Source organism: Streptomyces canus 299MFChir4.1 (genome assembly GCF_000383615.1).
In the GTDB taxonomy this organism is placed as follows: Bacteria; Actinomycetota; Actinomycetes; order Streptomycetales; family Streptomycetaceae; genus Streptomyces; species Streptomyces canus_C.
This window is the reverse complement of the sequence record NZ_KB911629.1, coordinates 1-46,702: the sequence shown is the minus strand read 5'-3', so window position 1 is coordinate 46,702 and position 46,702 is coordinate 1. Positions and strand designations below refer to the sequence as shown.

General features: G+C 68.2%; 44 protein-coding genes and 10 pseudogenes. 28 read left to right on the top strand and 26 right to left on the bottom strand.

Features of this window, described 5'->3' with window-relative positions; translation table 11 throughout:
- Positions 1-229 precede the first annotated feature (229 nt).
- The 3 genes from H293_RS0144105 to H293_RS0144090 all read left to right on the top strand — a co-directional run bounded on the left by H293_RS0144105 (position 230) and on the right by H293_RS0144090 (position 2,855).
- Positions 230-667: a MarR family winged helix-turn-helix transcriptional regulator gene (locus H293_RS0144105; protein ID WP_020124168.1), complete on the top strand. Its 438-nt coding sequence runs from the start codon at positions 230-232 to the stop codon at positions 665-667.
- 364 nt (positions 668-1,031) lie between these two features.
- Positions 1,032-2,101 (top strand): IS630 family transposase gene (locus tag H293_RS62050; protein ID WP_472727708.1). Its coding sequence is split into 2 segments (ribosomal slippage): positions 1,032-1,518 and positions 1,518-2,101, totalling 1,071 coding nucleotides; the frame shifts between segments, so codons are not numbered across the junction.
- A gap of 112 nt (positions 2,102-2,213) precedes the next feature.
- Complete coding sequence (locus H293_RS0144090; RefSeq protein WP_033416507.1) at positions 2,214-2,855, top strand: hypothetical protein; 642 nt, start codon at positions 2,214-2,216, stop codon at positions 2,853-2,855.
- Here the strand turns inward: H293_RS0144090 and H293_RS60945 are convergent.
- A pseudogene (locus tag H293_RS60945) lies at positions 2,833-3,035 on the bottom strand (hypothetical protein); the annotation flags it as partial. The gene H293_RS0144090 and the pseudogene H293_RS60945 overlap by 23 nt on opposite strands.
- A gap of 428 nt (positions 3,036-3,463) precedes the next feature.
- Positions 3,464-4,393 carry a GlxA family transcriptional regulator gene (locus H293_RS0144085; protein WP_020124164.1) on the bottom strand — a complete coding sequence of 310 codons (930 nt, stop codon included), beginning with the start codon at positions 4,391-4,393 and terminating at the stop codon, positions 3,464-3,466.
- 124 nt (positions 4,394-4,517) lie between these two features.
- Here H293_RS0144085 and H293_RS0144080 point away from each other — a divergent pair, with 124 nt between their 5' ends.
- Both H293_RS0144080 and H293_RS62045 read left to right on the top strand, forming a co-directional pair.
- Positions 4,518-5,885 (top strand): MFS transporter, encoded by a 1,368-nt coding sequence (locus tag H293_RS0144080; RefSeq protein ID WP_028808733.1) that lies wholly within the window; start codon positions 4,518-4,520, stop codon positions 5,883-5,885.
- A gap of 165 nt (positions 5,886-6,050) precedes the next feature.
- The gene (locus tag H293_RS62045) at positions 6,051-6,464 is read left to right on the top strand and encodes a transposase (RefSeq protein WP_472727706.1); all 414 of its coding nucleotides are present in this window, start codon (positions 6,051-6,053) and stop codon (positions 6,462-6,464) included.
- 44 nt (positions 6,465-6,508) lie between these two features.
- Here the strand turns inward: H293_RS62045 and H293_RS60940 are convergent, their stop codons facing one another.
- On the bottom strand, positions 6,509-6,754 hold the full coding sequence (locus H293_RS60940; protein WP_020124162.1) for a hypothetical protein: 246 nt from the start codon (positions 6,752-6,754) through the stop codon (positions 6,509-6,511).
- 469 nt (positions 6,755-7,223) lie between these two features.
- Positions 7,224-7,838: a cysteine hydrolase family protein gene (locus H293_RS0144070; protein ID WP_020124161.1), complete on the bottom strand. Its 615-nt coding sequence runs from the start codon at positions 7,836-7,838 to the stop codon at positions 7,224-7,226.
- 107 nt (positions 7,839-7,945) lie between these two features.
- On the opposite strand from H293_RS0144070, the gene H293_RS0144065 reads away from it, so the two are divergent.
- Positions 7,946-8,512, top strand: a complete 567-nt coding sequence (locus H293_RS0144065) for a TetR/AcrR family transcriptional regulator (protein WP_020124160.1) — start codon at positions 7,946-7,948, stop codon at positions 8,510-8,512.
- A 394-nt stretch (positions 8,513-8,906) separates the two neighbouring features.
- Here H293_RS0144065 and H293_RS58800 read toward each other — a convergent pair whose 3' ends face one another.
- Entirely contained in the window at positions 8,907-9,173 is a 267-nt protein-coding gene (locus H293_RS58800; protein ID WP_158694542.1) for a hypothetical protein, read from the bottom strand.
- A 911-nt stretch (positions 9,174-10,084) separates the two neighbouring features.
- Between H293_RS58800 and H293_RS56185 the strand changes: the two genes are divergently transcribed.
- The 5 genes from H293_RS56185 to H293_RS60930 all read left to right on the top strand — a co-directional run bounded on the left by H293_RS56185 (position 10,085) and on the right by H293_RS60930 (position 13,765).
- Positions 10,085-10,285: an SDR family NAD(P)-dependent oxidoreductase gene (locus H293_RS56185; RefSeq protein ID WP_106968578.1), complete on the top strand. Its 201-nt coding sequence runs from the start codon at positions 10,085-10,087 to the stop codon at positions 10,283-10,285.
- An 85-nt stretch (positions 10,286-10,370) separates the two neighbouring features.
- Positions 10,371-11,771 (top strand): IS701 family transposase, encoded by a 1,401-nt coding sequence (locus H293_RS0144055; RefSeq protein ID WP_020124158.1) that lies wholly within the window; start codon positions 10,371-10,373, stop codon positions 11,769-11,771.
- Positions 11,755-12,327 carry an SDR family NAD(P)-dependent oxidoreductase gene (locus H293_RS51550; RefSeq protein ID WP_078612874.1) on the top strand — a complete coding sequence of 191 codons (573 nt, stop codon included), beginning with the start codon at positions 11,755-11,757 and terminating at the stop codon, positions 12,325-12,327. The genes H293_RS0144055 and H293_RS51550 overlap by 17 nt, the downstream gene beginning before the upstream one ends.
- 954 nt (positions 12,328-13,281) lie before the next feature.
- Entirely contained in the window at positions 13,282-13,593 is a 312-nt protein-coding gene (locus H293_RS60935) for an Imm7 family immunity protein (RefSeq protein ID WP_020124156.1), read from the top strand.
- A gap of 19 nt (positions 13,594-13,612) precedes the next feature.
- Positions 13,613-13,765: a hypothetical protein gene (locus tag H293_RS60930; protein ID WP_020124155.1), complete on the top strand. Its 153-nt coding sequence runs from the start codon at positions 13,613-13,615 to the stop codon at positions 13,763-13,765.
- 107 nt (positions 13,766-13,872) lie between these two features.
- Here H293_RS60930 and H293_RS60925 read toward each other — a convergent pair whose 3' ends face one another.
- From H293_RS60925 to H293_RS0144010, 5 genes and pseudogenes are all read right to left on the bottom strand, one after another.
- Positions 13,873-14,136, bottom strand: a complete 264-nt coding sequence (locus H293_RS60925; RefSeq protein ID WP_259294687.1) for a hypothetical protein — start codon at positions 14,134-14,136, stop codon at positions 13,873-13,875.
- Between the two features lie 139 nt (positions 14,137-14,275).
- Positions 14,276-14,566, bottom strand: a pseudogene (locus tag H293_RS61840) (ATP-dependent DNA ligase); the annotation flags it as partial.
- A gap of 329 nt (positions 14,567-14,895) precedes the next feature.
- Positions 14,896-17,097, bottom strand: coding sequence for a bifunctional serine/threonine-protein kinase/ABC transporter substrate-binding protein (locus tag H293_RS0144020; RefSeq protein WP_020124151.1), 2,202 nt, complete (start codon positions 17,095-17,097; stop codon positions 14,896-14,898).
- On the bottom strand, positions 17,097-19,238 hold the full coding sequence (locus tag H293_RS0144015; protein ID WP_020124150.1) for a bifunctional serine/threonine-protein kinase/ABC transporter substrate-binding protein: 2,142 nt from the start codon (positions 19,236-19,238) through the stop codon (positions 17,097-17,099). The genes H293_RS0144020 and H293_RS0144015 overlap by 1 nt, the downstream gene beginning before the upstream one ends.
- Positions 19,235-19,708 (bottom strand): hypothetical protein, encoded by a 474-nt coding sequence (locus tag H293_RS0144010; protein WP_020124149.1) that lies wholly within the window; start codon positions 19,706-19,708, stop codon positions 19,235-19,237. The genes H293_RS0144015 and H293_RS0144010 overlap by 4 nt, the downstream gene beginning before the upstream one ends.
- Before the next feature lie 549 nt (positions 19,709-20,257).
- On the opposite strand from H293_RS0144010, the gene H293_RS58790 reads away from it, so the two are divergent.
- The 3 genes from H293_RS58790 to H293_RS58785 all read left to right on the top strand — a co-directional run bounded on the left by H293_RS58790 (position 20,258) and on the right by H293_RS58785 (position 22,133).
- Positions 20,258-20,416, top strand: a complete 159-nt coding sequence (locus tag H293_RS58790; protein WP_020124148.1) for a hypothetical protein — start codon at positions 20,258-20,260, stop codon at positions 20,414-20,416.
- 749 nt (positions 20,417-21,165) lie between these two features.
- Positions 21,166-21,294, top strand: coding sequence for a hypothetical protein (locus H293_RS60915; protein WP_259294685.1), 129 nt, complete (start codon positions 21,166-21,168; stop codon positions 21,292-21,294).
- Positions 21,295-21,632: 338 nt separating this feature from the next.
- Positions 21,633-22,133, top strand: a complete 501-nt coding sequence (locus H293_RS58785; RefSeq protein ID WP_020124146.1) for a hypothetical protein — start codon at positions 21,633-21,635, stop codon at positions 22,131-22,133.
- A gap of 269 nt (positions 22,134-22,402) precedes the next feature.
- Here the strand turns inward: H293_RS58785 and H293_RS0143990 are convergent, their stop codons facing one another.
- The 8 genes and pseudogenes from H293_RS0143990 to H293_RS0143955 all read right to left on the bottom strand — a co-directional run bounded on the left by H293_RS0143990 (position 22,403) and on the right by H293_RS0143955 (position 29,153).
- Entirely contained in the window at positions 22,403-23,275 is an 873-nt protein-coding gene (locus H293_RS0143990) for a hypothetical protein (RefSeq protein WP_020124145.1), read from the bottom strand.
- A 172-nt stretch (positions 23,276-23,447) separates the two neighbouring features.
- Positions 23,448-23,714, bottom strand: a pseudogene (locus tag H293_RS60910) (IS1380 family transposase); the annotation flags it as partial.
- A gap of 123 nt (positions 23,715-23,837) precedes the next feature.
- Positions 23,838-24,713, bottom strand: a complete 876-nt coding sequence (locus H293_RS0143980) for an alpha/beta fold hydrolase (RefSeq protein ID WP_020124143.1) — start codon at positions 24,711-24,713, stop codon at positions 23,838-23,840.
- Position 24,714: 1 nt separating this feature from the next.
- Positions 24,715-25,233, bottom strand: coding sequence for a nuclear transport factor 2 family protein (locus H293_RS0143975; RefSeq protein ID WP_020124142.1), 519 nt, complete (start codon positions 25,231-25,233; stop codon positions 24,715-24,717).
- 167 nt (positions 25,234-25,400) lie between these two features.
- The gene (locus H293_RS0143970; protein WP_078612877.1) at positions 25,401-27,029 is read right to left on the bottom strand and encodes an aldehyde dehydrogenase; all 1,629 of its coding nucleotides are present in this window, start codon (positions 27,027-27,029) and stop codon (positions 25,401-25,403) included.
- Positions 27,030-27,087: 58 nt separating this feature from the next.
- The gene (locus H293_RS0143965; protein ID WP_020124140.1) at positions 27,088-27,297 is read right to left on the bottom strand and encodes a tautomerase family protein; all 210 of its coding nucleotides are present in this window, start codon (positions 27,295-27,297) and stop codon (positions 27,088-27,090) included.
- 1 nt (position 27,298) lies between these two features.
- Positions 27,299-28,081, bottom strand: a complete 783-nt coding sequence (locus tag H293_RS0143960; protein ID WP_020124139.1) for a 2-keto-4-pentenoate hydratase — start codon at positions 28,079-28,081, stop codon at positions 27,299-27,301.
- Between the two features lie 268 nt (positions 28,082-28,349).
- Positions 28,350-29,153, bottom strand: coding sequence for a 2-keto-4-pentenoate hydratase (locus H293_RS0143955; RefSeq protein WP_020124138.1), 804 nt, complete (start codon positions 29,151-29,153; stop codon positions 28,350-28,352).
- Positions 29,154-29,642: 489 nt separating this feature from the next.
- Between H293_RS0143955 and H293_RS0143950 the strand changes: the two genes are divergently transcribed.
- The 4 genes from H293_RS0143950 to H293_RS0143935 all read left to right on the top strand — a co-directional run bounded on the left by H293_RS0143950 (position 29,643) and on the right by H293_RS0143935 (position 33,339).
- The gene (locus H293_RS0143950) at positions 29,643-30,848 is read left to right on the top strand and encodes an oxidoreductase (protein WP_020124137.1); all 1,206 of its coding nucleotides are present in this window, start codon (positions 29,643-29,645) and stop codon (positions 30,846-30,848) included.
- Positions 30,845-31,726 (top strand): VOC family protein, encoded by an 882-nt coding sequence (locus tag H293_RS0143945; RefSeq protein ID WP_020124136.1) that lies wholly within the window; start codon positions 30,845-30,847, stop codon positions 31,724-31,726. Before H293_RS0143950 ends, H293_RS0143945 begins: the two co-directional genes overlap by 4 nt.
- Positions 31,723-32,418, top strand: coding sequence for a class II aldolase/adducin family protein (locus H293_RS0143940; RefSeq protein WP_063746973.1), 696 nt, complete (start codon positions 31,723-31,725; stop codon positions 32,416-32,418). The genes H293_RS0143945 and H293_RS0143940 overlap by 4 nt, the downstream gene beginning before the upstream one ends.
- A 117-nt stretch (positions 32,419-32,535) precedes the next feature.
- Positions 32,536-33,339: a GntR family transcriptional regulator gene (locus tag H293_RS0143935; RefSeq protein ID WP_259294684.1), complete on the top strand. Its 804-nt coding sequence runs from the start codon at positions 32,536-32,538 to the stop codon at positions 33,337-33,339.
- 249 nt (positions 33,340-33,588) lie between these two features.
- On the opposite strand, the gene H293_RS0143930 is transcribed toward H293_RS0143935, so the two are convergent.
- Positions 33,589-34,491, bottom strand: a complete 903-nt coding sequence (locus H293_RS0143930) for a fumarylacetoacetate hydrolase family protein (RefSeq protein ID WP_020124133.1) — start codon at positions 34,489-34,491, stop codon at positions 33,589-33,591.
- 249 nt (positions 34,492-34,740) lie between these two features.
- On the opposite strand from H293_RS0143930, the gene H293_RS0143925 reads away from it, so the two are divergent.
- The 5 genes and pseudogenes from H293_RS0143925 to H293_RS0143910 all read left to right on the top strand — a co-directional run bounded on the left by H293_RS0143925 (position 34,741) and on the right by H293_RS0143910 (position 38,619).
- Positions 34,741-35,655, top strand: a complete 915-nt coding sequence (locus H293_RS0143925; protein ID WP_020124132.1) for a VOC family protein — start codon at positions 34,741-34,743, stop codon at positions 35,653-35,655.
- A gap of 435 nt (positions 35,656-36,090) precedes the next feature.
- Entirely contained in the window at positions 36,091-36,837 is a 747-nt protein-coding gene (locus H293_RS54065; protein ID WP_078612873.1) for an antibiotic biosynthesis monooxygenase, read from the top strand.
- Positions 36,838-37,216 (top strand): annotated as a pseudogene (locus H293_RS56175) (transposase); the annotation flags it as partial.
- A 99-nt stretch (positions 37,217-37,315) separates the two neighbouring features.
- Positions 37,316-37,630, top strand: a complete 315-nt coding sequence (locus H293_RS54060) for a putative quinol monooxygenase (protein ID WP_020124130.1) — start codon at positions 37,316-37,318, stop codon at positions 37,628-37,630.
- A 179-nt stretch (positions 37,631-37,809) separates the two neighbouring features.
- Complete coding sequence (locus tag H293_RS0143910; RefSeq protein ID WP_020124129.1) at positions 37,810-38,619, top strand: IclR family transcriptional regulator; 810 nt, start codon at positions 37,810-37,812, stop codon at positions 38,617-38,619.
- Between the two features lie 660 nt (positions 38,620-39,279).
- Here H293_RS0143910 and H293_RS0143900 read toward each other — a convergent pair.
- Entirely contained in the window at positions 39,280-39,801 is a 522-nt protein-coding gene (locus H293_RS0143900) for a cupin domain-containing protein (protein ID WP_020124127.1), read from the bottom strand.
- Between the two features lie 325 nt (positions 39,802-40,126).
- Positions 40,127-41,137, bottom strand: a pseudogene (locus tag H293_RS56170) (alcohol dehydrogenase catalytic domain-containing protein); the annotation flags it as partial.
- Positions 41,138-41,579: 442 nt separating this feature from the next.
- Between H293_RS56170 and H293_RS0143895 the strand changes: the two are divergent.
- A pseudogene (locus H293_RS0143895) lies at positions 41,580-41,759 on the top strand (IS30 family transposase); the annotation flags it as partial.
- A gap of 7 nt (positions 41,760-41,766) precedes the next feature.
- Here H293_RS0143895 and H293_RS60905 read toward each other — a convergent pair.
- Positions 41,767-42,488, bottom strand: a pseudogene (locus tag H293_RS60905) (IS3 family transposase); the annotation flags it as partial.
- Complete coding sequence (locus H293_RS60900) at positions 42,463-42,687, bottom strand: hypothetical protein (protein WP_259294683.1); 225 nt, start codon at positions 42,685-42,687, stop codon at positions 42,463-42,465. The pseudogene H293_RS60905 and the gene H293_RS60900, both read right to left, overlap by 26 nt.
- 207 nt (positions 42,688-42,894) lie before the next feature.
- Here H293_RS60900 and H293_RS56155 point away from each other — a divergent pair.
- A pseudogene (locus H293_RS56155) lies at positions 42,895-43,053 on the top strand (transcriptional regulator); the annotation flags it as partial.
- Positions 43,054-43,110: 57 nt separating this feature from the next.
- Here H293_RS56155 and H293_RS53340 read toward each other — a convergent pair.
- Positions 43,111-43,898 (bottom strand): annotated as a pseudogene (locus H293_RS53340) (LysR substrate-binding domain-containing protein); the annotation flags it as partial.
- Between the two features lie 2 nt (positions 43,899-43,900).
- Between H293_RS53340 and H293_RS51505 the strand changes: the two are divergent.
- The 3 genes and pseudogenes from H293_RS51505 to H293_RS0143855 form a co-directional block, all read left to right on the top strand.
- A pseudogene (locus tag H293_RS51505) lies at positions 43,901-44,182 on the top strand (inositol monophosphatase family protein); the annotation flags it as partial.
- 639 nt (positions 44,183-44,821) lie between these two features.
- Positions 44,822-45,475, top strand: a complete 654-nt coding sequence (locus H293_RS0143860) for a YeeE/YedE family protein (protein WP_020124120.1) — start codon at positions 44,822-44,824, stop codon at positions 45,473-45,475.
- Entirely contained in the window at positions 45,475-45,891 is a 417-nt protein-coding gene (locus H293_RS0143855; RefSeq protein WP_020124119.1) for a YeeE/YedE thiosulfate transporter family protein, read from the top strand. The genes H293_RS0143860 and H293_RS0143855 overlap by 1 nt, the downstream gene beginning before the upstream one ends.
- Here H293_RS0143855 and H293_RS53335 read toward each other — a convergent pair.
- Entirely contained in the window at positions 45,861-46,382 is a 522-nt protein-coding gene (locus H293_RS53335) for a transposase (RefSeq protein ID WP_106968576.1), read from the bottom strand. The two genes, H293_RS0143855 and H293_RS53335, sit on opposite strands and share 31 nt — an antisense overlap.
- 3 nt (positions 46,383-46,385) lie before the next feature.
- The coding region (locus H293_RS51495) for an integrase core domain-containing protein (protein WP_020124117.1) at positions 46,386-46,702 on the bottom strand (317 nt) is incomplete at its 5' end.

Below are 46,702 nucleotides of genomic sequence, written 5' to 3'. Positions count from 1 at the left end.
CTTCGGCCGATACACCAGCGCTCGCATCGCCCACCATCGACAACGGATCGCTGGTCGGCATGCGGGGCTCCTGCAATCCAGGCACCTGGCCCCCTGCGGGCAACGGAGTGCATCTGGCTTCCTCAGCTCGGACGCTCCACCCCACTGCCACCGGTGGTGACCGCAGCTCACGGAGGTGCCAAGTCACCGCTCCTCATAGGATGAGGACGTGTAGCTAAGGATACTGAGATTGAAAGGCATCACCATGACTGCCGTGACATTGCAGGATGTCGGACTGGCGGTAAAACGACTGCAGTGGCACCACCATCGCGCGGCGAACACCGGCTTGGGCGAGCTCGGCCTGTCCCTGCCGCAGCGGGATGTGCTGAGGCATCTGCACGCCCAACCGGACGCGTCCCTGCATGCGCTGGCGGTGCTGACGTTCCAGACGGACCAGTCGATAGGCACCCTGGCGGGCCGGATGATCGGCCGAGGGCTCATCGAGCGGGTCTCCGGGCCGGGTCGCGCCGTCCGACACCGCCTCACCGCGGAAGGAGAACGGCTACGACTCGAAGGGGCCAAGGTCGTCGAAGGCGTCATGCGGCACTCTCTCGGGACATTGACGCCAGACGAGCTGGCAACCTTGCACAGGCTGCTGCTCAAGGCGGACCCCGGGGACCCGGCATAGGCGGTTCGGCTGGATCAGAAGGTAGGTGCTGGCGGCGTTCCTGGTGACAGTCCGGAGCGGTCGCTGACGATGTGCAGGACGCATACGACTGCATGCTTGCCCTCTCCTCCAGCAGCTCGGTTCCGGCGCCAGCCGGACCGAGACCGGTAGTTTTCTGCGTCACGAGCTGGAAGATCACTTCAGCGTCGGTCCTGTGCGCTTGCGGCCAGAAGCAATGGCAAGGCGAGTGATGGCCTGGGGGACGTCAGCCGAACCTGCATCTACCGGACCGGGGAGCGGGTATTCACCGCTCTGTTAGAGATCTTTAAGTGTGCGGGTTACGTGGGGTCGTGACGGTTGTCGTGGTTCGCGCTATGCCGGAGGGGTGAGGTATCCCGATGGCGGTGGGCTGACGGCTGAGGAGCGCGATCGGCGTGAGCAAGTCCGGCTCACGGCAGCTGACTTGATCGAGGCGGGGGCCAGTGACCGGGAGGTGGCCCGGCGGTTCCGGGTGACCCGGATGTCGGCGAACCGCTGGCGTCGGGCCCTGGCCGCGGGCGGCCGCCAGGCGCTGGTGTCCAAAGGTCCCGGCGGTGCCCGCTGCAAACTCAGTGGCGCACAACTACGTGTGCTGGAGGCGGTGTTGGAGGCCGGGCCTGCCGCCTCCGGCTGGAGCGACCAGTGCTGGACGCTGGCCCGCATCGGTGAGATCGTGCGCCGCCGTTTCGGGGTCGAGTACACCCTGGCCGGGCTCGACCTGCTCCTGCACCGCATCGGCTGGAGCGTGCAGGTCCCGAGCCGCAAGGCCACCGAGCGGGACGAGCCGAGGATCGCCGCCTGGAAGGACGAGCAGTGGCCCGTCATAAAAAGAGGGCGGCGGACCTGGGCGCCTGGCTCTGCTTCGAGGACGAGGCAGGTCAGAGCCTGAGGCCGCCCAAGGGCCGAACCTGGGGCCGCCGGGGCCACACCCCGGTGGTGAAGGTCACTTCCGCGGGCACCAAGCGGGTCTCGATGGCGGCGCCGATCTGCACGAAAGCCGGCCGCAGCCCACGGCTGATCTACCGCATCCACCTGGACCGCGGCCCCGCCAAAGGCCGGCGCAAGGGCTTCACCGAGACCGACTACGCCCGCCTGCTCGATGCCGTACACCAGCAGCTCGGCGGTCCCATCGTCCTGGTCTGGGACAATTTGAACACCCACGTCAGCCGCACAATGCGACGGCTGATCGCGGCGCGATTATGGCTGACCGTCTACCAGCTGCCGCCATACGCTCCGGAGTTCAACCCGGTCGAGGGCGTATGGTCGCACCTGAAGAGATCCCTGGCCAACCTCACCAAACACAGCCTCGACCAGCTCACCGCACTGGTGAAGACCCGGCTCAAACAGATGCAGTACCGGCCCCACCTCATCGAAGGCCTCATCGCCAAGACCGGGCTCGACTTCCAACCGCCGTAACCTCAGCCGTTGAAGATCTCTAGTGCTCTGACCGCAGACCTTCGCCGGGTTGGGCGGGTGTGGGGCCATTAATGCCAGCTACCTGGCCCAGGCATCCGCCTATGCTCGGCTCGTGCAGCCGCTTTCCGACCGCAGCAATCCGTTGATCACGGCGTTCCCAGCCGAGCTTGCAAGCGATGCCCAGGCAGTCCTGGCAGTGATGCCTGATTCGCGGCTCCAGCCGCATGCCTCGTTCGCGGTCGCGGTCGAGGGCCAGCAAGTTTTGATCCCCGGGCGCCTCTACAACGACGAGCCGCCAACTGACAGGGTGGCGTTGCTTTCGTCGCGCCAACAACAGCTTCTGCACTGCTTGTACTCAAGGCACTGCGACGGCGTGGTCAGGCAGCGCCACCTGGAGAAGGTCGTTGGCTCCACGGACCCATGGGTCGTCCCCTTCGTCGTGCAGCTGGTTGGCGAGTACGTCTTGGAGATCCTGGTCGTCATCTGCGATGAGCTCCGTGATCTCGCCACGCCCGGCACCTGCGGCCACCTCGCTTACGGGCAGTTCCTCGTGGACAACCCTGCTTTCTTCGCGCGCACTCAACGGCGGGTAGTGAGCTACTGGAGCTGCTACTACCGCGGCACCTACGCAAGTTTTCGGGGCTACCCGGGGTGCACGATTCTTGACCTCCTACGGTCCGCTGCCTCCGACAGAGCAGGACATCCCTGGCCCAACCTCGCTCCAGCCGGCGTCAGGGTGGACGGCTACTGCTAGGACCCGGCCGGGCAAGGTCGCCGGAGTGGTCAAGCGGCATCGGCGAGGTCCGTCCGCCCCAACGGATGCCCTTCTTACTGCGGATGCGAGCGCGCTCGCGGCGCTGGGCTGCCAGACGTCGGGGTGACGGGCATTCGCGTTGCGCCAGCGCAGGTAGGCGTGCAGGGCCCGCTCCTGCAGACAGTCGATCAATACGTGAGTGTCACGGACGGCTTTGGGATCGCTGCCATCACGTACTGCCGGGCGGGCCATCACATCCCCCAAACGCCTGCCACTGTGGCAAGCCTTTCAAGATCCATGGCCGCTGCACGCCAGGCAATGTGGCGGGACTCGCGCACAACCATTTCCGGACATGAAGACGGTCCGGTGTACCTCTCTCCAGGTCCTGCCGGGCTGTGGACGGAGCAGCGGCCGCAGCACGGCGCATCACGAGACGGCACAGGCCGCGCTCAGACAGGGAGACACCCTGGCCACAGCCGTCTGTGGCAGGTTGTAGCGCAAGCGGATGTCGTGGACCGACCAGCCGCGGGCCGTCATCGCCTCGACGTACGGTTCGGCTCGTGTGCGGTGCGCGGCGAAGGCGAGCAGGTGGGAGTATCAGGAGCGGTTCACCGTGTGGCTGGTCCGTTCGTGGTGCCCAAGTGGCTGAATTGTGCTCGGTAGGCGCTTGGTGTCAGACCGGTGCGGCGGACCATATGGGCTCGTAGAGAGTCAGCAGAGCCCAGGCCGCAGGCATCGGCCACGCGGTCCATGGAAAGGGTTGTGGTCTCCAGGAGTTCCTTGGCGCGCTCCATGCGTTGGTGGAGCAGCCACTGCAGCGGGCTGACGCCGCTCTCGGCGTGGAAACGGCGGGTGAGCGTGCGTACGGAGATGCCCGCGTGACGAGCCAGGTCGGTGAGGGTGAGGGGCTTGTCAAGATTGCGCATGGCCCAACCGCGGGTGTCGGTGCAGGCGGTGCCGTGCACCGGCGGCAGAGGGGTCTGAGTGAACTGGGTCTGGCCGCCGGGGCGGACGGGTGCGACGAGGGCAAGACGGGCGACCTCGTTGGCGACTGCAGCACCGTAGTCGGTGCGAATGATGTGCAGGCAGAGGTCGATGCCGGCGGCGTAACCGGAGGACGTGAGCACCTGTCCGTCCTGGATGTAAAGCACGTCGCCCTTAAGGGTGAGGCTCGGGTATCGGTCGAGCAGTTCGTCGGCGAGGCTCCAGTACGTGGTGGCGCTGCGGCTGTCGAGGAGGCCTGCTTCGGCGAGCACGAAGGCACCGCTGCATATGGAAGCGATGCGTTTGCCCGCAGCGGCCGCCTCCTTCACAGCCTGGACGGTGGCGGGGTCAGGCGTTTCATGCCGACCGGAGCCGGCGAGGAGGACCGTATCGGCGTCCATCACGGCGTCAAGTCCTGTATGCACGTTGAGGTCCAGACCGCTGGTGGTGGCCACCGGGCCTGGTGCACTGGTGCAGATGGTCACCTCGTAGCCCGGGGTGCCGTCGATGTCGACCTTCGTGAGCAGCATGTCCGGGATGGCGAGGTTGAACATCGAGACCGGGGAAGGGGTGATGACGGCAACACGGTGGGGCGTCCTTGCAGGGATGGCCAGAACCTCCGGATCCTTGGCATTCAGGCCACTGCTGTGTGGCATCATTTTTGCACAACATTGATCCATGCTAAAGAATCGGCCGCCCCGGGGTGAGGAATCTGCCCACACTCACGGGGAATTGACCTCCAGCAAAACGTCTTCCGGATTCACGCTCGTGGCGGCGCTTTTTGGTTTCTCCCTGATCACGCTCGACACCTCCGTGGTCAATGTGGCCCTGCCGTTCATAAGCTCCAGTCTTGGCGGCGGAGTGTCCGGCCTGCAATGGGTGGTGGACGCGTACACACTAGCCTTCGCAGCGCTGCTTTTGTCCAGCGGCGCTCTCACGGACCGGGTCGGTGCCAGTCGAGCCTTCGCCATGGGCATCGTGATGTTTACCATTTCCTCCGTCGTCTGCGGATTGTCACCAAACCTTCTGGCGCTCATTGTCGCCCGCACGGTACAGGGGAGTGCAGCGGCTCTCGTCCTCCCGGCTTCGCTGGCACTGGTGCGACAGGCGTACACAGACCCTGTCAAGCGGGCCCGCGCGGTCACTGCGTGGGCAGCCGGCGGGTCGGTGTCGATGGCCCTTGGCCCGATTGCGGGTGGCGCGCTGACCACGCTGTGGGACTGGCGAGCCGTCTTCTTCATCAACCTGCCGGCGGGGGCAGTCGCTCTGTTACTGCTCGTGCGAGCTCCGCGCTCCAAACGCAACCCGGCGCCTTTGGACCTGCCCGGGCAGGGCTTGGCCATAGTGGCTCTTACCTCCCTGGCTGTCGCAGCGATCGAGGAGGGAAAGATACGGCTGATAGCGATCCCTATTGCTATGGCGGCAATAGCCGCATTCTTCCTCACTGAAGCGCGCCAGGCACACCCTATCGTCCCGTTCGACCTGTTCCGCAATCCGGCTGTACGCATTGCCATTGCAGCCGGGGCGGCGTGCAGCGTGGCCTTCTACGGCGTGGTGTTCCTGTTCTCCCTATCCCTGGCAATGCACGAGGACCGTTCAGCGCTGGACGTCGGACTGGTGTTCCTGCCGATGACCGGCCTGATCGCGGTCACCAATGTGCTCTCGGGCAGGCTGGCCGAACGCTACGGCCCGTGGCTGCCGATGGCGGTCGGCCAGAGCCTGGCAGCGATCGGAGCGTTGATTCTCCTCCTCGTCGGCGCGGGCACGCCTGCGGGCCTGGTGTCCGTGCTCCTGGTGCCGATGGGTCTCGGCTGCGCGCTGGCGTTGCCGCCTCTGACCGCCCTGATGATGGACGCGGTCCCGGCGGAGCGGGCGGGTCTCGCGGCCGGCGTGCTCAACGCGGCCCGCCAGATGGCCGGCGGCCTCGCGATTGCTGGATTCGGGTCACTGGTTGCCCATGACTTCGCCGAGGGTATGCGGTTGAGCCTGATGATCAGTGCCGGGCTCCTTGGGGTGACGGCCGTAGCGACGTCCAAACTGCGGTAAGTGCTGCAATGAATCGGTAGACTGCCACCGCTTCTTGTTCGTCCTGCACACGGCAATCGTCTCAGCTTGACTCTGTCGGGGATCTTGGAGTTTCCCGGTGCGGCAGCAAGATCGACGGGCATGCTCGGGTAGTTCCGCCGACCGATCCAGCTGTCGAGGTGCTCGTTGTCCCTTCGTCCCCGTTCCGGTGAGCAGGTCCCGTCTCTGACTGCGCAGGTTGCGCGGGCGAGCAATCCGGACGGCACGACGGCGATATGGGTACGTGACCGCCTCGATGGGCTGTGGTGCGACGAGGACTTCGCTGACTGGTACCCGCGAGATGGCCGTCCGGGTCTCTCACCCGCTCAACTGGCCAACGTCTGTGTGATGCAGTTCCTGCTCGGCCTGTCCGACCGGCAGGCGCCGAGTCGGTCCGCTGCCGCATTGACGTCAAGTACGCCATGGTGCGCCACGAAACGCCATCGAGGCCGTACGGCGGAGGGCCCGCTGTCGGTGCACAGCGGGCCCTCTGAGGATCGCAGGAGTCCGCGGGGGAACGGTCATCAGCTGCGTGCCCTGTACAACGCCAGCAGGCCGTAGGGAGTTACGCCCACCAGCACATGACGCTCCCTCGCCTGGCCGGGCTAGATGCTCCATGGCACCCTCCTGCCGGGGGCGTGGACGGGGCTCCATACGGATGCGGACGGGCCGTGTTGGAGCAGGTCGGTCAGTGGGGCTGTGAGGACGGGGACGTCCCGCAGGAAGGCCGTGAGCGGCCTGGCGGCCGCGCGCAGGGCGGTGACCCGGTTCTCGATGTCGGCGGGTCCGGTGCCGTCCAGGACGAACAGCAGCGGCGGGAGGAGCGGGTGGCGCCGCCGCCGCTCTTCCACCCCTGGTTGTTGGATGGTCGGCCGGCGCCCCCGGGACCGTGGGCACGTAGGAGTGGAGGCGGGCGTAGGCGGACAGTTTGGTACCGAGGCGCTCGGGCCCCATGGTGGCGCGGTCGACCTCGACGAAGGCCCGCAGCATCGACCCGCCCTCGCCGCCGACCGGGTCGCGCCGGTAGTACAGGAGGGCGTCGGAGCGGGTGGCTGCTCTGCATCTGACGACGCCGCTTGCCGGGCCCCTGCCCGAGGACGCGGCCACGGCCGACGAGCTGAGCAGCGCATGAACGCCAAACGCGCCGCATTTTCACGGCATCCGGTGCGCCTTTGCCGGCATTCCACAGCCAAGGGTCGCATGGGCCGACCCTGGTCGGCGACCATCAGCGCCCCGGCATGGGAAGTCACCGGTCAAGCGCCGGAACCCGCCGCCCGTGACCCAAGGGACCGCGTCTCGGTGTACCGCGACGCCCTAGTGTCACTTCAGCTCTTCGAGGGCGGCGACGACCTCATCTGTGGTTGAGATCCGGTGGGCGTAGCGGGGCCAGTTCAGGTCGATGCTCGCGCGGTGCATGTCCATGGTGAATGTGGCTACTGCGTCGGAGACGAAGGTGACGTGGTAGCCCTTCTCGACGGCGTCGCGGCCGGTCGAATCAACGCAGGTGTTGGTGGTGAGGCCGCAGAGGATCAGGTGGTCGATGTCGCGCTGGCGAAGCTGCGTGTCCATGTCCGTGCCATGAAAGGCGTCGAACGTCTTGTGCGCGGTGACGACCACCTCGCCGTCGGCGGGTGTGAAATCGGGGTGTATCTCGGCGCCCCAAGTACCGGCCTGGAACAGTTGGGCGTGGAACATGTCGCCGTGGCTGGGTGTGCGGTGCTTCCAGGGGCCGTAGTCCCACGGCTGGGTCTCCATCGGCGCGTGCAGCACCTGTATGCCGACCGTGCGCGCCGCCTCGAGAACGCGCTTCATGTTCGGCACGGTGCCGACTTCCTCGCAGACCTCCCGCAGCCCCGGCCAGGCTTTACCGCCGTCGGCGATGAAGTCGTTGGTGGCGTCGATGAGAACAAGGGCAGTTCGCTCCACCGGGTACATGGGTGCCTCCGTCGATGACCAGAAATTAGCTCGTACGAGCATACTAGCATCGGAGCTTTGTACGTACGTACGTCCTGGTACGGTCGTGGCAAGTCAGGGAGGGCACGATGGGACAGCGCACAGACACCCGGGACCGCATCATCCAGGCGTCGCTGCGACGCATGCGAGAGCGCGGGTACGGCGCCACCGCGATCAGCGACATCGTGAACGACTCCGGGGCTCCGCGGGGATCCGTGACCTTCCACTTCAAAGGCGGGAAGGACGAGATCGCTCGCGAGGTGGTCACCCTGCGGACCGCCCAGCTGCTTGAACGGCTTGACGCGACCGCGGCCGAGGGCGACACGGCTGCCGACTTCATGACGGCGTGCGTGGACGCGATCGCGGCGGAGTTCGCCGACTCCCAGTTCACGGCCGGATGCCCGGTCGCGCCCATCTGCCTCGAACGGTCCACACAATCCGATCAACTCCGGCTCGCGGGCATGGAGTTCTTCAAGGCGTGGCGGGGTTCGGTCGCTCGACATCTCACCACGTTCGGCGTCGAGGGCCCTCGGGCGGATCGGATCGCAACGCTCGCCGTCAGCGCCATCGAGGGTGCTCTCGTCATCAGCCGCACCGAGCGGACCGTCGACGCCCTTCTCACCGTACGCGACGAGTTGCGACTGCTCCTCGCCTAGCACTCGCGGGCCGCATGGCGTGCGCTGAGGCCGGCACCTGCTGTCGTCGCCAGTTTTTCTGAGCTGTAGTTGTGGCTACGAGCTGGGGGTTCTCAGTTTTTCTGGGTGGTTCGTGGTGGTTGGGGTGTTCAGAGCGTGGGGCTGAGCACAGGGTAGTGGCTATCTGACCTGCGTGTATGTGGTGTACGCAGGTTGATCGAGTGCAGTGCGGTTCCTCTGGGCCGCTACTTGAGGCGCGGTGTGGTGGGGCGTCAGGTGTCAGTCGATCGGGCGGTGGATGCAACCGATGGCCGCAATCCCGTGGGTGTCGGCGGAGGCTGCTGTGGTGTTGGGCTAGAACCCGGGGCCCGGGTCGCCGCCACTTTGTCGGCATTCGGTCGCGGCGTCGAGTCAATCACCTGCTGGTTCGATGGCCTGCTCGCTCGCGCTCAATGGCAGAGTCCACCTTTCCATCAGCGGGGCGGGTGTCGTCGGCGATGTCGCGGGCCCGTTGGCACGGATCTGATGATGGGCCGGACAGCTCAGCGAGACCGCCAATGACGCTGAACGAGAGCGCGATAACCGCCGCCGCGGCCATGATCAGGCCCGCGCTACGATCCTGTATGAGGCGCGGCAGATGGCGCTGCCAGCGGAAGTACGGGACGCGGTCCCGGCTGTTCACAGTGCTCCCTGTCGGATGGCTGAGACATGGATTCTGCCGAAAGTACCTGCTGAATCGGATATCAGGCGGCGTCTGGGTTGGTGAGGTCCTCTTTGGTGAGGGAGACGCGGGTGGCTTTGCCGGCTTTGCTGGCGGTGGTGGGTGTCAGGACGCGGATGCGGATGAAGTAGACGCGGACGCCGGAGAGTTCGGTGTACGGGGCCAGGCGCCGGGGGTGCCATCGGTGGGGAGTTCGAGGGGCTTCTCGGTGATGTTGTACGGCCGGTGCTGATTTTGGGGTCGTCCACAGCGAACGCCGGCAGAGCGTGCGTCAGCACCTCCTGCTTTACCCGACACAGCTCGGCGAGCGCCGCCCGCCCGGCCTCGTCAAGGACGATCTCTGCATCCGCCCGGATGCCACCGCCGTCGTGGCGAGCGGGGGAGTTGCGGCACGTCCACAGCCGCAGCACGCTGCTGGCCGGGAGGCGGTAGCAGGCCGCCACCCTGTTGATCAACGATGAGGTCAGCGCACCGTCCAGCGGCACGGTCCGCAACGCCCCGACTGCCAACACCTCACGTCGATGCCCTCTTCGGCTACGCAACGTCTTCAGGTTCTAATCGCAAACGGATCGAACGTTCTATCTTCCTGTATTCTACAGCGTATGATCGCCTGGTCTTGAGCCGGGAAGGCCCGAGGAAGTCAATGACCAGCACAAACATGTGTTCGGGGATGTCGCATGCCTGATTTCGGCGGTGGTACCGGTGATCGCAGGAAACGGCGAACGGACCGAACGGCACGGGGCGCGATCGTAGGCCCGCCGCTTCACAGCGGGCGAAGGATGCTGGCGTAGTGAGCGGCCTTGAGGTTGATGGATGTTGCTGCGCCCACAGAGCGGAACCGCCCACCCACTACGAACGAGGACTTCAGGGGTATGAAGAAACTGGACGGCAAGGTAGCGGTGCTGACCGGAGCGACATCGGGAATGGCTTTGGCTTCAGCCAAGCTGTTCCGCGATGAAGGTGCGCACGTGTACATCACCGGGCGGCGTCGCGAGCAACTCGACATCGCACTCGAAACGCTGGGTGACGGAGTCACGGGGGTGCAAGCCGACTCCCACGGCAGCTGTAGATAGGTCTGCCGGTGCTCGTTGCTGCTGTTCAGGGGCTTGAGGGGGGCGGGCGTGAGCATGAGGACGGCCGCCTTGATCATGACGTGGTGTGACGCAACATCAGAACGAGACGGCCGCTTCGGCCACGGTAGACCACGAAGGCCACGAGATCGCGTTCAGGGGCCTGTTGGCTTCGGTGGCCGGGTGCTTCGCCCGCTGTGAGACCCGGGAGACGTTCGCGCGGATGACGCGGGGCATGCTGATGGAGCTCGAGGACGTCAACTGCTGGAGCCTGGCTGAAGCGATCGGTGAGCGGGGCCCGCACCGCCTGCATCATCTGCTGTCCCGTGCAGTGTGGGACGAGGAGGCGGTACTGGAGCGGACGGCGGCCTGGGCCGTGGGCCTGCTCGACGACGGCGACGGGATCCTGATCGCGGACGAGACGGGGGACGCGAAGTCCTCGACCGACGCGGTGGCCGCGGCCCGCCAGTACTCCGGCTCGGTCGGCGGCGTGGATCTGTGCCAGGTCGCCGTGCACCTGACCTTCGCCTCGTCCGCTGGGCACTGCCTGATCGGCCGGCGCCTGTACTTCACCCAGGAGTGGGCCGCCGATGAGGAACGCCGTGAGCTGACCGGTGTCCCCGACGAGCTGTGCTTCGCCACCAAGCCACAGCTCGCGGCGGACATGCTCCGTGCCGCCCGCCGGCAGGGCATATCCGCCTCGTTCTTCCTGGGGGACGAGGTCTACGGAGGGCGGGAGTTGCGTACCGTCTGCCGTGAGCTGGGCCTGGGCTACGTCGTGGCAGTGCGCTCCAATCACCAGGTCACCACAGGCCCCGTGAAGCTGAGCGTGGCCAAGGCCGCTGCCCGGCTGCCGAAGCATGCCTGGCAGCGGATGCGGACCGGCGCGGGACAGAAGGGCGTACGCGACTACGACTGGGCAATGATCGAGGTCACCGCCGACGATCCCCCCGACGGACACGACCGCGACGCGGGGACGTCTGTGCTACTGGTCCGCCGGCACCGCTACACCCGCACCGTGTCCTACTACCACTGCTTCGCTCCGGGGCCGGTGACTCTGGCGCGGCTGGTGTCACTGGTGTGTCTCAGGTGGCGGGTGGAGGACGACTTCCAGGACGCGAAGGAGATCTGCCACCTCGACAAAGGCCAGGTCACCTGCTGGAACTCCTGGCACCGCTGGAGCGTGATCACCCTGGTCGCCTACGCCTTCCTCGCCGTCACCGCCGCCCTCGAACGCGCCGCACAGGCCACCCGCGACGATCCCCGTGAGGCCGACCTCGTCCCCCTCAGCAGCCACGAAGTCCTCCGCCTGCTGCGGGTCTTGATCATTCCGCCGCCCAGACGAGACCGCGACCACCTGCTGTGGTGGTCCACATGGCGCCGCCGCCACCAACACCGCGCCCGCCTCTGCCACCGCCACTGGCACGCGTACGCCGACGCCACACCACGATCAGAAAGGTTCAGCAACGGCTATCTACAGCTGCCGTAACTCCGCGAACCTGGACGATCTCGATCGGCTCTTCAATACCGTGCGCGCCAGCCATGGCCGCATCGATGTGCTCTACGTTAACGCGGGCATCGGCCGCAACGGTGAACCGGTCACCGCTGTCACCCCTGAGACCTTTGACGACGTCTTCGCGGTCAACGCGCGCGGAACGTTGTTCACAGCGCAGAAAGCCCTCGAACTCATGCCGGACGGGTCGAGCATCATTCTTACCGGCAGCATCTCTCAGTACAAGGGTATCCCCGGTCAGACCGTCTACGCTGCCAGCAAAGCCGCGACGCGATCGTATGCGCGCACCTGGTCGGCCGACCTGGCGCCGCGGAACATCCGGGTCAATGTGCTCGATCCCGGGCCGATCGAGACACCGGGCGTGGCTGAACTCACCCCCGAACTGCGCGCACACGTCATCGCATCGACCCCGGCGGGCCGATTCGCCGCCCCCGAGGAAATCGCCACCGTCGCGTTGTTTCTGGCAAGTGACGACTCGAGCTTCGTCACCGGTATCGCCCTCGCTGTCGACGGCGGCATGGCACAGGTCTGATAACCACATTTCGGCAGGGTTTCACGAGCTGGTGCGCTTCCGTCGGCTGCCGGATGTGGAGTATCGGGAGGAGTGGGAGGGTGCGCGGGAGGTACGGGCCGCCGCGGACGACTTCCGCCGCAGCCGCCTGGGACTCGGACCCCTGCGACTGCCGCAAGACGGATCAGGCTCCGAGGGGACGGCTGGTAGCGGTGTGCAGTTGACGGGCAGGTGACAGTTACACCGCTGTACCGCAGAGATGTCCTGCCACACGCAGGTTGCTGCTCGGCGAGTTACCAGCGATAAGTCAAGGGGCGTCGCCTTGTGGCACTTCGCGGCCTTCGGGGACTTCAGCGCACAGTCCGAGAGCTGCACGAGTCGTAGCCGACCCGCCCAGTCGCCGCCGTAGGCAGAGGCGAACTTCGAGTAGTCGACGGCGAGTTCGGCCGAACCGCCTGCTTTCGGTCCGGTCACGGTCAGGGCCACGCCCTTGACGCCGAGCCGCTTGGTTGCCTGCTGGTCGAGGACATTGACCTTGACCGAGCCGGCCGCCTTGACGGCTTTGCCGCCCTTGGCGGCCTTCGGTGCGGCCAGCGTTACCGGCAGCCCGCCGGGCGCCGCCGTCTTGTGGCCCGACCGCACCCTGGCGGAGCCGCCCCGGGGTCCAGGTGACGGTCTGCTTCAGGTCGTCCTGGGCGCGCCGTGCCGCACGGCGGTCGCCCGCCGCGGCCTTGTCCATGACGGCCTTCGTCTTCGCGTCGGTTTTAGCCTTGAAAGGTGAGACCTTGTCCGCGTGGGCGGGCTTCAGGTCCGGCCTGCCCAGCGGGTCTGTGCGGGCTGCGAAGGCAACTGGCAACCAGTGCATCGACATCTCGGACTGGTTGAACCAGCCGGCATCATTTCCAGGTAAGGCGTGTCCGGCGGATCATGCTGCGATCGGCACGGTGGAGCGGGCCATCTCACTACGATCACGGGATGTTTGAGTACCACGGTTGGATCACGGTCAGGGAGACAGCAACTGATGACGACGATGAGTCCCGTCTGCGGCAGATCGTCGATGAGCTTCGGCTTCGCATCGCCCAGATGGACAGCCCGTACTTGCTTGACCTCAGGTGGATGAACGGCGAGCCGTTCATCCACCTCGGCGGCTACTCCAATGCGATCGAAGCGGTCGACGCCTTCGTGGCGACGCTCGCCGGCGAGCTCGGTCTGATGGAAGCCGCGGCGTATCAGGCGGAGACTGCACGCCAGCGGCGGGGATGCCCCGGCAGGAGTGCCCGTTTCTGAACCCCGTCGTTGGACGGTCATGGAGTTCAGCGAGTTCGCGATGTACGAGGCCGCTCTGATCCGGGCCGACACGACAGACGAGGAGTGGGCAGAGCTGGTACGGAAGCGGCCCAGCCTGGAGGGCGCTCTGGCTGCCCGCCAGAGCACGGCAGAGTCGCCGAATTCGCGGTAGCGGTTCCCGAATCAGCGCAGGCGGACCACGGTGACCACGGCGTGCCGGGTGGTGCCCGCCACGACCTCCACGACGACATCGAGGTCGACGGGCATGTAGACGGGCATCTAGGTGTCGCCGACCGTCGTGAACGCCCGTCCAGCCTGGGGGAGCAGGTGCGGGGCGATGCGGGTGGCGAGGGCCGTGGTGAGTCGCTGCGTCAGGGCGGTGCGCCCGTCGGGTAGTCGGACGGCGAGAGCCGTCGGATGCCGGGCCGTGCCGGTGAAGCCGACCACGGTGGCGTCGACGGTGTCCGCGTGCCCGATCTTCGACCAGACCCTCTTGCCCGACGCGTACACCGACCTCATCGGCTTGGCGACGATCCCCTCCACACCCGTTCCCTCGAGGGCCTCGAACCAGACCAGGGCTTCGGATCGGATCGGTCGTCGACCAGACCGGCTCGATTGGGGGCCGGACCTCGGCGAGCAGGTCGGGCAGGACCTGGCGGCGTTCGGTGTAGGGGTGCGCGCGGAGATCGGGCAAGCCCGCGGCGGGGGCGAGGACGTCGAACGCCACGAGCGTGGCGGGCTGCCGGGCGGCGAGCTCGCGGGCGCGGCGGGGGTTGGACAGTGCGCGGGACTGTGCCGCGCTGAGGCTGATGCGGGCGCGATCGCCGTCGGTTACGTACACGACGGCCTCGCCGTCCAGGATCACCCCGGGCGGCAGGCGCAGGCCGGCCACGGCGAGATCCATCCACAACGCGGTGACGTCCCGGCCGGAGCGTGACTGCAACCGGACGCTGTCGTTGGTGCGCCACAGCACGGTTCTGTGGCCGTCCAGTTTCTGTTATGCGCTGTTGAGCTGTCCACAGACTATGGTCCAGCGTCATGTCGATCATGGGTTGGCGGGTGCACTTCACCCGTCGGACCCGGCGTGGCCACGCGAAGCCACGCCGTTCATACGGGAGTTCAACGCCCTGTTCTCCGGACTCGATCAAGGGCTGGACGATCTGGGCGTGCCCGAGGGCAGCCGGTCCTCATAGATCCGGTGGGGCACTACGACGTGGCGTTGATGATGTGGAATCAAGTTTGTCAAGGTTCGACGGCGGGGCAGCGGCGGCCCCAACGGCCTTGTTCAGGTCCCCTTTGAGCTCACTTGACCTGGTCGTAGCGTCCCAGGAAGCGGAAGGTAGCCCCCTTCGCCTGGAACAGGAAGTACAACGGGCCCCGGCGCGGATCGAGGCTGTTGGTGCCGTCGGTGGTGAAGTGGAGAGTTTTGGCGAGTCCCTGGTAGCTGATGTCGAACAGGCGCTGGGCTACGGCCCCCGGTTCGATGTCGGCCTTTCCGCCCAGTCTCTCCAGGGTGCGCGTGACCAGTCCCACGGCGTCGTACGCCTCCGGGGACCAGCGGCCGGGTGCCGAGTCGTATCTGGCGCGGTAGGCGGTCCTGAAGGTGCGGGACACGCTGCCGGGGTCAGTGAAGGGGGTGCCGAAGAGCCAGTCCCGGCCCGCCGCTCCGGCCTGCTGGAGGAAGGCCGGGTCCATTATGTGCCAGGTGCCCAGGCGCGGGCCTGTGAAGCCCGCGTCGGCGAGTGCGCGGGCGCAGCGTGCGGCGCGCTCGGGCGATGTGCCGCTGAAGACGACCGCCTGCGCCTTGGCGGCGACGGCGGCGCGGACGGCGGGAGCGAAGTCGTCACTGTCGGCTGCGACGGGGTAGGCGTTGGCCGTGCCGCCATGAGGCGGCGCTTCGGAGAACCGGTTGAGGAGAGCCGATCCCGTCTGGCCCGCCGCCTGATCGTCGATGACGGCGGTGCGTTCGACAACCGGTCGTACCGAGGTCAGATACGACTGCAGCGGCAACGCCAGATAGGACTCGGGCGCCCGGGTGACGCGCAGGGTGCCTATGTTCGACGACCTGAGTCTGTCGTCGTCGACCGAGATCAGCACCATGGCCGTGCGGGCGTCCTGGTAAAGAGGGCCGGCGGAAAGCGCCGTGGTGGCCGTGCCGGGGCCGAGGACCGCGCTCACCTTGGCTTTGGTGAAGCGCCGGGCGGCCTGTTTGGCGCGCGCCGCGTCGCCCCGGTCGTCGAAGGTGTCGAGGGCGAGGCGGAACGTGATGCCGGCGCGCGCGTTGTGCTGCTCTACGGCGAGACGCGCCCCGCGCTCCTGCGCCAAGCCGTCCGCCTTGTTCTTGCCGCTGAGGTCGGCCTGGAAGCCGAGGGTGTAAACGGGCAGAGCGCCGCTGGAGCCGCCTTTGTCCCCTCGCCCGGCGGTGAGATAGGCGGTGGCCCCGCCGCCGACCGCGACCACGGAGGCCGCCGCGCTTCCGATCAGCAGCACGCGCCGTCGGGTCGGAGGGCGGGCGTCCTGCGGGTGCGACGGCGCCGGGTCGGAGGCCGGATCGTCGTCCGTCGGCTGCCGTGGGGGGCGGCGCTCGGGGGTGGGAACGTCCAGTGCTCGGGCGGAGCGCTCGGCGACCATGCGCAGGAGAGCGGGTGGCGGCCAGTGCTCGTTGTGGGCTTCGGGAATTGGCCGCGCGAGTGAGAACCGCGGGTCGCGGAGCGTCGCCGCGACCTCGGCGGCCGTGGGCCGCTTGGTCGGGTCCTTGGCCAGGCAGGCCCCGATCAGAGCTCGTAGCTCGCCGGGGACGTCCGACAGGTCCGGCGCCTCGTGCACCGTGCGGAAGAGGACGCCGGCCGCGTATCCGGTGCCGAACGGGCGCCGGCCCGAGGCGGCGTAGGCAAGGACGCAGCCCAGCGAGAAGACGTCGCTGGGCGGGCCGACCTCCCCGGCGCGGGCCTGTGCCTGTTCCGGCGCGAGGAAGCCGGGCGTGCCGACGACGGCGTCGGGTGCGGTGAGCGCGGTGGCGCCCGCGGAGTGGGCGATGCCGAAGTCGATGAGACGGGGGCCGTCCAGGGCGAGCAGGACGTTGCCCGGTTTCACATCGCGGTGCACGACTCCCGCCGTGTGTACGGCGGTGAGCGCGTCGGCGAGCCGGGATCCCAGGGTCCGTACGGAGGCGACGGGCAGCGCGCCGAAGCCGTCGACCGCCTCGACCAGCGACGGTCCGGGGACGAACTCCGAGGCCAGCCAGGGCTCCTGGGCCTCCGTGTCGGCGGCCACGACCGGCACCAGCCAGTGCCCGGTCGCACCGCGGACCGCCGTCACCTCGCGCCGGAACCGGATCCGAAAGGCCGGGTCCGCCGCGTGTTCGGCCCGGATCGTCTTGAGCGCGACGAGCGCCCCGCCGGTCGTACGGGCGAGGTAGACGACGCCCATGCCGCCCGCGCCGAGCCTGGCCAGCAGCCGGTGCCCGCCGATTTCCTCGGGGTCGTCGGCCGTCAGGGGCTGCATCAGAGGTCGACCTTGCCTGCGTAGGAGTACCGGCCGCCCTTCACCTCGTAACGGAAGATCTCATACCCCTTGAGCCACCACCCGTACTCCTCGTCGAACGCGTATGTCCGCACGAGTCCCTTGTAGGCATGCTTCGCCAGCAGGTCGTACAGCCTGTTCCGGGAGGGCCGGCCGTCCGCCTCGGAGAGACGAGTGATGACCATGCGGGCCACGTCGTACGCTTCGGCCGCCCAGTACGGGGGTGCGGAGCCGTAGCGCTTTCGGTATGCGGAGGCGAAGGCGCGGACGGGGGCGGCCGACGGGTCGATGTACGGGGCGAAGATCTGCCACCCTTCGGCGGCGGGGCCCGCTGCGGTCAGAAACTCCGGTCCGGCGGCCGGGTAGCCGAGCACGCGCAGTCCGTTGAAGTCCGTCTGAGTGAGGGCGCGTGCGACGGCTGCGGCGCGGGCGGGGGTGCCCGTGTAGACGAAGGCGTCCGGCCGCTGCGCGGCCATCTCGGCGACCACTGCGGTGAAGTCCTCGGCAAGCCGCGGTACGACACGCGGCTCTCCGGCGATCTTGAGGACGCCGAGGTTCTGGAACATCGTGTGACCGAGCTGCCAGGCCGGGATGCCGCCGTCGCGGTCGATCAGCACGCCCACCCGCCGGGCGCCCTGAGCCTGGAGGGAGAAGGCCGCCGTCGCGGGCAGGTTCGTGTAGCCGGGGACGGCCTGCAGGAAGTGACGTGGCTCCGAAGTGCCGTACACGGACTGCGCGGAGGAGGCCGTGAGCTGGGGGACAAGCTGCGCGTCGTAGCTGTCGAGGCTCGCCCCGGTGCTCTCGTCGCCGGTCGAGCCGATGACGGCGAGTAGGTCGCGGTCGGCGGCGAGGGTGCGGGCCACCTTCGCGGCGCGGGTCGCATCGCCCCGGTCGTCGACCGTCTTGAGGGTGAGGGTGAAGGGTTTGTCCTCGCGGGAGTTGAACTGCTCGACGGCCAGCCGTATCCCACGTTCTTGGGCTTGTCCCATGGCTTTCTGCGGGCCTGTCAGGTCGGCTTGGACGCCGAGGATCCAGCGACGGGCGTTGGACGAGGCGGTCGGCGCGCGGTCGGTGCCGCGCTGTGCGGCCCAGAGCGCGGCACCGCCGGCGACGGCAAGCAGGCCAGCGCCGCCGCCGAGCAGGAGGAAACGGCGCCGACTGGAGGGACGAGGCACGTCCGTCGGAACTTCCCCCTGCTGCCCTTCCGTTGGCGCGTCCAGGGCCGTCGCCTCGATGTCCGGGAGGGCAAGCATCGCGGCGGAGCGGTCCGCGATGAGTCGTACGACGGCGTCGGGCAGCCAGTCGATGGTGTCCTGGGGCGTGTCCTCGACCAGCGTCTCGTCCACCTCGCGGGCGGTGGGCCGCACGGCTGGATCCTTGGCGAGGCAGCGCTCCAGGAGCGAGCGCGTGTCGTCAGGGACACCGTCGAGGTCGGGCTCGTCATGCACCGTGCGGTAAAGGAGGGCGTCCACGGCACCGGTACCGAAGGGCGGGCGGCCGGTGGCGGCGTAGGAGAGGAGACAGCCGAGGGCGAAGACATCGCTGGCGGGCGAGGCGGGCTGCGCCTGGGCTTGTTCGGGGGCGAGGAACCCGGGGGTGCCGACGACCATGTCGGCCGACGTGAGCGCCGTCTCCTCGGTGGCACGGGCGATACCGAAGTCGATGAGGCGCGGGCCGTCGACGGCGAGGAGCACATTGCCGGGCTTGACGTCGCGGTGGACGAGTCCCGCATCGTGCACGGCGGTCAGGGCGCGGGCCAGCATCCGGCCGAGGATGCGCACCCCGTGCGGCGGCAGCGGACCGCAGGCGGCGACGGCCTCGGCGAGCGAAGGGCCGGGCACGAACGCGGTAGCGAGCCAGGGCGCCGCCGCGTCCGGGCCGGCGCCGGTGACCGGCGCGGCCCAGGGGCTCTCCACGCGCCGGGCGGCGGCGACCTCACGGCGGAAGCGCGCGCGGAACTCGGGCTGGTCAGCGTACTCGGGCAGGATCACCTTGACGGCGGCCAGCTCCCCGGACTCGGCACGCCCGAGATAGACGATGCCCATGCCTCCTGCGCCGAGCCGGGTGAGCAGACGGTGACCGCCGATGTGGGCCGGGTCGGAGGGAATGAGCTTCTCGGTCATCGGCCATCGCCGTTCGTGCTGCCGCTGGGCTCCGGCGTGTTCCGTTCGATCTCGGCTCTGAGGCGGGCGCGCATGCCGACGTGCGGATCGCGCAGCCGGTCGAACAGGTCTGCCCGGGACCAGCCCTTGGCTCCCTTGGCGGAGACGGCGAGGGTGAACTGGCCGATGCGGGTCTGCTCCCAGAGGTAGGGGTGGGGGCCGCCGACTGCGGTGCTCGTGTAGGAGCCGAGCTCGTTGAGCGCGTCATCGGCGTATTCGTTCCCGGCGTCACCCAAGGAGTTTGGGACGTCGTTCAGCGACGTGACCATCTCGTCCGAGCGCAGCTGCTGTGTGGGGCAGCGCATCATCTCCTCCAAGACCTCGGCGTTCTCCCAGTCGGCCTGCTCGGGGGTGCGGTGCACCGTGACGACGGCGCTCAGCCGCAGTGGGCCCTTGGTGCCGCTCGCCGGTATCTCGTAAGAGCGGGTCAAGGTAGCGAGGACGTCCTTCGGGAGCGCCTGCTGATGCCAGACACAGTCATCCCCGAGAGCCGGCCAGCGCCGCGGGTCGCTCTCGTACGGAGCCCGGCGGACAGTGTCCGGGCCAAACGCGGAGGGGTCCGCGAGGACTTCCCGGACCAGGGCAGCGGCCTGTGCCGCGGAAGTCGGGAGTTTGCCCGGGTCGATGTCGACGACGGCGGTCGGCGACGGGGCGGCGGTTCCCGTGGCATCGGCGTTCTGCGTAGCAGTCGATCCGGACGCTTCAGCTCCACCTGAGGTACAGCCGACCAGCAGCAATCCGCACACCGCGACCGCACAACCAAGACGCACCGGTCCCCCGTTCCCCACCACAAGCCTCCTGAGATCGCCTGTTCACCAGGTGTCGGCCATGATGCTACGCAGCAACTCGCATGCGCTGTCCGGCGGTTGACGATCACGTGGCTGAGCTGTGCCACACCTGTCACACGCCCCCGGCACGGATGGAGGCCGCACCGCGCGGATTCGCACGGTCGGCGCGGTCCTAGCCGTGCAGAACGACGAATGGGCGGCGAGAAGAAGATGGTGGTGGCTGCGCTGGTGGTGGCCGCGGTGTTCGCAGTGGTCAGCTACCTCGCGTTCATCAATCCGCCGCTGGGGATCGCGATCGGTGCTGGCGTCGCGGTGGCGACCCTGGTCTGGAGGATGATGCGGGACACGTAGCACCGCCTCACGATGGTCTCCCGGACATCTTGATGTCCGGGAGACCATCGGCATTTCGGCGCCGCGGCCGCGGGCTTCGCCCGACTCGCCGGACCCGCCCGCGACTTCGCCCTCGGCTGTCGGCAGGCCCCGGGTGCGCCGAGGGTGAGGGGGAGTTGCCGTTCTTCGCGTTCGCTGAGGAGGCCGTGACCGCGATTGAGGCGGGGGTGTTGCTCCCGAGGAGATCGAGACCGCGGCCAAGGAGAGCGAGCCGACCGCCGGGCGAGCATCGACGTCGTCACCCACCTCGGTTGACCGGCTTCCATGATTTTTTTCCGGTTCCTCCCCGCATCTGTCCGTGGGCTGCGACTCCTCCCCTTGCAGGGCTCGGCGACGCACGAGAAGGACTCGAAGAACATGGCAGCAGGATCTGTCGAGCGTGGCATGGGTGATTCGTCACCGCCACGCGCCCCCGCCTCGACCGAGGCGGACGAAGGAAGTACCCCGGTTGCGCAGGAGAGTATCCAGGCAGTCCTCACGCGCCAGGCGACGGCCGCGGGGGAGGTGACACCGGACGAAGCGGCCGCTGCTGCCGCCCTGCTGCACACGGAGATCAGCCAGGAGCTGCTGGAGAACCGAAGCCGACTCAGGGGCTTCATCTACGGCCAGGGCTACCGGGAGCCGGATCTGTCGGTACTCGACAACGAGACGCAGGCCCGTTGTTGCCAGGCCCGGATCAAGCCCGACTTCGCTCTGCGGTACGGCGAGCCGTGGCCCTGCTCGTCACCTGTTACCGCCGGGCGCGCGCCGACTTCCACCGATGGGAGAAGAAGTACCCCAAGCCGATCGGGGAACTGCCGCCCCCGACGACGATGGCCCGTCTGCGGTGGAACGGGTGACGCAGCGCGAGGCCATCAACGCGTTCCTCGAGCGGCACCTGCCCCCACCCCGGCCACCGCAAGGGCTGGCTGATGGCCTTCCGCGACAACAAGGGCCCCACGGAGATCGCCGAGAAGCTCGGCATTGACCGGGGCACCGCAGCCGAGTGGCGGGACAAGGCGATGGAGCACCTGCGGTCCCTGCCGCCAGACGAGCTGGATCACCTCAGGTACCCCCCTTTTAGAGGTCACGGAGCCCGCCCTGCCCGGTGGCCCGCGTGGGGGCCTAACTCAAGCCTCCGCCCGCGAGAGGAAAGCTCGCGGGTCCCCGTTTCGAGAGATAGACAAGGAAGGACACTGTGGCGAACAACGCTCACGATGTCCTCGTGGAGCTCCTGCGCAAGGACACTCGCGCCGAAGAGCCCGGGGGACAGACACCCACTCCTGCGGAGTGGGCCGTCCACATGGACAGCATCGCGGCACGCGCCATCGCCTTCGACGACACCAATGTCAGCATCGACGACGACATCTGCGCCACCACCGCCAACGACACCAACGACTGCACCGCACCGAACGACCTTCCCCGCACCACCGAAGGAACCGACGACGCCATGACTGCTCCTCTCCCGCCGTACCAGGGCCACCAGAGCCGTGTCATCGGGCTCTGTCTGCTCGCGGCCGTGGCCGCCGGCGTGACGGCCTGGCTCTTCGCGACGGTAGCGGCACCGATCGGCGCCGTCACCGGGAGTCTCACGGCACTGGGCGCCATCATCGTGGTACTGGGCAGGTCCGGTTGGTTTCCCGGACTCGCCCGGCGAGACCAGTCGGCCAGGGAAGGACTGGTGCCACGGTCTCAGTAGGCCCCCTGCTGGCTGCGGCCTGATCACCCGCTAGCTGGTCGGGCCGGGGCACTTTGCTGCCCGCGCCGTTGGCAACAGGGCTCAGCGACGCCACCGGCGGGCGCACCGCCCAAGCGCTGGGGACGCGGAAAGGAACGCTGCTCCCTGGGCGCGTTGCCGAAGGCAGGGTGAGCACGGCGGGCCCGGACCGGCCTGGAAACCGGGGGAGCGGTGAGGGCTGAGATCCGCAGACCGGTGCGGCCCCGTCCAGGTGGTCGTCGGTCACACCGTCAGGCTCGGGGAGCGGCCCGTACCGCTGTGGTGATGGCGAGTGCGGGCAGCACGAGCGTGACTCCCGAGAGCGTGTAGGCCAGCCACGGCTCCATCGTCGTCCAGTGCTCCCAGGCGATGCCGACAACCGACCCGCCGGCGACGGCAAGGAGACCGCCCACGGCCACGGCAGTCCTGGCGGCAACCTGGACGCGGCCGTTCAGCAAGATCTCGTCGCGCCAGTACGCGGGCCACCTGTCAAAGGTGAGGCCGGGCGGCAGTGGGCCAGGTACGGGTGGTGCCGGGGGGAGGGGTATCCACCAGACGATGAGGACGACGGCCATGAAGGTGACGCCTACCCCGACCTCGAGCTTGGTGGCCCATCCGTCAACCTGCCGCTGGAGCACGGAGTTGTTGAACCCGTCGGCGGACACGATGACCATGAGCATCGAGAACTGCGCCGCGAACTGGATCAGGCCGCGGAAGAAGCGGACCTCGCCGTGCTTGTTGCGGTCGTAGGCCGGCAGCAGCCAGGCCAGCGCGACGATCACGATCAGCGCGTCCGCGGCCAGGATGGCCCCGGAGAACAGTTGCTCCGTGATGGCGCGGGTGCACACCAACTCGCCGGAGGTGAGGGCGTACAGGTACGACGCGGTCGCAAGGCCGATGAAGCAGGGCAGGAAGAGCTTCAGCCCGCGTGACGCATGACCATCCCCTCCGGGCGGGTTCTTCTGACCGATGACGGTGACGAGACCGGCGAGGACGAAGCCCGCCATGATGCCGCAGAAGGCGCTCATCGCCCCCGCCGAGGCGATGGAGTTCCAGTCGATGCCGTCGGTGCCCAACACGCAGGTGTCGGGTATGAACTGGTCCGGCTCCCCGAAGTAGGTCATAGCGGCCGATGGTGCCAGCCCGGCGTCGCCTCTACAGCGAGGTACGCGCAATTGTGATGGATCGTCAGAGGCGCGGGAACGCGCACAGCAGACGCACAGGGCGTCTCCCTACGAATCGAGGGCGGGCGAGGTCGGATGCATGGGGAAGACCGGGCCCCAGGTGCTCGGGCATGGCCCGGATGGCGCGGCGGACCGGCTCGGTGATGGCGTATCCGACCGAGAAGAAGGTCCGGATCCCTCGTTTCCTCATGTCACGGACGTGAGCGAGGAAGGCTTTCGCGGATCCGGCACTGTCGGTGCGGACCAGGATGTCATTGCCGTGCCGGTGCGCGTCGGGGATCTGCGCGAGTGCCTGGTCGAACACTGCGATGTGGTCGGTGGCGGTGTTGGCGCCGGCGTTGCCAGGCCGCAGCCGCCCGGACAGTGCCTCGCCGGTGTTGGCCCTTGTAGGTGGGCGCGGCCGCGTCCTTTGCGCTGCGTCGGGCACGAACCGAGGCGGTCAGAGCCCTGTTCCCCGGACGTTGTCGTCCGAGCGGCCACGGGACCCTTCGTGGCGCATGCGTCAGCGTGTAGCTGTCGCCGTCGGCGGTACGAGTGCGCGGATGACCGCGGTGACGAAGTCCGGGCGTTCCTCCGTCGCCCAGTGCCCGCACCGCTCGATGACACCGCCGGTCGCTCGTGGGGCGACCTGCTGGACGGAGTCGAGACTGAGGCCGCCGAGGCTCGCCTCGCCGCCCCATGCGACGACCGGGATGTCAAGCGGCGTCTTCGACCGCTCGGCCACCTGCTCGGCCGTGGTGAAGAACTCCCGATAGACCCCGAGTCCGGCCCGCAGCGCCCCGACCTGGGTGATGGCCGCCACGTACTCATCGAGATCACCGGCGGTGATCGCTCCGGGGTCGAAGGCGAAGTGCTCGAAGAACCAGCGCAGGTACTGCCGTTCCTTGCCGGAGATGAGGAACTCGGGCACCTCGGGTACGGAGTGGAAGCCCATGTGCCAGAGGTAGTTGCCGCCGGGTGCGGGCTGCATGGCCGCCTCCATCCTGCCGACTCCGGGCAGCGCCATCTCGATGACGCCGAGCGCGCTCACCTGGTCGCGGTGCTCGGCGGCGAGGAGGTAGGCGAACACCGCCCCCCAGTCGTGGCCGACGACGGTCACGTCCCCGAGACCGAGGTGCCGTACGAGTTCGGAGAGGTCACTGGCGATGGTGACGCCGTCGTAGCCGGATTCCGGCTTGCCCGAATAGCCGAAGCCGCGCAGGTCGGGTACGACGACGGTGTACTCGGACAGCCCCGCCGCGACATGGCGCCACTCGTGCCAGGTCTGCGGCCATCCGTGCAGCAGCAGGACGGCCGGGCCGGAGCCGCCGATGACGTAGTGAAGGCGGACTCCGTTGACGATCGCGGTCCGATGCTGGAAACCAGCGGGTGTATTCATGTCAGATCCCGAAGACGGTGGCGGCTGCGGCCTGCCACTCTGGATTGGATGTATCGATCAGAGTTGGATTGCCGTCGCACCACCGGAAGGTGTGCTTCAGCCGGGAGATCTTCCAGCCGTCGGCGGTGCGCCGGAAGCTGTTCTCGTACCAGCCGTACTGCGTGTAGTGGTCGTCCCCGCGGCGGTTGGGCATCCGATGCCGGGATATGTGGTAGATGATGCCCTGCGCCTCATCGCCGCGGACGTCGATGGAGAAGTTCGAGAACTGGTGCATCACGGCCAGTTGCTCCAGGCAGGCACTGGCGAACTTGGCGAAGAGGGCCGGCGTCGTCGTCACCGCGGGGTGACCCGTCAGGTCGAAGAAGTCCGCCTCGAACGGATCGGCCAGTGTGCTGGCGTACATCTCCCAGTCGTGCAGGTCGAGCCCGCGGCCGAAGCGCAGCATGACGTCGATGATCTGCTGCCTGTCCCAGAGTTCGCGCACCATGACATCGGTGTCCGGTGACCTTGGCAAGTCCATGTTTACTTCCTTTGACGGAGTGTTTGTGCGAGGCGCCCGCGCCGTCCTCTCGCGATAGGGCCCGCAATATGTATGCACTCAAGGGTTCACTTGTGTGCTCGGTGTGCTCGGTGTGCTCGGTGTGCGCGTCGAGTGACGATGTGTCCCCGTTGTCTCGGGTGATCGCGCTATGACTCGTCGCGGCTCGCCCCCGGGTGGATTGCCTCCGGGTCGGAAGAGTGAAGGGCGCCCGGCAGCTCGCCGACCGGGCCCTCTTCACGGGGTGCCGCCTCGACGACCGCCCCGTCTGATGGGCCGGCCGCTCCTCGAAGGCGATCGCCCTCCGGTCTGTGGGTCGGCAGGTGATGGTAATGGTGCGCGCCGTCCGAGTCCGGGCCCGCCGTGGGGGCTGGCCCGCTTATCCCCGACGGCTGCTCCTCGGGCCGGATCTGCATCACGACGGCCTTGGGCTCGGTGAAGAACTCCCGGCTGAAGTTCCCGCCCTCACGTCCGATTCCGGAGTCCCCGACTCCGCCGAAGGGTGCCCGCAGGTCGCGTATGAAGAAGCAGTTCACCCACACGGTCCCGGCGCGCACGGATGCCGAGACCCGGTGTGCGCGGTGCAGGTTCTCGGTGAAGAGCATCGCGTTGAGTCCGTACCGGCTGTCGTTGACGAGCCCGACCGCCTCCTCTTCGGTGCCGAACGGGATGACCACCACCAGCGGCCCGAAAATCTCCTCCCGGGCGTGCCGCGAGTCGTGGCCGAGGCCGGTGACGACGGTCGGCCTGACCGTCCAACCGTCGCCCGGGCCACCGGTGACGATGGTGCCGCCCTCGGCTTCTACGCTGTCGAGGTATCCGCGCACCTTCTGGTGGTGCTCCTGTGAAGCCAGCGGACCGATCACGGTGGACGCCTGCTTCGGGTCCCCGATCAGCAGCGCTTCGGCCGCCGCGGTGAACCGGCGCAGGAAGGCGTCATGGACGGCTCGCTGCACATAGATCCGCGAGCCGGCGAGGCAGATCTGACCGGTATTGGTGAAGATGGCCTTGATGGACCATTCGACGGCGGTGTCGAGGTCGGCGTCGTCGAAGACCACGTTGGCGCCCTTGCCGCCCAGCTCCAGACTGACGGGAGTGAGACTGCGTGCTCCGGCCGCCGCGATGATCCGGCCGGTCCCCGACTCGCCCGTGAACGTGATCCGGTCCACAGCCGGGTTTTCCGTCAGTGCCTGCCCCGCTGAGTCGGGGCCGTATCCGTGGACGACGTTGAGCACACCCGGCGGCATCCCCGCCTCCAGGGCCAGCCTTGCCAGAATCGTCGCTGAGGCCGGCGTGTCCTCGGCGGGTTTGAGTACCACCGTGTTGCCCCACGCCAGGGCCGGCGCGATCTTCCAGGTCTCCAGCATCAGGGGGAAGTTCCACGGAGCGATGGCCGCCACCACGCCCGCGGGCTCGAAGCGGGTGTAGGTGTGGTGGCCGCTGTCCATCGGCAGGGTCTCCGCCGTGGACAGACGTGCGTGGTCGGCGAAGAACCGGAAGTTCGACGCCGAGCGTGGCACGTCGTTGCCCTGCGACTGAGTGATCGGCTTGCCCATGTCCAGGGTGTCGGCCATGCCCAGTTCGTGGCCGTTGTGCTCGATCAGGTCCGCCAGCTGGTGCAGGATCCGCCCGCGCTCGCCATATCCCATCCGGGGCCAGGGTCCCGAGTCGAACGCCCTGCGCGCCGCCTGCACCGCGCGGTCGGCGTCGGTCCTGTCGCCCACCGCCGTCTCCGCCCAGGGCGTGCGCGTGTAGGGATCGACGGAGCGTGAGGTCATGCCGGAGTACGATTCGGTCTCTTTGCCGTCGATGATGTGTCCGAAGGATTGCACGGTTTCAGCTCCCGGTGTTCGTGGTCGGGGCCTGTTCGGCGAGCGTGCGGCCGCCCGCGGACCAGTGCGCGGGCGGCACCTCGCGAACCACCACGCGAATAGACGCCTCCGGCACGTCGATGGCCGTGTGGACGGCCTGGTGCACCTGGGCCAGCAGGGCCCGTATCTGCTCCGGAGTCCGGCCCCCGGCCATCGTGATCTCCACCAAGGGCATGTCACTCACATCCGATCGTCACAGAACCGAGGTTGGTGAAATGAACGGCGATTGTGCCGCCGGGGCGGGTGAACGCCGCGTCCGTCATGCCGCCGGTCAGAACCAGCCACCCGGCCTCCAGAGCCAGCCCGCGCCGGGCGAGCGAGTTGGCCGCCAGTGCCAGGGCCTCGGCCGGGTGTCCCTGTACGGCCGCGCCCGTGGCGGAGTCCACGACCTCGCCGTCCACTTCCAACAGGCACGCTTCCAGCGCCAGATCCAGCTCCGAGGGCTTGCGTCCCACCGAACCGACGACGTACCGGGAAGCCGACGCGTTGTCGGCCACCACATCGGGCAGTGAGAACCGGAAGTCTGTGTAACGGCTGTCGATCACTTCGAGACCCGCGTACACATGGGACACGGCCTCCATCGCCCGGGCCGCAGTCACAGCCGGGCCGCTCAGCCGCTCACCGAGGACGAACACGATCTCCGGCTCGACCCGCGGGTGGATCAGCTCGCGGGTGACCAGCGGGGCGCCGGCCGGCAGAACCATCACGTCGGTCAGCCACCCCGTCAGCGGCGAGTCGATTCCCATCCGCTGCTGTTTGGCTCGCGAGGTCAGGCCCAGCTTCACACCGACGATGTGCTCACCCGCCTCGACCTTGCGACGCAGGATCTCGTCCTGTATCCGGTACCCCGTCGCCAGGTCCAGGCCCGGCCACTCGTCGGTGAGGGGCCCGCGGTCGGTTCGCCCGGCTTCTGCGTCCGCGAGTACCGTCGCCGCCCGCTCCACGTTCCACTCGGTCATGGGGCCTCCTGCTTCGTCACGAGGTGGATCGCTATGTCGATGTCCTTTGATTTCCAGCCATCGGCGTGGAGACCCTGAGTCGCGGACCGACGGCGTCGCCGGGCGGCATACGGCCGGTGTGTCGTATGCCGGGAGTTTCCTGCGGGCATAAGGCCGGCCATCACCCGTCGGACACCGGGCACTGAGCCGGCTGACGCGCTGCCCTTACGCCGTGAACCGGGTTGCACACCGCCGACTCGCCGACGCACCGCCACGCGACGTGCCGTGCTCATCCGAACGTGTCCGTGTCATCGGCGAACCGGGCGGTCACTGAGCCGAGGCTGGCGAAGGTCGCCGTCACCACGTCGCCCGCCGCCACCGGCACGTCTGCGGTGACCGGACCCGGCAGCACCACCTGGCCTGCCCGCAGCGCGACCCCTTGCGCGCCAAGGGTGTTGGCCAGCCACACGAGGGAGTTCAGCGGGGAGCCCAACACCATCCCCAGGGCTCCAGTACCGGCGATCCCGCCGTTGTGGTAGAGCACTCCTCCCGTCCGGCGCATGTCCAGCCCGGAGGGGGGCACCAGCGTGCTGCCCAGGACCACGCCGCCGGAGGAGGCGTTGTCGGCGATTGTGTCGACGAGTGTGACCTTCCAGTCCCGGATGCGGGAGTCGACGATCTCCAGCGCCGGCATCACCCAGGCGACGGCTGCCGCGGCCTCGGGCACGGTGATCCCGGGACCCTTCAGCGGTTTGCCCAGCGCGAACGCGATCTGCGGCTCCACGCGGGGTGCCACGAACGCCGACGGATCGATCAGCTGGGACTCCGGATGGAACATCGTGTCCGTCAACTGACCGAAGTTGGGCTGGTCCACGTCGAGTCGGCGGCGCAGGGCCGGTGAGGTCAGTCCCACCTTGTAGCCATGGATCACCGCGCCGTCGCGCACCCGCTGCTCCACCGACGCAGCCTGGATCGCATACGCGTCGGCCACGTCCAGGCCCGGAAAGCGCTCGGTCAGGGGGTCGATGGGCTTGCCCGTGCGATGGGCACGCAGTAAGGCCCGTACCGCCTCCGACCGTGTTTCCGTATCCATCCATCACCTCATTGCCCGTTGCCGCCTCACAGGGGCGGCGCTGATGTGCCTTCGAGGACATCGGCAGGACGTCCGTGGTCTGCGGGTCTGAGTACACCTCAAAGGTTCGATTAAAGTGTGTACACTTTGGCCACGGTCCCCGTCAAGTGTGGCCCAGACGTTGACAGGGGGGCCAAAGTGTATGCACCCTTCACTTTGGGAGCCGAAAGCGACCAGGACGCCGGCCGGCGTGTTACCACCACTGAGGCGCTACATGTGGAGCGCTATGACCCTGCGGAGTCGAATCACTCGCGTCACGCCGGCCGCACCGGGCCGCCCGCGTCCACCGCCCGGGTGGCGGGCTCCCATGCCGGGCGCTCACGGCGCGGCGAAGCCCGGAGAAGCACCACGGGTGCCGGTCCCGCCCCTGACGCACCGTCTCGTACTGCCCGGTCGCCGACGGGACCCGAGGATCTCCCACCGCTACACGCGCCACCTGGAGGAGTCGACATGACGCTTGTGCCGGACCTGCCGCAGGGCAACGACACGGCCTTCACCGCACTGTTCACACCGCTGAAGCTGGGCCACCGCACCGCACGCAACCGCATCGTCCACGCGCCGATGTCGGTCTGCTACGGCGACGCCGACGGCAACGTCACACGGCCCCAGATCGAGCACTACGCCCGACGGGCGCAGGGCGGGGCAGGCACCGTGATCACCGAAAACTTCGCCGTCAACGCCTCCGGCAGGCAGATGAGGCTGCAGAACCTGGTCGACGGCGAACAGCGGCTGCCGGGGCTGCGCCGACTGGCCGACGAGGTACACCGGCACGGCGCGCTCGCCATGGTCCAACTCGTACACGCCGGGCGCTACGCCGGTCCCTGGGACGTGTACGACAGCCGGCGCCGACTGGCTCCGTCGGCGGTGCCCTTCCCGCTCACCTCCGATCGCACCGTCACTCCGCAGGAGATCACCCCGGAGGAAATCGAGGAGACGATCACGGCCTTCGGGCAGGCGGCTCACCTGTGTGAACGCGCTGGCTTCGACGGCGTCGACCTGCACGCGGGGCAGGGATTCCTCATATCCGGCTTCCTCTCGCCCCGCACCAACCGGCGCACCGACGAGTGGGGCGGCGGCTTCGACGGACGCGTGCGTTTCCTGCTGGAGGTTCTGCGGGAGGTGCGACGCCGCACCGGGCCGGACTTCGTCGTCGGTGTCCATCTGATGACCGACGAGCGTGTCGAGGGTGGCTGGACGCTCGACAACGCCCTCCGGCTCGCCCCCCTGCTGGAGGCCGCGGGCGCGGACTTCCTGTTCGGCGTCCCCACCTCCTTCGAGACGATGCGCCTGCCGGCCAACAGCGGACTCATGGACCGGCACGGCTACGCGCTCACCGACAACTCGGCGCTGGCCCGGGCCACCTCCCTGCCCGTCATGGTGGGCGGACGGCTCGGCGACCCGCACGCCGCCGCCCGCGCCCTGGAAGACCACCACGTCTCCGCGATAGCCCTGGCGCGCCCCCTGTTCACCGACCCGGACTGGCCGCGCAAGGTGTCGGACGGCGCGCTCGACGCCATCCGCGGCTGCTCGTGCGCGACTGCCCGCTGCCTGCGCACCCAGCTCACCGGAGCGGTGTGCGAAGGCTGGCCCGCCGAGACGATCGAACGCGGCTACCTGGGATACGACGACCACGACGACGAGAGGGTCCGTTCATGATCACGCTCACCGACATCGCGTACGTTCGGTCCGGAGCCGCGGACCTTGAGAAGGCGACGCGCTTCGCGACCGAGATCGTCGGCCTGCAGCAGGTCGGCACCGAGGAGCCCGGCGTCGCGCACCTGCGGGCCGATCAGCGGCATCACTGCCTGGCCCTGGTCGAGGGGCGTTCGGGGGTGATCGCCTCCGCCTTCACCCTGGTCGGCGAGGACGAACTCACTTCTGCGGAAACCGAGTTGGAGCAGCGCGGCATCCGGGTGACCCGCGGCGGCCGCGAGGCGGCCCGCTCACGGCACGTCACCGAGTTCATCGCGTTCGACGACCCCTTCGGCAACCGGGTCGAACTGGTGACGGGCCAGGAGACGATGGCTGAGCCGGTCCGGCTGGCCCGCCCGTCGTCCGGGATCAGCGAGTTCGGACACATCTGCTTCGACGCGCCCGACGTCCGCGAGGCCCACCGCTTCTGGTCCACCACGTTCAACGCGCGCGTCTCGGACTGGATCGGCGAAAGCGCCTGCCTCATGCGCATCGACCGGGTCCACCACAAGCTGGCGGTGTTCCGCGGTGACGGCCCGGGACTGTGCCACATCAACTTCCAGACCGCCACGCTCGACGACCTCTTCCGCAACTGGAACTTCCTGCGCGCCAACGCGGTCGATATCGTGATGGGGCCTGGCAAACACCCCACGTCCGGTTCGGTGTTCCTCTACTTCCGCGGCCCCGAAGGCATCACGTACGAGTACGCCACCGGCGGCCTGCCGATCGACGAGGCCACCTGGGTGACCCGGACCTTCGACGCAGCCCTGCCCGCCTCCCTCGACATGTGGCAGGGCCCGGTGTCCCGGCCTTCCACCCAGCCGCAGCTCCCCTCGTCATGACGGCGCGGGAACGGGGAGCCACGTCGACCTGCGACGTCCCGGTGGCCGGCGCACTGGTCGAGGCCGCTCATGTGCTGGCCGGCCTCGGCCTGGTCACGGCGTTCGGACACGTGTCGATGCGCCGGGGCGGGCGGGTGGTCATCACACCGCCGAAGGAACTGGAGCTGGTCCGCGCCGACGAGCTCGTCGAGATGTCCCTGGCGGCGGACGCGCTGCCCGCCGGGGCGCCCGCGGAGGCGTGGGCGCACCTGGTGGTGTATCGGGCCCGGCCCGACGTCTCGGCGATCGTCCGGGCACAGCCCCCAGCGGCGCTCGCCGCCGGTGCCGTCACCGACCGGATCGCTCCGCTGCACGGCCAGGCCGCCTGGCTGGGAGCCTCGGTCCCGGTACACGGCGACGCCCGGCTGCTGCGCTCCGCCGAGCGTGCGGAGCGGGCCGCCCGCACGCTCGGCGGGTCCGACGCGCTGGTGCTGCGCGGCAACGGGGCGCTCGCCACCGGATCCACTCCGGGGCTCGCCGTGACCCGCATGTGGCTCCTGGAGGCCGTGTGCCGGACGCATCTCGCGGTACACGGGGCCGGTGACGTGACGCCGCTGAGCCTTGAGGAGACCGAGGCTTGGCGTCAGGACGCCCCGCCGCTGCTGGAGCGGCTGTGGGAACACCTCCGGCGCGTTGGCGGCATCGAGAAGTGAACACAGAACCGCAGTCGGCCTACAGCGCGGGGTACATGCCGCCCCGCCGACCGACCCGTACAGGCTCCGGGTTTCTTCACGTCCGTATTGAATACACTTGACGGGTACAATTCCACCGTGAGCAGGGACACCGACGCATCGTCGACAGAGCCGGAACCGGGCGGGCCCGTGAGTGTGGTTGACGGCACCCTCCCACCCGGTGCGAACCACGGGGCGGCCGCGACCGGACGCCGGATGGCTCTCGACGTACACGGCCGGCTGCGGGCGATGATCCTCCGGGGCGAACTGGCGCCGGGCTCGGTGCTGCTCCAGGCGGAGATGGCCCGCAGGCTGGGGGTCAGCCGCACTCCGATGCGTGAGGCGTTCCGGCTCCTGCAGGAGGAGGGTCTCATCGATGCCCGTCCCGACCAGCGGGCCCGGGTACGCGCGGTAGACCCTGAGGACCTGGACAGTGTCTACGGGGCCCGCATCATGTTGGAGACCCTGGCCGTGACGACGACGGCGAAGAGGCTCACGGGCGCCGACCTCGACCGCATGAGCGAACTGCTGGAGCGCATGAAAGCCGTCGCCGACGACGAGGAGAAGCCGGACGAGTGGTACGCCGCGCACCATGAGTTCCACCGCGTGACCACCCAGGCCGTGGGAGCGCAGTTGCAGCGCTCGCTCTCCTCGCTCGCCGAGCACAGTGACCGCTATGTCCGGCTGGCCCAGCTGGGCGTCCCGGGATCCCGCGCCCGGGCTCAGCAGGAGCACGAAGCGCTGCTGGCCGCTCTGAAGACGAACGACGAGGCCCAGGCCGCCCGAGTGGTCGCCCTTCACCTGGCGCGTACGGCGCTGAGTGTCATGGCCGATGTCGCACCGGAGTACGAACCCGCCACCACACGCTCAGCGCTCAGGATCGCCGGCGGCGGACCGGCCTGACGACGGCGGACGGAGCCGGGCATCGCTGCTGCGGCTCACGTCCCTGACGGCGGCTCAGGGAGGACGGACCGAGGCCCACAGACGGCCGCCGCTGGCACCTCGGCTCGGCGGACGCCGGTCGGGGCGGGCGGGCCGCGGGTGTGTGCCCGCCGGGGCGCTGGGTCCAAGACCGCCCACGTCCCCGGTGGCTCTGGGGAGCGCGAGCGACCGCAGGCCCCGGGGACGTCCGGGGAGCCACGGTGTGTCACATCAGGCCGCTGCCGCGGTCACCACCGTGTTGTGCAGGCGGCCGATCCGCTCGATCTCCACGACGATCTCGTCCCCGGCGCTGAGGTACTCACCGCGCGGCGTACCGCACCCCGCCGGCGTGCCGGTGAGGATGACGTCGCCGGGCTCCAGCCGGGAGACGCGGCTCGCGGCTGCGATGACCTCCGGGATGGGCACCATCATCTGCGCGGTGGAGGAGTCCTGCTTCACCACCCCGTTGACGCTGAGCCGGATCAGAAGGTTCTGCGGGTCGGGCACCTGCCAGCTGGGCACGAGCCCGGGGCCGAGCGGGCAGAAACCGTCCTGCCCCTTGTGGCCCAGCCAGTCGAAGGCGAACGGTTCCGCGACGGGCAGCGCCGACTTCAACCGGTCCCGGGCGGAGATGTCGTTGGCCGCGAGATACCCGGCCACATGGTCGAGCGCCCGCTCGGGGGAGATGTCGCGGCCCGGCCTGCCGATGACGACCGCCAGCTCCGCCTCCCAGTCCACCCGCGCGCCGGCGTACGTGGGCAGCGGCACCTGATCGCCGGGGCCAGTGACCGTCGTGGTCGGCGGCTTGAGGAAGAAGAACGGTTCGCCCAGCACACCAGGGCGCTCGATGCCCATTTCAGCGATGTGGTCCCAGTAGTTGGCGCCGGCGCACATCACCTTGCCCGGGTAGGTCAGGGGAGGTACGAGCCGGGCGTCAGCAATGGTGGAGGCCGATGGCGTCCAGGCTCGCAACCCGGACGCCACGTCGTCCCAGCGGCGCAGCGCCTCCAGCAGCGTCACACCGGCGGTCTCGGGAGGGCCCTCGACGATGTTCCCGCCGATCAGGGCGCCAACGGCGATCTTGTCGGAGTCTCCGGTTCGGTACTGCACCAACGACCAGTCAGGTGACTGCATGGCTTCTCTCCAGCGACGGTTTATGTGAGATGGCATGACCAACATCCAAACCATAGTGCATACACATTGCGACGGGAAGGGTGAACCTCGCGCAGAGGTGAGTGTGATGGCGTAGGTCCATAGCGTGATCTCCGGCGAGGATCCTGAGAAGACCCTCACGAAACGGCTGGACCCTACCCGAAGAGGTGCATACACTTAAGGCTTGGTGAGTGTCAGATCATGACTCACCGGAACTATGAGGAGATAGCCATGCTGCGTGTCATCGGTCTGTTGCACTACGGACTCCAGGTTCCCTCCCTGGACACGGGACAGGGTTTCTACGACACATTCGGACTACGGACCACTGAGCGGGACAACACCGTGGTGGTCCGCTGCGACGGCCGGGAACAGGACCAGGCGGTCCTGCTGGAGGGCCCGGTCAAGCAACTGCACCACGTGGCGTTCGCCGTGGAGCCGGGTTCACTGCCCGACTGGCAGCGTCATCTTGAGGGTCTCGGCGTACGACTGCTCGACGCTCCGGCTCAGCTCCCCGGGGGCCTGTGGTTCCGCGACCACGAGGGCAACCTGCTGAATCTGCGCGACGAACCACTCGGCGCCTGGCGGGACTTCGCGACCGCGGAGGCCCACGAGACCAACTTCGGCGGCCAGATCCGCCGCGTCGACCATGCACGCTGGCTCACCGCGGCTGAGGAGCCCCGTCCCCGGCGGCTCGGCCACATGCTGATCTTCAGTACGGACCTGGACGCGTCCGAGGCGTACTACACCCGCACGCTGGGGCTCCGAGCCTCCGATCGCATCAGGGGCATGGCGACGTTCATGAACTCCGGGCCGGGTGACCACCACGTCTTCGGTTTCGTGCCCGCGACCCACCCCGGCCTGCACCACTCCAGCTGGGAGGTCGCCGACATCGACCAGATCGCGATGGGCGCGCAGACGATGGCCGCCGCCGGTCACAGCCACGGCTGGGGACTGGGTCGACACACCCTCGGCTCCAATTTCTTCCACTACATCCAGGATCCGTGGGGCAGTTGGATCGAGTACTCCAGCGACATGGACTGCATCACGGATGCCTGGAAGGCAGGCGACTGGGACTGCCCGCCCGCCGTCTGGAGCCCCGAGATGCCGGCCGACTTCATCATCAACCAGGAGCCGAAGGATTCCTGAAGGCTCCCTTGCCCGCTCAGCCCGCTCCCGCGTGATTGACGGTCCCGGCCTGCTCTTCGATCCCGGAGACGCGCCGTGCCCCAAAGCCGCCAAGGGCTCATCAGAGAAGCCGGAATCCCACTGAGTGGGACATCCGCTTGGCTTCGGATGTTCAGGCAGCAACGCTTGTCGCAGCGGGACAGGACAGCCGCGCCGACAGGGGAAGCCGCATCGGCCATGCGGCCACCCTCGGCGACGTCAGGGCCGCGCCTCACCCCGAGCGTGACGTGGCGGCCCCGGTCGTCATACGGACAGCGGTAGGCGCACACCGCGAAGCCCCTGTCCGGCGAGTTCGCCGAAGCAGGGGGCGCAGAGCCTGCCGGAGCGTCGGCGCAAGCGGCGGCTTCATGTACATGGCCACCGCACAGCCAGAGCCAATAAAATGGAGGAGCTTACATGCCTGAGACTCCAACGGACGACGAAATCCTGCGTGTTCGGGCCGGATCTGACGTCGTCACAGCCATCGAGCAGTTCAGTATCCCTGGAACCCAGCAGGCTGCCGCGTCCGCGAAAGACGGCACCGGTGCGGAACAGCCACTGGGCAAGCCTTCAACAGCGCGCACCGATGAGCGCGTGTCCGAGGCCCAGATCGAGAGCGCTGTCGCCTATCTGCGGAATGAGCTGAGCGCGACCACCGGATTTGTCGCCGGGCTGCTCCTGGTAGGCCAGAGTGGTGAGTTGGTGCTGTACAGCCAGTGGACCCCGCAGGCGGACGCCCCCGTCGAGGTGCCGGCGGAATGGTCCCTCGCTCCGGCGGTGCAGGGACTGGACCGTATCGACTCCCGTACCTTCGGCGTGGACTTCACCGCGCCTGACGACCTGAGCGAGGCATCGCTCAAGGCCACTCCGCATGCCCACTTCGGGGTATTCACCGTGGAGCCCGACAAGCAGGAGCACCTGCTCGAACTGGCCCGTGAACATGCCCCGACCTCCATGGGAGTCCCGGGACTGACCACGATCAATTTCCACCGCAGTCTCGACGGGCGGCGCGTGATCAACCTTGGACTCTGGTCAGGCTTCGGGGAGTTCGAAAATCTCCTCGCCCGTCCGAGTTTCGCCCAGGGCGACGAGTACTGGATCGGCGTAGCGACGTTCCGGCCGCGCTTCTTCGAGGTCGCGGCGGTCGTCACCGCTTCCCGTTGACTTCCGGTGGCACCGCAAGCACCAGTCGAAGCCCTCACCTTGACGCCGGGGATCGCGGTCAGGACCGCCGCCACCTCGCTGGTCACCGTCGGCGACGGCACCGGCTTCCCCCACCGCCGCCCACCTGGCCTCTTACGCCGGCCTTTCCCCGACCACGAAGTCCTCGGGAACCTCGATCCGCGGCGAACACGCACCCAGGGGCGGCACCCGGCAGCTCGAACGCGCACTGTTCCCGTCCACGTTCGCCGCGCTGCACGATCCCGCCCCCCGCACCTCCTACGACCGACGCCGGGCCCGAGGAAAGACCCACCCCCCGGGGCCCTCCTCCGCCCGGCCTGCCAACGCGCTGTTCGCGATGGTCCGCGACGGCACCTTCTAAGCCCCCCGACCCCCACGCCTCGCTTGACGAAAGACATAGAGGCACCCCCTACGCAGGACCCCTCCGCACAGTAATGCATTCGACGAAACAGGAGATGAAATGCCGGAACTTGCCATTTGGGCGACCCTCAAGGTACTGCCCGGTCAGCAGGAAGCCGCCGAGAAGTTCTTCGCCTTCTCGCGAGAAGTCCTTGATTCGGAGCCAGGGACAACCAGCTTCTTCGCCGTCAAGATAGACGATGAAACCTACGGAATCTTCGACACGTTCACCGACGAGGAAGCCCTGAAGGCCCACATCGACGGACCGTCGGGGAAGGAAGCGGTGGCCGGCCGCGTAGGGACCATCTTCGTCGGTCCGCCGGTCATCACAAACAGCGTGGTCATCGAGCGTGGCAGCGAGGGTCTTCGGTCCTGAGCTCGTCGTCGCCTGCCGAGTCCCCGGCCACAGGGGGCTCGGCAGGCCGTCTCACAGCCGACCGCCACAGGTCACCGGAGCCGAACGGTCACGGCAGCGGCCAGGTAACGACGTTTCACCCGCGATCAGTTGGTGATGAGTGGGACTAACGTGTCCCAAGTGAAGGAGTGGAAGAGCCAATGAGTCCCAGCAGTCGGGACTGGGACAGCGGTCCGGGCGCCGACGCGGAGCCGGGCTCCGATGACCGGCCGCCGCGGTCGGGCGCGCTGGAACGAGCGGACGCGATCCTGGGGGCGTTCGACGGGAAGCATCGTGAGCTCTCCCTCACCGCTCTGGTGCGCCGGTCCGGGCTGCCTCGATCGACCACCCACCGCACGGCCGAGACCTTGATGAGACTGGGCTGGCTGGACAAGCCCGGGAGCAACTACCGCATCGGGAACCGGCTCTTCCAGATCTCGGGTCTTGCCCCCGTGCGGCATCAACTGCGAGAGACCGTGCTGCCCTTCCTGCAAGATCTCTACGCCGCCACCCGGCTGACAGTGCAACTGGGCGTCCTGGACGGCACTCAGGTGCTGGTGGTGGAACAGATCTCGGGGCATCGCCCGATGCCGATGCTCTCCCAGGTCGGCGGATTCGTCCCGGCGCACTGTTCCGCGCTGGGACGGGCGATGCTCGCCTACTCGGCTCCCGAAGTGATCGACGCGGTTGCCGAGGCGGGTATGGAAGCGCGCACGGCCCGTACGATCACCACGGCGACGGGCCTAAAGCGAGAGCTGGCGGTGATCCCGCACCGCGGCTGGGCGCTGGACCATGAGGAGGGGAAGGTCGGCGTCAGCTGCATCGCGGGCCCGATATTCGGTCCGGAGGGCGAGGTCGCAGCCGCGTTGTCCATCACGGGCCCGACCAGTCTGGTACGGGCCGAGAGGGTGGGACCCGCCGTACGACTTGCGGCCGCCGCGGCGACGCGGGCGTACTACACGCGCCGCTGACCACTCGGGCCCCCGGCGACGGCTGTCCCGTTCCGCGGGACATGTACCGTCCCGGCCTGCCGCCGAAACACACATTGCCGCGACGGGCACCGAGCCCGGGGTCGCAACCGTCAGGTCGGGTCGCGTCGCCGTCGCGGAAAGGGCTGTCATGGATCCTCAACACCAGCAGGTCGGCGAACAGTTGCGCCATCAGCGCGAAGTCGTCACGTCAAGCAGCGGCGACTTCGTCGGAAGTGGCGCCCTGGGTATCTATGTGCCACTCGCCGGCCGGGACACGTAAGGCGCGTACTCCCTGATCGAGTACATGATCCCCGCCGGCCAGAACGGGCCGCCCGCTCACATCCAGAGTCGTGAGGACGGGTTGTTCACTTGTACCACCGGCCGGATCACCGTCGAGCTCGACGGCCTGATTCACCGACTTTGCGTCAGCCCTTGTCCTTATCGGACTTCATGAGGACACGCCATGCTTCGCCATGATCTCCGCCTTCTTCACCCTGTCCCGTGGACCGGGCGGCAGCGCGCTGAGGTCACGGTAGTAGTCCTCAAGGCCGGGAGGGGAGACCACTGCCAGGCGCGGGAGACGAACGTGTCAATCGACGACGCCCCCCCATGGCTCCCGCGAGCCGGCCGTCTCACCTCTCCCTTGACTGGCCGCGGTCGTCAGCCGCGGCCGTCCTGGAGTCCTGTGAGCTGATGGATGTCGTGACGTTCCCGGATCCGCTGTACCTCGTCGGCGCCCGGCGTGCCGGCGGTCTCCTTCAGCAGCGCCACCAGTTCCTCGAAGTAGTCCTCATGCCCCGAGGGTGCCGACTGGAAGAGCATCCTTGCGGGCTCGCCGGTGAGGTTTGCGAAGGCGTGCGGGACGCCTGCGGGGACGAACAGCAGCGAGCCGGGACCACCACGCAGGAACCGCTGCCCGGTGGCGGAGACCCAGTCGTGCCAGTCGCCCTCCGTGCGCTTGACGGGCTCGAAGGCCAGGAGGTCGAGTGTGCCCTCCAGCACGTAGAAGAGCTCTTCCCCGCGGGTGTGGACATGCGCCCCCACGTCGAAGCCGGGCGCGATGTCGATTTCGAAGGTGGAGGTCAGGGCCGACTCGCCGCCAGCGACCTTGAGGGTGGCGTGCAGACCGCCTCCGGCTATGACGCGTCCTGCTCCAGGAGGGAGCATCGCACCTGTGGACATGGGTTCTCCGTAAGGTGTTGGGCGGCCCCGGAGGGCCGGGTGTGGATGATGGGTTCTTGCCTTCAGTGGCTTCGAAAGAGTGGCCGCGCGGTTCTCCCGGGGCGCCCTGGCTGCTGATCCGAAGATCCCCCGTCTGCGCTGGGCAGGAGCGTTCATGTGGCCTGCACGGGTTGGAGGTTGACCTGGTAGCCGAGCCGGTTGAGCTGGCTGACCAGACGGCCGGTGGCGCGGGTCTTGTGCGTGCCCTTGAGGACGTGGGCGTCGCCAGCCGGCGTTCTCGAGATCGTGGGTGAACATGGGGTCCCTCAGTGGTCAGGACGACTCGGCCAAGGTTGCCGTCGTCCTCCAGGTACGCGTGTGCCTCGGCCGCCCGGGTGAGCGGGAACGAGCGGTCGACGACGGGACGGAAGCCGTCGGCCCCGGCCCCCCACAGCGCCGAGATGCTTGCCGCGGTGCCGGTACGCACGCCGAGGCCGCGCTGGCCGCGCAGATAGAGCGACGTCAGATCGAGCCGCACCTTGCCGCCGAGAAAGGCTCCCGAACTGACCGCCGTGCCCAACGTCCCCACGGAGGCCATGGTGTTGTCCCAGATTGCGGGATCGCCGAGGCCGTCGATCGCCGTCCGGACGCCCTGCCGGCCGGTGAGGGCCATCACCTCATCGACGAATCCGGAAGCCGTGGGATCAAGGGTGGCCACCGTGCCCAGCTCCGCGAGCGCGGCGCGCTTGTGTGCGGAACGTGATGTGGCGATGACCCGGGCGCCCAGGTGGTGGGCCAACGCGACGGTCAGTGAGCCGAGAGCGGACGCCGCGCCCTGCACCAGCAGCCTGTCGCCCGGCGCCATCCCGGCCTGGGTGAGTTGGTTCATGGCCACCGGACCGGACAGGGCCAGGGCGGCCGCCTCCGTCGCGCCGACACCATCAGGGGCGAGGCGAACGTTCGCGGCCGGAACCACACTGTAGTGAGCGTATGCGCCGGGCCGATGCACCCCGATGATCTCCATGGCCGGGCAGCCGTCGGAGCGCCCGCCGGCGCAGAAGCGGCACTTTCCGCAGGTGACCACCGGGAAGACGGCCACCCGGTCACCGACGGACAGCGAGGAGAGTCCGTCTCCCACACCGGCAACGGTCCCGGCGTGTTCGGCGCCGAGGATGTGCGGGAGGCGGAAGCCGGTGTGGGGATGCGTGCCAGCGCGCGAGCCCACATCGAGCAGACGGCCGACGCTGAACGCTCCCACCCGTATGAGTACCTCGTCCCTGCCGGGTCGTGGTGTGGGCACCTCCCGAGCAACGGGTACTTCCGGCGACCCGAATCGGTCGAATGCCACCGCCCGCATGGTCGGTGCCACTTCAAGACTCGGCTCAGGCCACCCGGCCGGGATGGGGCTGACGTCAGGGTGAGCCGGTGTGCCCAACTCGGTGGTATGCCGCGGCATCGCGACCTCCTACTGTGTCGAACCTGATACTGCACACACTTACCGAGTGTCAGTCAAGTCGAGTGTGTGTACAGACTAGCCCAGTCGGAGGTTGGTGAGGCAGAGGTTTCTCTAGAAATGAGCCCGACAATACGTCGCAAACCATGCTAAAAGGTGAGCTAAGCCTAGCGAGAAAGGCTGGTGCCGGGATTCAACCCACAATGAAAAGTGCATCCACTTTAGGCAGCTGAGGGGTGCTGGCGTGTACTCGTCAGGCCAGACGGCCCAGTTCGCGTGAGGCGACGGTCACCGTCTCGTGCAGCACATCCGTCACCTGGCTGAGATGCTCCGGCGTACCAGCGCTCTCCGGCAGTACTTTCCGAAGGGCGCGGACCTGTCGCGCTGGGGCATCGACGAGCTCCAGGCCGTCGCCTTCACCCTCAACAACCGCCCCCGCAAGACCCTCGCCTGGAAGACCCCCGCCGAAGCCCTCAACGAGCACCTGCTATCCCTCCAGGAAGCTGGTGTTACGACGACCGGTTGAGTCCAAGCTGACTGCCCCTGTCCGCGTGGAAGATCACCCCGTCCACGCGGCCGCTGCGGGTCGCGAGGCCATCTTCAGGGCGTCGATGACCAGGTCGGCCCGCATGTGGGTGGCCATCGAGTAGCCGAGCACCCGGCGTGAACAGATATCGATGACGCAGGCGAGATACAGCCACGAGCCGCCGACCTGGTCATGTGTGATGTTGCCGCACCATTTCTCGTTCAACTGCCGGGCGGTGAACTCACGTTGGACGAGGTCCGGAGCGGGCGGGGCGAGCCGGTCGGGGACGTGGTGCGTTTGCGGCGCCGCAGGTGACGGCCCTCGATGCCGTGCCGCCGCATGAGCCGCTCGACGCGCTTGCGGTTGACGTGTGCCCGAAGCCCCGCAGCTCGGCATGGACGCGCCGCACGCCGTAGGTTCCCTTGTGCTCGGCGTGGACCTCTCGGATCTCCGCGACCAGAGAGTCCTCGGCGGCCTGGCGGATCTCGCGAGCCTTCGCGCCGGCGAGCCACCGGCAAAAGCCCGAGCGCGAAACCGGCAGGACCTGGCATATCCGCTTCACGCCGAACTCGGCGCGGTGGATGGAGATGAAGTCCCAGCGGCGGGTCATGCCTTCATCTCCGTGGCGAAATAGGCCGCTGCCCGGCGCAGGATCTCGCGTTCAAGCTGCCATTCCTTCTCAGCCTTGCGGAGCCTGCCGACCTCAACCTGCAGCCGGGCCAGTTCTTCGTCCCGGCTCACCCCGGAGTGCGCCCATCAGCCGCTGGCGGGTGCCGAGCATCCCGTACCGGCCGCCCCCACCGCCCGTGAAGGCACGCAGCCCGCCGCCGTAACCGCCCATCGCAGCGGGAGAATTCATGGCGAGTGCGGCGCCGAGCTCGGAGGTGTCGCCCGGTATGTGGGTGCCGCCGACCTTGGCGTAGCGCATCCGCGTCGCCGTGCGACGGCGAAGGTCGTGATCCCGGTCAGCAGACGGCGGTGCCCGGCCGCACCCGCAATGGCGAGGACATCGATCAGCAGGATGCGCTCGACCATCAGGTCCGGACCGTTGGTGATGGTGGCGTCGATGGCGATCCCAAAGCCCGGCGGGCACGTTCGCGGTCGGCAGTGCGGGCGAGCGCGCGGTAGGCCAGGGTTCCGGGCTTTCAATGTGCCTCGCTGGGAGCCCATCGTGGCTGCCTGGGCCGCCGGTGACGATCAGGGGTTCGACGACGCCTGGGTCGACCAGATCGTTGATTTGGGCTCGCAGCGGGGTCAGTACGAGTATGTCACCAACGTCGGCTTCGCCGCATGACCGCGCTCACGGAACCTCTCGGCCGCCGTCGGCACGCTGATGTCTTCACCTGAGCTGTCAGCCGGCCGCCTGGTTCCCCCCTGTCGCCGGACTGGCCAACGCGGTTTGCGCCAGATCGCGCAGCCAGACGTGTGCGGGATCGGTGTCGTAGCGCTGATGCCATGACAGGTAGACCGGAGCGGGCGGCAGTTCGATCGGCAGCGGGAGCAGGGCCAGACCGAGATCCGCGGCTGCTGCGCGCGCTGTGGACTCCGGGACCGTGATGAGGAGTTCGGAGCCCCGCACGAACTCCAACGCGGCCGCTTCGGTGGGTGCCGTCGCCCCCACGCGCCGGGTGTGGCCGAGCTGTGCGAGGGCGTCGTCGAGCATGCTGCTCAGTTTGCCGCGCCGCGAGATGGTCAGGTGCTCGGCTGCGGCGTATTGCGCGGCGGTGACCGTCTTGAGCCGGGTGAGCGGGTGGCCGCGACGCACGACGACGACGTGATGGGTCTGGGTCACCCGCTCGGCATGGATCTCGGGGGCGGTGGGGCGGTGGGGCGGTCGGCGTTCGCGGCGAGGTCGACCTCGCCGCGGCGCAGCTCGGGGGTGTCCATGCTCGATTCGGCGATGAAGCGCAGACGCACGCCCGGCGCCTCGCGGAGTACGGCCGTCAGCAGCGCGGGACCGCTGAGGGCGACGAGTGCGTCGTGCCAGCGGAGTGTGAAGGTGCGCTCGAGCGTCGCGAGGGCGAGGTCGCGGCTCGGTGCCAGCACACCCCGAACCTGTTGCAGCAGTTCGTGCACCTGCTCCCGGACGGCGATGGCGTACGGCGTCGGTGTCATCGTGCGCCCGGTACGGACCAGGATAAGAGCTTGCAAGCGGGGCGTTGCCGCCTGGCGAATGGTGGGTCGTGGACCCGACCGAGGGCAACATCAACCGCCTGCACGGCCTGCCGGAATGGGCGGTGACCGCCACCCTCGTGCGCGACAACCAGCCGGTCCTCACCGCCGTCCACCTCCCGCTGACCGGGGAGACCTACACTGCGCTCACCGGCGCGGGCGCGCACGTCGACGGCCGACCGTTGCGCGTGTCACCCACCGAGGACCTCGGTCTGAGCCTCGTGGCCACGAGTCAGGCCAGCCCACTGGAGCACCGGCCCCCTCGACCGCACCCGCCGCAGCAGCAGACTCGAACGGCTCAGCTACCGACTCTCCGCCTGAACGAATTGCGCAGCAGAGTCGTCGGCTGATGCCGGGGCCGACTCACACCTACGTTGATGGTGATAACCAGTCAGTGCTTGAATAGGTGATCACGTTGACGGCATGTCAAGTCCGGTGAAGGTCGTGTGCTGCGACGCATCATGACTTCGCTCGGGCGAGTGACAGAGACGGACACCACGAACCGGTAGCCACTCCTCTTGCGGGTGGGCGGGTTCGTGTGGGAAATGGGAAAGCATGGGTTGCTTGCACGCGGCGGAATGTCCTCTTTTCCCGCACCTGAGATCAAGCCTGCAGGGCTGGCGCGACCACTACTGCGACAGCGAACAGGGGTGGCGTGACTGTGCGCGCTACAAGATGTCGCTCACCGGCGAGCGCGTGCCGGTCGCCCTGCTGCCGAACGGGCGGACCGCGCGCTACATCGACCACACCCACGCATCCGCAGCCGACCCGTCCGCTCCCGCTGGCTCCGTTTTGCAGCCGACGGACCACCTGGTCCCAGCCGGCCGACGACTGACCGGATCCGAGCGCAGTCGGCTGAGGCGGCTCATCGACTGGATGAAAGGCTCCGCATGAGTGCCTACTGGCCATGGTGGGCGGGTGCTGCCGGACTGGCCGCACTGACCATCAGCTACACCCTCGCCACCGATCGGTCCTTCGGAGTTTCGGGTGCGTGGGACCGGGTGCTGCACTGGCATCGCGAACGCGACCTCGAGCGGGCGGACGAGGAGTTCGCCGACGAGCGCGCTCTTGGCGCCGCGCTCGTCGCGGCCACCGACGACCACTTCGGCGCCACCTCCGCCGCGCCGGTTCCATCACAGGCATCGAACAGGGAACCGTCACCGGCCCCGTTCGCCGGACCGTTGGCGGGTGAGGATGTGACGGTCACGCGTCAGCGCCCGGCCCCGTTGGTCACCCAGGCCGCCCTGCTGATATCGATCTTCGTCGGCGGGCTGATCGCTTCCCTCGCCTCCGGGCGGTTCCACCTTCGCCTCGACATGGGCCCGGGGTTCCGGAACCTGGTCACCGCCGATCCGATCGGCATGGTCGCCCTGCTGTTCGTGGGAGGCGTGCTGGTCGGCTTCGGTACTCGGCTGGCCGGTGGCTGCAGCTCCGGCCACGGCCTCAACGGGTGCGGTCGGCTCGATCCCGTCAGCATCGTGGCAACCGCCACATTCTTCGGTACCGCCGTCGCTGTGTCGTTCCTTTTGTGGAAGGTGGTCTGATGCGTACCCGGGGTGGAATCCTTCTGGCCAACATCATCACCGGGTTGGCACTCGGCTTCACCGTCACCAGCATCGGCTTCGGGGACTACACGGAGCTGAACCGCATGTTCACCTTCCAGGACCCGCGCATGCTCCTGTCGTTCGCCGGCGCCGTCGCGATCATCGCGTGCGTATTCGCTCTCCTCCGGATCCGCCGCACCCGGGGACGCATCCACGCCGGGGTGATCCCTGGGGCGGTGCTGTTCGGTACCGGCTGGGCGATCTCCGGTGGTTGTCCGGCAATCCCGATCACTCAGGTCGCGAGCGGTTACCTACCTGCCCTGGTCACGATCACCGGAATCGTCGTCGGCATCCGGCTGTGTCGCTGGGTCAGGTCCCGGTACCTTCACTTCGACAACAATTCGTGCGGACTTTGAGACTGATTGCGGCTCTGCTGCGCAATTCGTTTAGGCGGAGAGTCGGTAGCTGAGCCGTTCGAGTCTGCTGCTGCGGCGAATGCGGTCGAGGGGCCGGTGCTCCAGTGGGCGTCGAGTCTCAGGATGTTGAGTGCGGTGGCGGAGAAGGCGTGCTGGAGGCGGACTTTCGGCAGGCCGCGGTAGCGGGCCTGGCGGATACCGGTGATGTCGAGGGCCTGGTTGATGGTGCCCTCGACGCCGGCGCGGAGGGCGTACTTGTTCTTCCAGGCGTCGGTTTTCTGTCCGGCGCGGGCCCGGGCGAGGTTCTCGTGGAGTTCCCCGGGCCGCAGGGTGAGCATGCGGCGTCCGGGTTTCGAGGCGGTGCACTGCTGCTGGAAGGGGCACTCGCGGTAGGTCAGGACGCTGAAGGTGATCACGATGGCGTCCTTGCCGTGTTGCTTGACGGGGTTCCAGTGGGAACTGGTCGGGCCTTGACCCGGATTTATGGACACGGGCTATGCGGCTTGGGCCAGGGTAGTTGCTGTCGTGGCGAGTGCCGTCTCGTAGGCGATGGGGCTGCGTTGTCCGAGGTGGGAGTGACGGCGTCGGGTGTTGTAGCGGTTGAGCCAGCCGAACGCGTCGAGTAGGGTCTCGCGTTTGCTGGGCCAGGTCTTGCGGCCCTGGAGCGTCTCGCGTTTGAAGGTCGCGTTGGAGGACTCGGCGAGTGCGTTGTCCGCGCTGGAGCCGATCGCGCTCATGGACTGGCGGACGCCGGCTTGACGGCAGGCGTCGGCGAAGGCCCGGCTGGTGTACTGGGCTCCGTGGTTGGTGT

Excerpts from the sequence above, each read along its gene's own strand:
- H293_RS0144085 (WP_020124164.1), bottom strand. The coding sequence starts at position 4,393 with ATGTTCAACCTCGCCATCCCGGACATGCTGCTCACGAAGGTCGACATC.
- H293_RS0144080 (WP_028808733.1), top strand. The coding sequence starts at position 4,518 with ATGCTAAAGAATCGGCCGCCCCGGGGTGAGGAATCTGCCCACACTCAC.
- H293_RS0144070 (WP_020124161.1), bottom strand. The coding sequence starts at position 7,838 with ATGTACCCGGTGGAGCGAACTGCCCTTGTTCTCATCGACGCCACCAAC.
- H293_RS0144065 (WP_020124160.1), top strand. The coding sequence starts at position 7,946 with ATGGGACAGCGCACAGACACCCGGGACCGCATCATCCAGGCGTCGCTG.
- H293_RS56185 (WP_106968578.1), top strand. The coding sequence starts at position 10,085 with ATGAAGAAACTGGACGGCAAGGTAGCGGTGCTGACCGGAGCGACATCG.
- H293_RS60935 (WP_020124156.1), top strand. The coding sequence starts at position 13,282 with ATGTTTGAGTACCACGGTTGGATCACGGTCAGGGAGACAGCAACTGAT.
- H293_RS60930 (WP_020124155.1), top strand. The coding sequence starts at position 13,613 with ATGGAGTTCAGCGAGTTCGCGATGTACGAGGCCGCTCTGATCCGGGCC.
- H293_RS0144020 (WP_020124151.1), bottom strand. The coding sequence starts at position 17,097 with ATGCAGCCCCTGACGGCCGACGACCCCGAGGAAATCGGCGGGCACCGG.
- H293_RS0144015 (WP_020124150.1), bottom strand. The coding sequence starts at position 19,238 with ATGACCGAGAAGCTCATTCCCTCCGACCCGGCCCACATCGGCGGTCAC.
- H293_RS58790 (WP_020124148.1), top strand. The coding sequence starts at position 20,258 with ATGGGCGGCGAGAAGAAGATGGTGGTGGCTGCGCTGGTGGTGGCCGCG.
- H293_RS0143990 (WP_020124145.1), bottom strand. The coding sequence starts at position 23,275 with ATGACCTACTTCGGGGAGCCGGACCAGTTCATACCCGACACCTGCGTG.
- H293_RS0143980 (WP_020124143.1), bottom strand. The coding sequence starts at position 24,713 with ATGAATACACCCGCTGGTTTCCAGCATCGGACCGCGATCGTCAACGGA.
- H293_RS0143975 (WP_020124142.1), bottom strand. The coding sequence starts at position 25,233 with ATGGACTTGCCAAGGTCACCGGACACCGATGTCATGGTGCGCGAACTC.
- H293_RS0143970 (WP_078612877.1), bottom strand. The coding sequence starts at position 27,029 with ATGACCTCACGCTCCGTCGATCCCTACACGCGCACGCCCTGGGCGGAG.
- H293_RS0143965 (WP_020124140.1), bottom strand. The coding sequence starts at position 27,297 with ATGCCCTTGGTGGAGATCACGATGGCCGGGGGCCGGACTCCGGAGCAG.
- H293_RS0143960 (WP_020124139.1), bottom strand. The coding sequence starts at position 28,081 with ATGACCGAGTGGAACGTGGAGCGGGCGGCGACGGTACTCGCGGACGCA.
- H293_RS0143955 (WP_020124138.1), bottom strand. The coding sequence starts at position 29,153 with ATGGATACGGAAACACGGTCGGAGGCGGTACGGGCCTTACTGCGTGCC.
- H293_RS0143950 (WP_020124137.1), top strand. The coding sequence starts at position 29,643 with ATGACGCTTGTGCCGGACCTGCCGCAGGGCAACGACACGGCCTTCACC.
- H293_RS0143945 (WP_020124136.1), top strand. The coding sequence starts at position 30,845 with ATGATCACGCTCACCGACATCGCGTACGTTCGGTCCGGAGCCGCGGAC.
- H293_RS0143940 (WP_063746973.1), top strand. The coding sequence starts at position 31,723 with ATGACGGCGCGGGAACGGGGAGCCACGTCGACCTGCGACGTCCCGGTG.
- H293_RS0143930 (WP_020124133.1), bottom strand. The coding sequence starts at position 34,491 with ATGCAGTCACCTGACTGGTCGTTGGTGCAGTACCGAACCGGAGACTCC.
- H293_RS0143925 (WP_020124132.1), top strand. The coding sequence starts at position 34,741 with ATGCTGCGTGTCATCGGTCTGTTGCACTACGGACTCCAGGTTCCCTCC.
- H293_RS54065 (WP_078612873.1), top strand. The coding sequence starts at position 36,091 with ATGCCTGAGACTCCAACGGACGACGAAATCCTGCGTGTTCGGGCCGGA.
- H293_RS54060 (WP_020124130.1), top strand. The coding sequence starts at position 37,316 with ATGCCGGAACTTGCCATTTGGGCGACCCTCAAGGTACTGCCCGGTCAG.
- H293_RS0143910 (WP_020124129.1), top strand. The coding sequence starts at position 37,810 with ATGAGTCCCAGCAGTCGGGACTGGGACAGCGGTCCGGGCGCCGACGCG.
- H293_RS0143900 (WP_020124127.1), bottom strand. The coding sequence starts at position 39,801 with ATGTCCACAGGTGCGATGCTCCCTCCTGGAGCAGGACGCGTCATAGCC.
- H293_RS60900 (WP_259294683.1), bottom strand. The coding sequence starts at position 42,687 with ATGCGCTACGCCAAGGTCGGCGGCACCCACATACCGGGCGACACCTCC.
- H293_RS0143860 (WP_020124120.1), top strand. The coding sequence starts at position 44,822 with ATGAGTGCCTACTGGCCATGGTGGGCGGGTGCTGCCGGACTGGCCGCA.
- H293_RS0143855 (WP_020124119.1), top strand. The coding sequence starts at position 45,475 with ATGCGTACCCGGGGTGGAATCCTTCTGGCCAACATCATCACCGGGTTG.